Source organism: Bacillus pumilus (assembly GCF_009937765.1).
GTDB classification, from domain to species: domain Bacteria; phylum Bacillota; class Bacilli; order Bacillales; family Bacillaceae; genus Bacillus; species Bacillus pumilus_O.
Genome location: NZ_CP047089.1, coordinates 3,285,761 through 3,341,600 on the forward strand (window position 1 = coordinate 3,285,761; position 55,840 = coordinate 3,341,600).

General features: G+C 41.9%; 67 protein-coding genes, 7 tRNA genes, 1 rRNA gene, 1 pseudogene and 2 other annotated features (2 of these 78 cut by a window edge). Of the genes and pseudogenes, 64 read left to right on the forward strand and 12 right to left on the reverse strand.

The genetic code is table 11. The features are described from left to right. The 5 genes from GPS65_RS16370 to GPS65_RS16390 all read right to left on the reverse strand — a co-directional run. A protein-coding gene (locus GPS65_RS16370) for an o-succinylbenzoate--CoA ligase (protein ID WP_119125276.1) crosses the window boundary here: on the reverse strand, positions 1 to 378 show its beginning. 1,083 nt of this gene lie to the left of the window's left edge; only the first 378 of its 1,461 coding nucleotides appear in the window; the start codon lies at positions 376 to 378; its stop codon lies off the left edge, out of view. A gap of 71 nt (positions 379 to 449) precedes the next feature. Next, complete coding sequence (gene menB / locus GPS65_RS16375; RefSeq protein ID WP_012011001.1) at positions 450 to 1,268, reverse strand: 1,4-dihydroxy-2-naphthoyl-CoA synthase; 819 nt, start codon at positions 1,266 to 1,268, stop codon at positions 450 to 452. A gap of 14 nt (positions 1,269 to 1,282) precedes the next feature. Continuing rightward, on the reverse strand, positions 1,283 to 2,107 hold the full coding sequence (gene menH / locus GPS65_RS16380) for a 2-succinyl-6-hydroxy-2,4-cyclohexadiene-1-carboxylate synthase (protein WP_012011002.1): 825 nt from the start codon (positions 2,105 to 2,107) through the stop codon (positions 1,283 to 1,285). After that, positions 2,092 to 3,834, reverse strand: coding sequence for a 2-succinyl-5-enolpyruvyl-6-hydroxy-3-cyclohexene-1-carboxylic-acid synthase (menD, locus tag GPS65_RS16385; RefSeq protein ID WP_012011003.1), 1,743 nt, complete (start codon positions 3,832 to 3,834; stop codon positions 2,092 to 2,094). The genes menH and menD overlap by 16 nt, the downstream gene beginning before the upstream one ends. Then, positions 3,827 to 5,245: an isochorismate synthase gene (locus tag GPS65_RS16390; RefSeq protein WP_012011004.1), complete on the reverse strand. Its 1,419-nt coding sequence runs from the start codon at positions 5,243 to 5,245 to the stop codon at positions 3,827 to 3,829. The genes menD and GPS65_RS16390 overlap by 8 nt, the downstream gene beginning before the upstream one ends. A 381-nt stretch (positions 5,246 to 5,626) precedes the next feature. Between GPS65_RS16390 and GPS65_RS16395 the strand changes: the two genes are divergently transcribed. The 3 genes from GPS65_RS16395 (at position 5,627) to GPS65_RS16405 (ending at position 7,982) form a co-directional block, all read left to right on the forward strand. Further along, positions 5,627 to 6,565 (forward strand): 1,4-dihydroxy-2-naphthoate polyprenyltransferase, encoded by a 939-nt coding sequence (locus tag GPS65_RS16395; RefSeq protein WP_012011005.1) that lies wholly within the window; start codon positions 5,627 to 5,629, stop codon positions 6,563 to 6,565. 120 nt (positions 6,566 to 6,685) lie between these two features. After that, entirely contained in the window at positions 6,686 to 7,420 is a 735-nt protein-coding gene (locus GPS65_RS16400) for a TraR/DksA C4-type zinc finger protein (protein ID WP_041815883.1), read from the forward strand. An 85-nt stretch (positions 7,421 to 7,505) separates the two neighbouring features. Further along, positions 7,506 to 7,982, forward strand: coding sequence for a TspO/MBR family protein (locus GPS65_RS16405; protein WP_119125277.1), 477 nt, complete (start codon positions 7,506 to 7,508; stop codon positions 7,980 to 7,982). 78 nt (positions 7,983 to 8,060) lie between these two features. Here the strand turns inward: GPS65_RS16405 and GPS65_RS16410 are convergent. From GPS65_RS16410 to GPS65_RS16440, 7 genes are all read right to left on the reverse strand, one after another. Continuing rightward, a tRNA-Glu gene (locus GPS65_RS16410) sits at positions 8,061 to 8,132 on the reverse strand. Between the two features lie 7 nt (positions 8,133 to 8,139). Then, positions 8,140 to 8,230: transfer RNA gene (locus GPS65_RS16415), tRNA-Ser, on the reverse strand. A gap of 3 nt (positions 8,231 to 8,233) precedes the next feature. Continuing rightward, a tRNA-Asn gene (locus tag GPS65_RS16420) sits at positions 8,234 to 8,308 on the reverse strand. A gap of 6 nt (positions 8,309 to 8,314) precedes the next feature. Then, positions 8,315 to 8,391 (reverse strand) — tRNA-Ile (locus GPS65_RS16425). A gap of 17 nt (positions 8,392 to 8,408) precedes the next feature. Further along, a tRNA-Gly gene (locus GPS65_RS16430) sits at positions 8,409 to 8,482 on the reverse strand. A 9-nt stretch (positions 8,483 to 8,491) separates the two neighbouring features. Next, positions 8,492 to 8,567: transfer RNA gene (locus tag GPS65_RS16435), tRNA-His, on the reverse strand. A 27-nt stretch (positions 8,568 to 8,594) separates the two neighbouring features. Then, a tRNA-Phe gene (locus GPS65_RS16440) sits at positions 8,595 to 8,667 on the reverse strand. 62 nt (positions 8,668 to 8,729) lie between these two features. Between GPS65_RS16440 and rrf the strand changes: the two genes are divergently transcribed. The 61 genes and pseudogenes from rrf to rpsM form a co-directional block, all read left to right on the forward strand. Then, positions 8,730 to 8,845: ribosomal RNA gene (gene rrf, locus GPS65_RS16445) — 5S ribosomal RNA — on the forward strand. Between the two features lie 177 nt (positions 8,846 to 9,022). Beyond that, positions 9,023 to 9,487, forward strand: a complete 465-nt coding sequence (locus GPS65_RS16450) for a CtsR family transcriptional regulator (RefSeq protein ID WP_003217184.1) — start codon at positions 9,023 to 9,025, stop codon at positions 9,485 to 9,487. Between the two features lie 14 nt (positions 9,488 to 9,501). Beyond that, positions 9,502 to 10,059, forward strand: a complete 558-nt coding sequence (locus tag GPS65_RS16455; protein ID WP_034665655.1) for a protein-arginine kinase activator protein McsA — start codon at positions 9,502 to 9,504, stop codon at positions 10,057 to 10,059. A 4-nt stretch (positions 10,060 to 10,063) separates the two neighbouring features. Beyond that, complete coding sequence (locus GPS65_RS16460; RefSeq protein ID WP_161985462.1) at positions 10,064 to 11,155, forward strand: protein-arginine kinase McsB; 1,092 nt, start codon at positions 10,064 to 10,066, stop codon at positions 11,153 to 11,155. Continuing rightward, complete coding sequence (clpC, locus tag GPS65_RS16465; protein WP_003216969.1) at positions 11,152 to 13,587, forward strand: ATP-dependent protease ATP-binding subunit ClpC; 2,436 nt, start codon at positions 11,152 to 11,154, stop codon at positions 13,585 to 13,587. Before GPS65_RS16460 ends, clpC begins: the two co-directional genes overlap by 4 nt. Before the next feature lie 93 nt (positions 13,588 to 13,680). Continuing rightward, positions 13,681 to 15,060 (forward strand): DNA repair protein RadA, encoded by a 1,380-nt coding sequence (radA, locus tag GPS65_RS16470; protein WP_034620767.1) that lies wholly within the window; start codon positions 13,681 to 13,683, stop codon positions 15,058 to 15,060. A gap of 2 nt (positions 15,061 to 15,062) precedes the next feature. Next, positions 15,063 to 16,142, forward strand: a complete 1,080-nt coding sequence (disA, locus tag GPS65_RS16475) for a DNA integrity scanning diadenylate cyclase DisA (protein WP_012008686.1) — start codon at positions 15,063 to 15,065, stop codon at positions 16,140 to 16,142. A gap of 153 nt (positions 16,143 to 16,295) precedes the next feature. Then, on the forward strand, positions 16,296 to 17,396 hold the full coding sequence (locus GPS65_RS16480) for a PIN/TRAM domain-containing protein (protein ID WP_012008687.1): 1,101 nt from the start codon (positions 16,296 to 16,298) through the stop codon (positions 17,394 to 17,396). Between the two features lie 13 nt (positions 17,397 to 17,409). Further along, positions 17,410 to 18,099 carry a 2-C-methyl-D-erythritol 4-phosphate cytidylyltransferase gene (ispD, locus tag GPS65_RS16485; RefSeq protein ID WP_012008688.1) on the forward strand — a complete coding sequence of 230 codons (690 nt, stop codon included), beginning with the start codon at positions 17,410 to 17,412 and terminating at the stop codon, positions 18,097 to 18,099. Between the two features lie 3 nt (positions 18,100 to 18,102). Then, positions 18,103 to 18,579 (forward strand): 2-C-methyl-D-erythritol 2,4-cyclodiphosphate synthase, encoded by a 477-nt coding sequence (ispF, locus tag GPS65_RS16490; RefSeq protein WP_012008689.1) that lies wholly within the window; start codon positions 18,103 to 18,105, stop codon positions 18,577 to 18,579. Positions 18,580 to 18,673: 94 nt separating this feature from the next. Continuing rightward, the gene (gene gltX / locus GPS65_RS16495; protein WP_012008690.1) at positions 18,674 to 20,125 is read left to right on the forward strand and encodes a glutamate--tRNA ligase; all 1,452 of its coding nucleotides are present in this window, start codon (positions 18,674 to 18,676) and stop codon (positions 20,123 to 20,125) included. Then, positions 20,125 to 20,356, forward strand: a binding site (T-box leader). It overlaps the preceding gene by 1 nt. A gap of 80 nt (positions 20,357 to 20,436) precedes the next feature. Further along, complete coding sequence (gene cysE / locus GPS65_RS16500; protein WP_012008691.1) at positions 20,437 to 21,090, forward strand: serine O-acetyltransferase; 654 nt, start codon at positions 20,437 to 20,439, stop codon at positions 21,088 to 21,090. Then, positions 21,087 to 22,487, forward strand: a complete 1,401-nt coding sequence (cysS, locus tag GPS65_RS16505) for a cysteine--tRNA ligase (protein ID WP_012008692.1) — start codon at positions 21,087 to 21,089, stop codon at positions 22,485 to 22,487. Before cysE ends, cysS begins: the two co-directional genes overlap by 4 nt. Before the next feature lie 3 nt (positions 22,488 to 22,490). Continuing rightward, the gene (locus GPS65_RS16510; RefSeq protein ID WP_012008693.1) at positions 22,491 to 22,922 is read left to right on the forward strand and encodes a Mini-ribonuclease 3; all 432 of its coding nucleotides are present in this window, start codon (positions 22,491 to 22,493) and stop codon (positions 22,920 to 22,922) included. Then, complete coding sequence (gene rlmB / locus GPS65_RS16515) at positions 22,906 to 23,655, forward strand: 23S rRNA (guanosine(2251)-2'-O)-methyltransferase RlmB (RefSeq protein ID WP_003217141.1); 750 nt, start codon at positions 22,906 to 22,908, stop codon at positions 23,653 to 23,655. Before GPS65_RS16510 ends, rlmB begins: the two co-directional genes overlap by 17 nt. A gap of 2 nt (positions 23,656 to 23,657) precedes the next feature. Continuing rightward, positions 23,658 to 24,170, forward strand: coding sequence for a ribosome-dependent mRNA decay endonuclease Rae1/YacP (gene rae1 / locus GPS65_RS16520; RefSeq protein ID WP_003216949.1), 513 nt, complete (start codon positions 23,658 to 23,660; stop codon positions 24,168 to 24,170). A 63-nt stretch (positions 24,171 to 24,233) separates the two neighbouring features. Beyond that, positions 24,234 to 24,890 carry an RNA polymerase sporulation sigma factor SigH gene (gene sigH, locus GPS65_RS16525; RefSeq protein WP_003217132.1) on the forward strand — a complete coding sequence of 219 codons (657 nt, stop codon included), beginning with the start codon at positions 24,234 to 24,236 and terminating at the stop codon, positions 24,888 to 24,890. A 76-nt stretch (positions 24,891 to 24,966) separates the two neighbouring features. Then, positions 24,967 to 25,116 carry a 50S ribosomal protein L33 gene (gene rpmG, locus GPS65_RS16530; protein ID WP_012008694.1) on the forward strand — a complete coding sequence of 50 codons (150 nt, stop codon included), beginning with the start codon at positions 24,967 to 24,969 and terminating at the stop codon, positions 25,114 to 25,116. A gap of 35 nt (positions 25,117 to 25,151) precedes the next feature. Beyond that, complete coding sequence (gene secE, locus GPS65_RS16535; protein ID WP_003216942.1) at positions 25,152 to 25,328, forward strand: preprotein translocase subunit SecE; 177 nt, start codon at positions 25,152 to 25,154, stop codon at positions 25,326 to 25,328. Between the two features lie 170 nt (positions 25,329 to 25,498). Beyond that, the gene (nusG, locus tag GPS65_RS16540) at positions 25,499 to 26,032 is read left to right on the forward strand and encodes a transcription termination/antitermination protein NusG (protein ID WP_003217197.1); all 534 of its coding nucleotides are present in this window, start codon (positions 25,499 to 25,501) and stop codon (positions 26,030 to 26,032) included. 171 nt (positions 26,033 to 26,203) lie between these two features. After that, positions 26,204 to 26,629: a 50S ribosomal protein L11 gene (gene rplK, locus GPS65_RS16545; RefSeq protein ID WP_003216956.1), complete on the forward strand. Its 426-nt coding sequence runs from the start codon at positions 26,204 to 26,206 to the stop codon at positions 26,627 to 26,629. A gap of 99 nt (positions 26,630 to 26,728) precedes the next feature. Then, positions 26,729 to 27,427 carry a 50S ribosomal protein L1 gene (rplA, locus tag GPS65_RS16550; protein ID WP_007496292.1) on the forward strand — a complete coding sequence of 233 codons (699 nt, stop codon included), beginning with the start codon at positions 26,729 to 26,731 and terminating at the stop codon, positions 27,425 to 27,427. A gap of 48 nt (positions 27,428 to 27,475) precedes the next feature. Then, positions 27,476 to 27,616: a sequence feature (ribosomal protein L10 leader region), on the forward strand. A 69-nt stretch (positions 27,617 to 27,685) separates the two neighbouring features. After that, a complete protein-coding gene (gene rplJ / locus GPS65_RS16555) occupies positions 27,686 to 28,186 on the forward strand; it encodes a 50S ribosomal protein L10 (RefSeq protein WP_003217048.1) in 501 nt (166 codons plus the stop codon). Between the two features lie 41 nt (positions 28,187 to 28,227). After that, positions 28,228 to 28,593, forward strand: coding sequence for a 50S ribosomal protein L7/L12 (gene rplL / locus GPS65_RS16560; RefSeq protein WP_003216952.1), 366 nt, complete (start codon positions 28,228 to 28,230; stop codon positions 28,591 to 28,593). Positions 28,594 to 28,690: 97 nt separating this feature from the next. Beyond that, positions 28,691 to 29,296, forward strand: coding sequence for a class I SAM-dependent methyltransferase (locus tag GPS65_RS16565; RefSeq protein WP_012008696.1), 606 nt, complete (start codon positions 28,691 to 28,693; stop codon positions 29,294 to 29,296). A 255-nt stretch (positions 29,297 to 29,551) separates the two neighbouring features. Further along, positions 29,552 to 33,133 (forward strand): DNA-directed RNA polymerase subunit beta, encoded by a 3,582-nt coding sequence (rpoB, locus tag GPS65_RS16570; RefSeq protein ID WP_041815109.1) that lies wholly within the window; start codon positions 29,552 to 29,554, stop codon positions 33,131 to 33,133. Between the two features lie 61 nt (positions 33,134 to 33,194). Further along, positions 33,195 to 36,794: a DNA-directed RNA polymerase subunit beta' gene (rpoC, locus tag GPS65_RS16575; RefSeq protein ID WP_012008699.1), complete on the forward strand. Its 3,600-nt coding sequence runs from the start codon at positions 33,195 to 33,197 to the stop codon at positions 36,792 to 36,794. 145 nt (positions 36,795 to 36,939) lie between these two features. After that, a complete protein-coding gene (locus GPS65_RS16580; protein ID WP_003216985.1) occupies positions 36,940 to 37,188 on the forward strand; it encodes a 50S ribosomal protein L7ae-like protein in 249 nt (82 codons plus the stop codon). A 112-nt stretch (positions 37,189 to 37,300) separates the two neighbouring features. Further along, positions 37,301 to 37,720 carry a 30S ribosomal protein S12 gene (gene rpsL / locus GPS65_RS16585; protein ID WP_003216962.1) on the forward strand — a complete coding sequence of 140 codons (420 nt, stop codon included), beginning with the start codon at positions 37,301 to 37,303 and terminating at the stop codon, positions 37,718 to 37,720. A 120-nt stretch (positions 37,721 to 37,840) separates the two neighbouring features. Then, a complete protein-coding gene (gene rpsG, locus GPS65_RS16590) occupies positions 37,841 to 38,311 on the forward strand; it encodes a 30S ribosomal protein S7 (RefSeq protein WP_003216884.1) in 471 nt (156 codons plus the stop codon). A gap of 54 nt (positions 38,312 to 38,365) precedes the next feature. Further along, the gene (gene fusA / locus GPS65_RS16595; protein ID WP_012008700.1) at positions 38,366 to 40,444 is read left to right on the forward strand and encodes an elongation factor G; all 2,079 of its coding nucleotides are present in this window, start codon (positions 38,366 to 38,368) and stop codon (positions 40,442 to 40,444) included. A 118-nt stretch (positions 40,445 to 40,562) separates the two neighbouring features. Further along, the gene (gene tuf, locus GPS65_RS16600) at positions 40,563 to 41,753 is read left to right on the forward strand and encodes an elongation factor Tu (RefSeq protein WP_012008701.1); all 1,191 of its coding nucleotides are present in this window, start codon (positions 40,563 to 40,565) and stop codon (positions 41,751 to 41,753) included. Positions 41,754 to 41,863: 110 nt separating this feature from the next. Further along, on the forward strand, positions 41,864 to 42,823 hold the full coding sequence (locus tag GPS65_RS16605) for an alpha/beta fold hydrolase (protein ID WP_088002419.1): 960 nt from the start codon (positions 41,864 to 41,866) through the stop codon (positions 42,821 to 42,823). Between the two features lie 218 nt (positions 42,824 to 43,041). Beyond that, positions 43,042 to 43,350 carry a 30S ribosomal protein S10 gene (gene rpsJ, locus GPS65_RS16610; protein WP_003156464.1) on the forward strand — a complete coding sequence of 103 codons (309 nt, stop codon included), beginning with the start codon at positions 43,042 to 43,044 and terminating at the stop codon, positions 43,348 to 43,350. 37 nt (positions 43,351 to 43,387) lie between these two features. Then, entirely contained in the window at positions 43,388 to 44,017 is a 630-nt protein-coding gene (gene rplC / locus GPS65_RS16615; RefSeq protein WP_012008703.1) for a 50S ribosomal protein L3, read from the forward strand. A 27-nt stretch (positions 44,018 to 44,044) separates the two neighbouring features. Continuing rightward, positions 44,045 to 44,668 carry a 50S ribosomal protein L4 gene (gene rplD, locus GPS65_RS16620; protein WP_003217216.1) on the forward strand — a complete coding sequence of 208 codons (624 nt, stop codon included), beginning with the start codon at positions 44,045 to 44,047 and terminating at the stop codon, positions 44,666 to 44,668. Beyond that, complete coding sequence (rplW, locus tag GPS65_RS16625; protein ID WP_003217016.1) at positions 44,668 to 44,955, forward strand: 50S ribosomal protein L23; 288 nt, start codon at positions 44,668 to 44,670, stop codon at positions 44,953 to 44,955. Before rplD ends, rplW begins: the two co-directional genes overlap by 1 nt. 28 nt (positions 44,956 to 44,983) lie before the next feature. Beyond that, complete coding sequence (gene rplB / locus GPS65_RS16630) at positions 44,984 to 45,817, forward strand: 50S ribosomal protein L2 (RefSeq protein WP_007496314.1); 834 nt, start codon at positions 44,984 to 44,986, stop codon at positions 45,815 to 45,817. 57 nt (positions 45,818 to 45,874) lie between these two features. Further along, positions 45,875 to 46,153: a 30S ribosomal protein S19 gene (gene rpsS / locus GPS65_RS16635; RefSeq protein ID WP_003216920.1), complete on the forward strand. Its 279-nt coding sequence runs from the start codon at positions 45,875 to 45,877 to the stop codon at positions 46,151 to 46,153. Positions 46,154 to 46,170: 17 nt separating this feature from the next. After that, the gene (rplV, locus tag GPS65_RS16640) at positions 46,171 to 46,512 is read left to right on the forward strand and encodes a 50S ribosomal protein L22 (RefSeq protein ID WP_007496316.1); all 342 of its coding nucleotides are present in this window, start codon (positions 46,171 to 46,173) and stop codon (positions 46,510 to 46,512) included. Between the two features lie 3 nt (positions 46,513 to 46,515). Continuing rightward, positions 46,516 to 47,172, forward strand: coding sequence for a 30S ribosomal protein S3 (gene rpsC / locus GPS65_RS16645; RefSeq protein ID WP_003217241.1), 657 nt, complete (start codon positions 46,516 to 46,518; stop codon positions 47,170 to 47,172). Position 47,173: 1 nt separating this feature from the next. After that, positions 47,174 to 47,608, forward strand: a complete 435-nt coding sequence (gene rplP, locus GPS65_RS16650; protein WP_003156478.1) for a 50S ribosomal protein L16 — start codon at positions 47,174 to 47,176, stop codon at positions 47,606 to 47,608. After that, positions 47,598 to 47,798 (forward strand): 50S ribosomal protein L29, encoded by a 201-nt coding sequence (rpmC, locus tag GPS65_RS16655; RefSeq protein WP_003217155.1) that lies wholly within the window; start codon positions 47,598 to 47,600, stop codon positions 47,796 to 47,798. Before rplP ends, rpmC begins: the two co-directional genes overlap by 11 nt. Positions 47,799 to 47,823: 25 nt before the next feature. Further along, positions 47,824 to 48,087 carry a 30S ribosomal protein S17 gene (gene rpsQ / locus GPS65_RS16660; protein ID WP_012008705.1) on the forward strand — a complete coding sequence of 88 codons (264 nt, stop codon included), beginning with the start codon at positions 47,824 to 47,826 and terminating at the stop codon, positions 48,085 to 48,087. A gap of 39 nt (positions 48,088 to 48,126) precedes the next feature. After that, positions 48,127 to 48,495 (forward strand): 50S ribosomal protein L14, encoded by a 369-nt coding sequence (gene rplN, locus GPS65_RS16665; protein ID WP_012008706.1) that lies wholly within the window; start codon positions 48,127 to 48,129, stop codon positions 48,493 to 48,495. A 35-nt stretch (positions 48,496 to 48,530) separates the two neighbouring features. Further along, positions 48,531 to 48,842 (forward strand): 50S ribosomal protein L24, encoded by a 312-nt coding sequence (gene rplX / locus GPS65_RS16670; protein ID WP_003217151.1) that lies wholly within the window; start codon positions 48,531 to 48,533, stop codon positions 48,840 to 48,842. A 25-nt stretch (positions 48,843 to 48,867) separates the two neighbouring features. Then, on the forward strand, positions 48,868 to 49,407 hold the full coding sequence (gene rplE / locus GPS65_RS16675) for a 50S ribosomal protein L5 (protein ID WP_003217159.1): 540 nt from the start codon (positions 48,868 to 48,870) through the stop codon (positions 49,405 to 49,407). Positions 49,408 to 49,429: 22 nt separating this feature from the next. Further along, the gene (gene rpsN / locus GPS65_RS16680; RefSeq protein WP_008356542.1) at positions 49,430 to 49,615 is read left to right on the forward strand and encodes a 30S ribosomal protein S14; all 186 of its coding nucleotides are present in this window, start codon (positions 49,430 to 49,432) and stop codon (positions 49,613 to 49,615) included. Positions 49,616 to 49,646: 31 nt separating this feature from the next. Further along, positions 49,647 to 50,045: a 30S ribosomal protein S8 gene (rpsH, locus tag GPS65_RS16685; RefSeq protein WP_003217040.1), complete on the forward strand. Its 399-nt coding sequence runs from the start codon at positions 49,647 to 49,649 to the stop codon at positions 50,043 to 50,045. Between the two features lie 31 nt (positions 50,046 to 50,076). After that, a complete protein-coding gene (gene rplF, locus GPS65_RS16690) occupies positions 50,077 to 50,613 on the forward strand; it encodes a 50S ribosomal protein L6 (RefSeq protein WP_003217186.1) in 537 nt (178 codons plus the stop codon). Positions 50,614 to 50,645: 32 nt separating this feature from the next. Further along, positions 50,646 to 51,008, forward strand: coding sequence for a 50S ribosomal protein L18 (rplR, locus tag GPS65_RS16695; RefSeq protein ID WP_012008708.1), 363 nt, complete (start codon positions 50,646 to 50,648; stop codon positions 51,006 to 51,008). A gap of 24 nt (positions 51,009 to 51,032) precedes the next feature. Next, positions 51,033 to 51,533, forward strand: coding sequence for a 30S ribosomal protein S5 (gene rpsE, locus GPS65_RS16700; RefSeq protein ID WP_003217179.1), 501 nt, complete (start codon positions 51,033 to 51,035; stop codon positions 51,531 to 51,533). Between the two features lie 13 nt (positions 51,534 to 51,546). After that, complete coding sequence (gene rpmD / locus GPS65_RS16705) at positions 51,547 to 51,729, forward strand: 50S ribosomal protein L30 (protein ID WP_003217067.1); 183 nt, start codon at positions 51,547 to 51,549, stop codon at positions 51,727 to 51,729. Between the two features lie 30 nt (positions 51,730 to 51,759). Then, a complete protein-coding gene (gene rplO / locus GPS65_RS16710) occupies positions 51,760 to 52,200 on the forward strand; it encodes a 50S ribosomal protein L15 (RefSeq protein WP_012008709.1) in 441 nt (146 codons plus the stop codon). 1 nt (position 52,201) lies between these two features. Further along, positions 52,202 to 53,494, forward strand: a complete 1,293-nt coding sequence (gene secY, locus GPS65_RS16715) for a preprotein translocase subunit SecY (protein ID WP_012008710.1) — start codon at positions 52,202 to 52,204, stop codon at positions 53,492 to 53,494. A gap of 55 nt (positions 53,495 to 53,549) precedes the next feature. Then, a complete protein-coding gene (locus GPS65_RS16720) occupies positions 53,550 to 54,203 on the forward strand; it encodes an adenylate kinase (protein ID WP_012008711.1) in 654 nt (217 codons plus the stop codon). After that, complete coding sequence (gene map / locus GPS65_RS16725; RefSeq protein ID WP_003217210.1) at positions 54,200 to 54,946, forward strand: type I methionyl aminopeptidase; 747 nt, start codon at positions 54,200 to 54,202, stop codon at positions 54,944 to 54,946. Before GPS65_RS16720 ends, map begins: the two co-directional genes overlap by 4 nt. A gap of 27 nt (positions 54,947 to 54,973) precedes the next feature. Continuing rightward, positions 54,974 to 55,281: pseudogene (locus GPS65_RS19490) on the forward strand (KOW domain-containing RNA-binding protein). Further along, the gene (infA, locus tag GPS65_RS16730) at positions 55,259 to 55,477 is read left to right on the forward strand and encodes a translation initiation factor IF-1 (protein ID WP_003217190.1); all 219 of its coding nucleotides are present in this window, start codon (positions 55,259 to 55,261) and stop codon (positions 55,475 to 55,477) included. The pseudogene GPS65_RS19490 and the gene infA overlap by 23 nt, the downstream one beginning before the upstream one ends. A 31-nt stretch (positions 55,478 to 55,508) precedes the next feature. Continuing rightward, positions 55,509 to 55,622, forward strand: coding sequence for a 50S ribosomal protein L36 (gene rpmJ, locus GPS65_RS16735; protein WP_003156543.1), 114 nt, complete (start codon positions 55,509 to 55,511; stop codon positions 55,620 to 55,622). Positions 55,623 to 55,643: 21 nt separating this feature from the next. Continuing rightward, positions 55,644 to 55,840: the 5' portion of a 30S ribosomal protein S13 gene (gene rpsM, locus GPS65_RS16740; RefSeq protein ID WP_003217023.1), read on the forward strand. The gene runs 169 nt beyond the window's last position; the window shows 197 of its 366 coding nt (coding positions 1-197); it begins with the start codon at positions 55,644 to 55,646; its stop codon lies off the right edge, out of view.

The window sequence follows — 55,840 nt, forward strand, 5'->3', positions numbered from 1 at the left end:
AGGTAATGTCTCCATTGTATAAACGGGAAGTTCACCCTTATGATCACTGGCATAAACAGGTTCAGTAAATAAAGCGGCTGCTTTTGCATCTTCAAGTTGAAAGCGTCTTTCCGCTTTTGTTAACTTATTGTTCAATAGAACGATTTTGAATCCTAATGAAAAACAAGCATGAACAAGCATCACCATTTGAGGATGATTGTTCATCAGAAGCCCGACTGCTTCCCCTTTTTTTAATGATGTTTGTGCAAGTCTATTTGAAAGCTCATTGACTTCATCAGCTAAATCGCGGAATGTCCATTTTTTATCTTGATAAATGAGCGCGACTCTTTCTGGTGTTACATAAGCACGGTGGAGCAGCCAATTCGGTTGCTTCATCATGACACCTCCTTTTCGTAAAAGAAAACAGCTTAGTCTGATGCACTAAGCTGTTTTTCATCGGTATGATTGAATCAAGGGAAACGCGGGAACTGACCGAAGTCCGGCTTGCGTTTTTCCTTAAAGGAATCGCGTCCTTCTTTTGCTTCATCTGTTGTGTAATAAAGAAGTGTCGCATCTCCTGCAAATTGTTGAATTCCAGCTAATCCATCCGTATCTGCATTAAATGCAGCCTTCAAGAATCGTAAAGCAGTCGGGCTCTTTTCTAGCATCTCCTCACACCACTTCACTGTTTCTTCTTCAAGCTGCTCTAATGGTACAACTGTATTGACAAGGCCCATATCAAGCGCTTCTTGTGCATTGTATTGACGGCATAAGTACCAGATTTCTCTCGCTTTCTTATGACCTACAATACGTGCAAGGTAGCCTGAACCATAACCAGCATCAAAGCTGCCTACTTTTGGACCAGTTTGTCCAAATACCGCATTATCTGCTGCAATTGTCAGGTCACATACAATATGAAGAACGTGTCCGCCGCCGATTGCATAACCAGCCACCATTGCAACAACAGGTTTTGGAATGACACGAATCAAACGCTGTAAGTCCAGTACATTTAGACGCGGAATTTGGTCGTCTCCTACATAACCGCCATGACCGCGCACTTTTTGGTCTCCACCAGAACAGAATGCTTTGCCGCCAGCACCTGCAAGTACGATCACACCAACATTTGAATTATCACGAGCACGCGAAAATGCATCAATTAATTCACTCACAGTCTTAGGTGTAAACGCGTTATGTACGTGTGGACGATTAATCGTAATCTTTGCAATCCCATTGTACGTTTCATATAAAATTTCGTCATATTGACGCTCAGTTTGCCATTCAATAGCCATCAATAGTTCCTCCTCTAATCTTGGGTAATAAACTCACTAACTATTTTACCAAAAAAATGTGGTTGTTCCACATGAACTGTATGCCCAGCCTGCTCAGCCAACATCAATTGACTGCCTTCAAGCTCCTGCTGCATACGTGTGGCGATATTGCAAAACTTCTCATCAAGCGCTCCACAAATCAACAAAACAGGTAAATTTAAATGCTTTAATGCCTTCCAAACAGAGGGCTGCGATCCTGTTCCTATGCCTTCTAAGCTGCGAGCTAGTCCAAGCGGGTTGGCTTTCAGCCTTCCCTTTCTTAGTTGAGCCTGCGCATGAGCTGATAAAGTTTTTTGCGAAGCAAATAGTGGGATACTCTCCCAAAAATCCACAAACTTCACTAAACCTTCATCTCTCATTTTCTGAGCGAGCTGATGATCATGTTTGAGTCTTGCCATCCGCTCTTTAAACGTGCGAAGCCCTGGAGAGGTACTCTCTAAAATCAACTTGTTGACTCGCTCTGAATAACGAGAGGCAAATGATAAAGCAATACGTCCTCCCATAGAATATCCGAGAATATTCACTTTGTGAAGCTTTAATTGGTTTAAAATCTCTGCAAGATCTGCCAGTTGATGCGACATCGCATATCTTCTTATACTTTCTGGTGAGTCCGTGCGGCCATGTCCAAGCAAACTGATTTGAATCAATCTTGTATTTTCCATATAAGCATTCAAAAAGTTCCAAGAAGCCGCACTTCCAGTAAAACCGTGTAAGCATAGCGTGGCATTCTCACCTGATGGATTCTGATCTATCACCTCGTACGCCACACCATCACGCATCCTTATTATGAAAGAAGACATTCTTTTTTCACTTCTTCCAATATGTCATCCATCATTTGACGATGCTTGCTTACACGAGAATGCCGATCTGTTTCAATTTCAATTAAATGAAGTCCAGGCTCTTCTATATGTGCCTTATAGACATCATGGAATTCTTGTTTCGTTGAAGGTTTCGAATAGGTTCCCCCATACAGCTTAGAAGCATACTCAAAATTCAGTCCAGTCGGTGTACCAAAGAGTTTTTCATAATACGGTTCCTCAGACGCCTGCGGAAGGAACGAAAAGATGCCTCCTCCATCATTGTTTAACAGCACAACCGTCAGTGGAATGTCCATCAATTTAGCTGCAAGAAGACCATTCATATCATGGTAAAATGATAAATCTCCAATCACTAAGGTGACTGGCTGTTTCAAAGCTGCATACGTGCCAAGTGCTGTAGACACGACGCCATCTATACCATTTGCGCCTCGATTCGCCATCATTCGAAAAGGCTTCGATTGTGCTTCAAAAAACGTATCCACATCACGAATCGGCATACTATTTCCGATAAAAAGAACACTCTCCTTCGGTAAGAGATGCTGAAGCTGACGGTACACATTCCCCTCAAATGACAGATCCTCATCAGAATAATGAGATGCATGCGTTCTGAATGATGAATTAGCATGCTGCCAGCGATTTAGAAAACTTGTATCCTCACGTTGATCTGCTCTATTGACTACTTCATCTACAAAAGCTGCCACATCACTTTCAATGATGTATGAAGCACTCAGTCCAGGATCTCGAAAACCTCCAGCAGCATCAACAACAATCTGATTCACTTCCGCATGTTTTTCCAGCCATTTGAATAAAGGCTTAGACACAGGCATCGGTCCAAAACGAATCACCATATCCGGCAATAGGTGTTGCTGCAATGCTTCATCTTTTAATAAAGAATCATACGCATCAATTATAAGCTCTGCATGCTCATGACCATTTCGCAAATGAGAAAGTGGGTCCGCTAAAATTGGAAGATGCAAGTCTTTTGAAAGACGTAACACTGCCTCTTTTTCTTTCTGAGTATGAAGCTCTCCACACACAATCAGTCCCTTTTTGGAACGGTTCATGACCGTCACAATTTCAGATAGCGCATCATCATTTGGGTAAGCCTGTCCTGTAGCTAATACCTTTTTTCGGTCTGTTTCTTCTCTGTCGAAAGGATGAATAGACAAATCAGGAAGCAATGGTTCTCTCAGAGGGACATTGATTTGTACAGGTCCCTTCGGCTCTTGCATCGACATATGATTTGCTCTTGCCGCCGCTGTCTGAACATAGCGTAACATCATCTGACTTTCTTCTGGCAATGCTAAGTCTGTGAACCATTTAACAAACTTACCGAATAAGAATTGCTGATCAATCGCTTGAGGTGCTCCAACTTCCCTCAATTCGTGCGGCCGATCAGCAGTTAAAACAATAAGTGGGACACGGGAATAATGTGCCTCTACAATGGCTGGATAAAAGTTAGCAGCTGCTGTACCTGATGTACAAATAAGCAGCACTGGGGTTTGACTTGCTTTCGCGAGACCTAGCGCATAAAAAGCAGCAGACCTTTCATCCACTAATACATGGACATTGATGTCTTGGTGGGCAAGAGCCAACATTGCAAGCGGGGTTGAACGAGAACCTGGACAGACAACTGCCTCTTGTACGCCACCTTGGACAAATTCATCCATCAATCTGCCAATATATGTTGTCATAATCTGATTATTCAATAGGACAACCTCCAAGCGCAGATAGCATTGGTCTTAATTTCACTTGTGTTTCCTCATACTCCTGCTTTGCAAGGGAATCCTCTACAATGCCGCAGCCAGCGAACAAACGAACATGGTCTTCCTCAATAAGACCTGACCGAATGGCGACAGCAAATTCTCCATTGTCCTGAGAGTCAATCCACCCTACTGGTGCTGCATACCAGCCACGTTTCAACGGTTCGATTTCACGAATGACCTCAACCGCCTTTTCCTTCGGATATCCGCCTAATGCTGGCGTCGGGTGGAGCTGTTCAATTAACGAAAAGAGGGAACAACTGTTTTTAATTTCTCCCACAATCGGTGTAAACAAATGTTGAATATTTTTTGTTTTATAAAGACTAGGTTGATTTGGTTTATGCACGCGAAGGCAATTGGCTTCAAATGCTTGTTCAATCATATTGACAACAATTTGATGTTCAATCAAATTCTTCTCATCATGCAACAGTTCCTCGCCTAATGCTTTATCTTCCTCTTCATTTTTTCCACGAACAATTGAACCTGCTAAACAAGATGAAAAGACCTCTCCGCCGCTTTTTTTCACTAAACGTTCCGGTGTAGCTCCGACAAATGCTTGTCTCCCCTGTTCAACCGCAAATACATAACTTGTTGTTTGATGCTTTAATAATGCTGATAACAGTGGAGCGAGTTCAATTTGATTTTTATAGTGAAGCAAGACTTCTCTTGCTAGAACAACCTTTTCATATTCGTTAGCACGAATGTGGTCTGTCGCTTCTTGGATCGCCTTCATCCATTCATTCACATCTAGTTCTTCCATATGAACAAGTTCAGCTTGTCCATCATATCTGAGCGGTAATGTTTTGAATTGAGAGGCTTTTTGTTCTAATTCTTGAATGAGCTGATGAACATTCCCATCCACCTGCTTCCATTCATTGATCGTAAGAAACGTGCCTTCTTTTGAGACAGTGAGCATCATCGATGGCACAAAAAAATGAGCCTCACCAAAAGCTTCCCAGTGACGCGCCTTCTCTTCATACGGATCAAATGAGAATCCACCAAATAAAAGCGGACCAACAGCCGCTTGCCTTAACTCCTTCTCATCATGAAAATGGAACATGTGCTGCTTCAGCTGTTCCCATTCTTGATGGACTGTATCAAATCGTTCCTTACCTTGCTCAGATGATTTAATAACGGCCGCTCTGCCAAGTCCAGAAAATATCATTTGGCTTTCTGGATCAGACCAAAAAAAGCGCTCGCCTAAAAAATCCGCTTCGCCGCTTTGGAAAAAGGCAAGAGGATCCAGATCGTCAACTCTTCTGGAGTAGCTTATCAAAACAGCATGGTTGACGTTATTCGCTTCTTCTAATGTCGCAAGCGCTTCCTGCCGGAAAGTACTTTGCACTGTTGTCACCATGATACATTCCTCCAAAATCCATGAAATAACATAAAAAATAAAACCATCATGAAAAAATACGTGAACATTCGAATATGTCGAATGACCTGCTTTTCTATTATAAACCTTAACAGATGAACTTAGTAAAGAAAACAGCTTTTAAAACCTCGAATCCTTATTATATCACGCTTTCTAGATTTTTTCGCTCCCGCTTCTTGAAACGAGAGCATCTATAAGAAAAATGGAAAGTCTTGTTTTAAGATCAAGCTTTCTCTCGATATGGTAACGATTAGCAAACATCTTTTTCTGGATTCATCGCATCAATATATTGACACCTTTTTGAACTTTGCTAAACTGGAATTTGGACGTGTACGTATTTTTTTATTTAAAGGAGTATATTTTATGCAGCATCAATCGATATCAGATCAGCTTTCACCGATTAAGCCTGATAAGAACTGGCGGATTTGGTGGAATTTACTACGACCGCATACATTAACAGCAGCATTTATTCCCGTTACTTTAGGAACTGTTCTAGCACTTCCAAGTGGTCAAATACATGTTGGGCTATTTTTAGCTATGCTATTTGCATCTATGTTTATCCAAATCGCAACAAACATGTTTAATGAATACTTTGATTTTGTTCGCGGATTGGACAACGAGAAATCTGTCGGTATCGGCGGCGCCATTGTCAGAAATGGTGTAAAGCCAAAAACAGTTCTCGGCCTCGCTTATGCACTATTTGCGCTTTCCTTACTACTAGGAGTATACATTTGCATGATGTCTAGCTGGTGGATTGCACTGATAGGACTCATTTGTATGGCAGCAGGCTATTTCTATACAGGCGGTCCTGTTCCTATTGCATATACACCGTTTGGAGAACTTGTGTCAGGTGCCTTTATGGGACTAGGAATTATTCTGATCAGTTTCTATATTCAAACAGGCACACTGACGTCAAAAGCTGTTCTCGTCTCATTACCAATTTCAATTTTAGTTGGTGCCATCTTACTATCGAACAATATCCGCGATTTAGACGGTGATAAAGAAAATGGACGAAAAACACTTGCTATCCTTGCTGGACGAAAAGCGGCAGTGAACATTTTACTTTCCATGTTTTTGATCTCATATGTACTTATTTTTGTTTATATCTTCACAGATATTGTCGGCCTTTGGAGTCTTCTTGTTTTACTCAGTGTCCCAAAAGCATATACAGCTATCAAAGAATTTAAGCAAAAAGAAAAACCAATTGAATTAATGAATGCCATGAAATCGACAGCTCAAACCAATACATTTTTCGGTTTTCTGCTAACAATCGCTTTGATCTTACAATACTATATTGCTTAACAAAGAACGCCTGCCCCAGCCGCAGGCGTTTTTTCATGAGGAATTGCTTCAAATTGGAACTAGTCTTACAGATAAAATTGCTCATACTAACATTATGTTTGATATGAAAGGATGATCGCTTTGTTGTCTAAAGACGAATTACATCATTTGAAGCAGCGACTTCTCGATGAAAAGCATGAACTCGAAGCCAAAAGCCATGACGATGAACAAAAAGTATCATTTCCTTATGATTCTGTCGGAGATCTGTCAGCCTATGATAATCACCCAGGTGATCAAGGGACAGAACTGTTCGAACGCGGGAAAGATATTGCATTAAACAGTTTGGAACATGAACATCTGTTAGACATCAATGAAGCACTTCAAGCCATCACAGACGGCTCTTATGGCCAGTGCAAGGTCTGTAAAGCCCCTATCCCAAAGGAACGTTTAGAAGCCTTGCCTAGTGCCGTCACATGCACAGAACATTCAAAAGAACAAACCGTTTCACAAAACCGTCCGATTGAAGAGGATTTATTAAGTCCGCCCTCAGGTCAATTTGAAAATGAAGAAAGTGCGGCATACGATGGTGAAGATGCATATCAAGACGTAGAACGGTACGGAAATTCTGATACGCCGTCCGATATGGAATTTCCTCCATTGACATACGATGATGTGTATACACAATCAGAAGATGAAGATTATGTCGAAGACTATGAGGGATTCGCAGCTGCTGATATTGAGGGAAAAGCAAGCAAGGTATATCCAAATAAAGCCCACGAAGCTTATGAAGAAGCATTGGACGAAGAAGGCGTCATGACCGTATTTGGTGATTTGAAGCCGTACGAAGAAGAACCTTATACAGAAGAAAATCATTAGTCCCCTCATAATGGGGGCTTCATGTTTATATCATGTAATAATTGGGAAATCACTTTAAGAGTGAATTTGATTGGAGGAGATTCTAATGGCAAGAAAAAGTATCATTTGGGCAGTGATTGTTTTCTTTATTACATACGCATTATTCTCTGTGGCGGGATTCCTGTTTCCGATTGACAGAGAGTGGTATGATGCATTAAATAAACCGGAATGGACACCAAGTGGTGGTGTAATTGGTGCTGTATGGGCTGTCTTATTTGCTCTCATCTCGTTGTCCGCAGCGATCATTTATGGAAAATATGGATTTCAAAAAATCACTTTACCATTTTGGATTCTTTTTCTTTTAAATTATGTATTTAATCAAGCCTTTAGTTTTTTTCAATTTACACAAAAAGATTTATTTGCCGCTACGATTGATTGCCTGCTTGTCGCACTGACAGCACTTGCTCTTGTGATCGTCTCGCGTAAACTAAGCAAAGTCGTTCCAATTTTACTCATTCCTTATGTGTTATGGGGATTCTTTGCAACTTACTTGTCTTATACGATCTATTCCATGAACATGTAAAAAAAGACCGTTATTATGGCGGTCTTTCTTTTTTGGAGAAAATAAAAAAGAGATCTTTGACAAGACCTCTTTTAAAAATGACCCGTACGGGATTCGAACCCGTGTTACCGCCGTGAAAGGGCGGTGTCTTAACCGCTTGACCAACGGGCCAGATAAATGGCGGAGAAGGAGGGATTTGAACCCTCGCGCCGCTTGCGCGACCTACACCCTTAGCAGGGGCGCCTCTTCAGCCACTTGAGTACTTCTCCATTTGGCTCCGCAGGTAGGACTCGAACCTACGACCGATCGGTTAACAGCCGATAGCTCTACCACTGAGCTACTGCGGAATATCATGGTGGGCCTGAGTGGACTCGAACCACCGACCTCACGCTTATCAGGCGTGCGCTCTAACCAGCTGAGCTACAGGCCCATGATTGGATATACAAATGGAGCGGGTGATGGGAATCGAACCCACGACATCAGCTTGGAAGGCTGAGGTTTTACCACTAAACTACACCCGCAAATATGTATGGGGCGATTGATGGGAATCGAACCCACGAGTGCCAGAGCCACAATCTGGTGCGTTAACCACTTCGCCACAACCGCCATACTATCAATATTTTTTTATAAAAGTGGCTCGGGACGGAATCGAACCGCCGACACACGGATTTTCAGTCCGTTGCTCTACCAACTGAGCTACCGAGCCATGTATTCTTTTTAAAAATGGCGGTCCGGACGGGACTCGAACCCGCGACCTCCTCCATCAGGTTTGGTGGCGATAGCGAAGAGGTCACACCCGTTCCCATACCGAACACGGAAGTTAAGCTCTTCAGCGCCGATGGTAGTTGGGGGTCTCCCCCTGTGAGAGTAGGACGCCGCCAAGCTTGTATAAGGATCAGTTCCATTTGGAACTGGTCTTTTTTGTTTTTTTAAGAGGTTTGACACCATATAAATGTGGAAATAATATTCTTAGTTGAGCGATTATCTTGAAAAATCGACCGAAAAAATTTATAGTAAGATTAAAGTCAAATATAGTCAAAGTCAATGGAGGAGGAGGCGGAGTGGCACAAAATATTTCTGATATCATCGAGCAGTACTTGAAAGAAGTCTTGGATCAGAATGGTCGAGAAATATTAGAAATTAAGCGCAATGAAATTGCAGATAAGTTTCAATGCGTACCTTCACAAATTAACTATGTTATCAATACACGCTTCACGAGCGAGAGAGGCTACATCGTTGAAAGTAAGCGTGGCGGCGGTGGCTATATCCGCATCATTAAAGTCAAAATGAATGATGAAGTCGACTTATTGAACAATATTATTTCCCAAATATATCATCGTTTATCACAAGCTGCCTCTGATCATATCATCATGCGTCTTGTCGAAAATAACATTTTATCTGAAAGAGAAGCAAAGATGATGATCAGTGTCATGGACCGTTCTGTTTTGCACATTGATTTACCTGAACGTGATGAATTGCGGGCTCGGATGATGAAAGCGATGTTAAATGCTTTGAAATTAAAGTAAAGCGGGTGAAAAGATTGATTTGTCAAGAATGCAATGAGAGACCAGCCACTTTTCACTTTACGAAAGTTATAAATGGAGAAAAACAAGAAATGCACATATGTGAACAATGTGCAAAAGAAAACAGTGATTCATATGCTATGAGTGGAAACCAAGGTTTCTCTATTCACAACTTATTATCGGGTTTATTGAATATTGATCCTAGCTTTACGACAAGTGCGAATAAGGGATCATCTATTTTTCAAGAAGCAAGAGAAGTGGATCAATGTCCTAAGTGTGGCTTAACCTTTCAACAATTCAGAAAAACAGGCCGTTTTGGCTGTGCAGAATGCTATCGTTCGTTTGATCAGTATTTGAACCCTGTTTTACGGAAAGTCCATAGTGGAAATACAGTCCATAATGGAAAGGTGCCTAAACGGATTGCCGGCAGTCTTCATGTGCGCCGGAAACTTGAGTTGATGCAGCAAGAACTGAAGCAGTTAATTGAACAAGAAGAGTTCGAAAAAGCAGCGGAAGTTCGAGATCAAATTCGTGCATTAGAGCATGAGCAATCTCAGCAGAGGGAGGGAGATTAACAACATGTCGCTCCAGCATTTTATTCAAGACGCTTTAAGTCAATGGATGAAACAAAAAGGACCCGAAAGTGACATTGTTCTAAGCAGTCGAATCAGGCTAGCACGCAACCTAGAGCATGTTCGTTTCCCAACTCAGTTTTCTCAGGAAGAGGCTGAAGCTGTTCTCCAGCAATTTGAGCAAAAGTTTGCTAGCCAGGAAGTAAAGGACATCGGAAACTTTGTTCTAATTCGAATGAATGAAACGCAGCCTTTAGCAAAGAGGGTACTTGTTGAAAAGCATTTGATCAGCCCAAACTTAGCAGAATCAAGATTTGGCGGTTGTTTGCTGTCTGAAAATGAGGAAATCAGTGTGATGCTGAATGAAGAAGACCATATTCGGATCCAATGCTTATTCCCAGGATTCCAACTAGCCAATGCATTAAAAGCAGCTAACCAGATAGATGACTGGATTGAGGAGCAAGTGGATTATGCATTTTCTGAAAAGCGAGGATACTTAACAAGCTGTCCAACGAATGTAGGTACAGGTATTAGGGCATCAGTCATGATGCATTTACCCGCTTTAGCCCTCACAAGACAAATGAATCGGATTATTCCTGCGATTAATCAATTAGGTCTTGTAGTCAGAGGAATTTATGGTGAAGGCAGCGAAGCAATAGGGAACATCTTTCAAATTTCAAATCAAATGACACTTGGTCAATCAGAAGAAGATATTGTAGATGATTTAAATAGCGTGACCGCGCAGCTTATTGAACAAGAGCGATCTGCACGAAAAGCGTTATATCAAACATCTAAGATTGAACTTGAGGACAGAGTGTACCGGTCCTTAGGGATTTTGTCCAATTGTCGCATGATTGAATCAAAGGAAACAGCAAAATGTCTGTCAGATGTGCGCCTTGGAATTGATTTAGGTATCATTAAGGGGCTTTCAAGTAATATAATGAATGAACTCATGATTTTGACACAGCCTGGCTTTCTTCAACAATATTCTGGAGGAGCTTTGGAGCCAAATGAACGAGACATAAAACGAGCAGCAATTATTAGAGAAAGACTGCGTTTAGAAATGCATAGGAATGGACAGGAGGATGAAACGATATGATGTTTGGAAGATTCACTGAAAGAGCTCAAAAGGTATTAGCACTTGCACAAGAAGAAGCCATTCGCCTAGGCCATAAGAACATTGGTACTGAACACATTTTACTTGGTCTAGTACGTGAGGGTGAGGGCATCGCCGCAAAAGCGTTAGAAGCACTGGGCCTTGTTTCAGATAAAATCCAAAAAGAAGTCGAAAGCTTGATTGGAAGAGGGCAAGAGGTGTCTCAAGCTATTCCTCATTATACGCCTAGAGCGAAGAAGGTCACTGAGCTTTCAATGGATGAAGCAAGAAAGCTCGGTCATTCCTATGTAGGGACAGAACATATTCTCTTAGGTCTTATTCGCGAGGGAGAGGGTGTAGCAGCCCGCGTTTTAAATAACCTCGGTGTGAGCTTAAATAAAGCACGTCAGCAAGTCCTGCAGCTGCTTGGCAGTAATGAAACAGGTGCATCTGCCGCTGGCTCTAACAGCAATGCAAATACCCCAACATTAGATAGCTTAGCAAGAGATTTAACAGCGATTGCGAAAGAAGACAGCTTGGACCCTGTCATTGGACGAAGCAAAGAAATTCAGCGTGTCATTGAGGTCCTAAGCAGAAGAACAAAAAACAACCCGGTGCTGATTGGTGAGCCTGGTGTTGGTAAAACAGCCATCGCTGAAGGTCTTGCACAGCAAATTATTCATAATGAAGTGCCTGAAATTCTACGCGATAAACGAGTGATGACGCTTGATATGGGAACCGTTGTAGCGGGAACAAAATATCGTGGTGAATTTGAGGATCGTTTGAAAAAAGTCATGGACGAAATTCGCCAGGCAGGAAATATCATTCTCTTCATTGATGAGCTTCATACACTGATTGGTGCTGGTGGAGCAGAGGGTGCGATTGACGCATCTAATATTCTAAAACCATCCTTAGCACGTGGAGAGCTTCAATGTATCGGGGCGACAACATTAGATGAGTACCGTAAATATATTGAAAAGGATGCTGCGCTTGAACGACGTTTCCAGCCAATTCAAGTAGATCAGCCATCAGTTGATGAGAGTATTCAAATCTTAAGAGGACTTAGAGATCGTTATGAGGCACATCACCGTGTGTCCATTACAGATGAAGCGATTGAGGCGGCAGTGAAGCTGTCTGACCGTTATATTTCTGATCGTTTCCTTCCAGATAAGGCGATTGATTTAATTGATGAGGCAGGTTCGAAAGTCCGCTTACGTTCTTTCACAACACCGCCTAACCTAAAAGAACTAGAGCAAAAGCTGGATGAAGTACGCAAGGAAAAAGATGCGGCTGTTCAAAGTCAGGAATTTGAAAAAGCAGCTTCTCTTCGCGATACAGAGCAGCGTCTGCGTGAAAAGGTAGAGGTCACAAAGAAATCTTGGAAAGAAAAGCAAGGACAGGAGAATTCAGAGGTATCAGTGGATGATATCGCAATGGTTGTCTCTAGCTGGACGGGAGTGCCTGTTTCAAAAATTGCCCAAACCGAAACAGATAAGCTTCTAAATATGGAACAATTACTCCATTCTCGTGTAATTGGGCAGGATGAAGCAGTTGTCGCTGTAGCAAAAGCTGTGAGACGTGCGCGTGCTGGACTAAAAGATCCAAAACGTCCAATTGGCTCATTTATCTTCTTAGGCCCAACAGGGGTTGGTAAAACGGAGCTTGCAAGAGCACTCGCAGAGTCTATTTTCGGTGATGAAGAAGCGATGATCCGTATTGATATGTCAGAATACATGGAGAAACACTCTACATCTAGACTTGTTGGGTCACCTCCTGGCTATGTTGGCTATGAAGAAGGCGGACAACTGACTGAAAAAGTGAGAAGAAAACCTTATTCTGTTGTGCTTTTAGACGAGATTGAAAAGGCGCATCCAGATGTATTCAACATCTTACTTCAAGTATTAGAAGATGGTCGTCTGACTGATTCTAAAGGGCGTACTGTTGACTTTAGAAATACGATTTTGATCATGACATCCAACGTTGGAGCTAGTGAACTGAAGCGAAATAAATATGTTGGCTTTAACGTGCAGGATGAAGGTCAAAATTACAAGGATATGAAAGGCAAAGTGATGGGCGAGTTGAAACGTGCGTTCAGACCAGAATTCATCAACCGTATTGATGAAATCATTGTCTTCCATTCACTTGAAAAGAAACATCTAAAAGAGATTGTGTCTCTCATGTCTGATCAATTGACGAAACGATTAAAAGAACAAGACCTTTCAATTGAATTGACAGAAGCAGCAAAAGCGAAGATTGCTGATGAAGGTGTAGACCTTGAGTACGGTGCGCGTCCGTTAAGAAGAGCGATTCAAAAGCATGTGGAGGATCGACTTTCTGAGGAGCTTCTGAAGGGTAATATTGAAAAAGGTCAACAAATTGTATTAGATGTGGAAGATGGAGAAATTGTCGTAAAAACGACGGCTGCTACGAACTAATATAGTAAGACAAAAGTGTGAGGCATACCAGTAAGCTGTATGCCTCCCTTTACTTATTTTCTGACCAGTATAAGGAGTTGTATTCTTCAATCTATGGCTAAGACGAAATCAAAATTTATATGCCAATCGTGCGGTTATGAGTCAGCCAAATGGATGGGGAAATGTCCAGGCTGCGGCACGTGGAACAGTATGACAGAAGAGGTCGTTCGTAAAGAGCCAGCAAACCGTCGAAGCGCTTTTAACCATTCTGTTCAAACCATTCAAAAACCTTCACCTATATCTGCAATTGAAACATCAGATGAACCCCGAATCAAAACGAATTTAGAAGAATTTAATCGAGTATTAGGAAGTGGAATTGTCAAAGGCTCTCTTGTTCTCATTGGCGGAGATCCTGGGATTGGGAAGTCCACTTTATTATTACAAGTATCAGCACAGCTCTCAGATAAAAATCAGAATGTATTATACATATCTGGTGAGGAGTCCATTAAACAAACGAAGCTAAGAGCGGACCGCCTCGGCATAAAAAGCACCTCTTTACATGTTTTGGCTGAAACCGATATGGAGTATATAACGTCTGCTATACAAGAGATGAAACCCGCTTTTGTCGTGGTGGATTCGATTCAAACCGTTTATCAAAGCGATATTACGTCAGCTCCTGGGTCTGTATCTCAAGTGAGAGAATGTACAGCACAGCTGATGAAGATTGCAAAGACAAATGGGATTCCAATTTTTATCGTTGGTCACGTGACCAAAGAAGGCTCGATCGCAGGCCCACGTCTTTTAGAGCATATGGTGGACACGGTTCTTTATTTTGAAGGCGAGCGTCATCATACGTTTCGTATCTTACGTGCGGTGAAAAACCGATTTGGCTCGACGAATGAACTAGGGATTTTTGAAATGAGAGAGGAAGGGCTCACGGAAGTATTAAACCCATCCGAAATTTTCTTAGAAGAACGTTCGGCAGGTGTATCGGGTTCGTGTGTCGTAGCCTCAATGGAAGGAACAAGACCTGTTCTAGTCGAGATACAAGCATTAATTTCACCGACAAGCTTCGGAAATCCGCGTAGAATGGCCACTGGTCTTGATCATAATCGAGTGTCACTACTCATGGCGGTTTTAGAAAAACGTGTTGGACTGCTTCTGCAAAACCAGGATGCGTATTTAAAGGTCGCAGGCGGTGTGAAGCTTGACGAACCAGCAATTGACTTGGCCATTGCGGTCAGCATTGCATCAAGCTTTAAAGACGCAGCGCCGCATCAAGCGGATTGCTTTATAGGAGAGGTCGGCCTGACGGGAGAAGTCAGAAGAGTATCAAGAATTGAACAGCGTGTGCAGGAAGCTGCGAAACTAGGATTTAAACGAATGTTTATTCCTCAGGCAAATATAGATGGATGGAAAAAGCCGAGAGGGATTGAGTTAGTCGGTGTAGAAAATGTAGCGGAGGCACTTCGAATTTCACTAGGGGGATCATAGAAATGGAAAAAGAGAAAAAAGGAGCGAGAGAACTCGATCTCTTAGATATCGTACAGTTTGTGGCACCAGGGACACCTCTTCGGGCTGGGATCGAAAACGTCCTGAGGGCCAATACTGGCGGGCTAATTGTTGTTGGTTATAACGACAAAGTGAAGAGTGTTGTCGATGGAGGATTTCACATTAATTCTGCCTTCTCCCCAGCACACTTATATGAATTGGCGAAGATGGATGGAGCCATCATTTTAAGCGATTCTGGTCAAAAGATCTTGTATGCGAATACACAGCTTATGCCAGATGCGACCATCCATTCATCGGAAACGGGCATGAGGCACCGTACTGCTGAACGTGTAGCGAAGCAGACTGGCTGTTTAATCATTGCAATTTCTGAACGGAGGAACGTCATTACCTTATACCAAGGAAATCGTCGTTACACGCTGAAAGATATTGGCTTTATTTTAACGAAGGCTAACCAAGCCATACAAACACTTGAGAAATATAAAACCATTTTAGATCACGCCATTTCTGCGTTAAGCGCCCTGGAATTTGAAGAGCTTGTGACCTTTGGTGATGTATTATCCGTGCTGCATCGTTACGAGATGGTGCTTAGAATCAAAAATGAAATCAATATGTATATCAAAGAGCTTGGAACTGAAGGACATTTGATCCGTCTGCAAGTCAATGAACTGATTACAGATATGGAGCAGGAAGCGGCTTTATTTATTAAAGATTACGTGAAAGAAAAGATTAAAGATCCATATGTTCTGCTTAAACAGCTCCAAGATATGTCTAGCTTTGAGCTTTTAGATGATTCCATTCTGTACAAGTTACTAGGCTATCCAGCTTCTACAAATATTGACGAATATGTGTACACAAGAGGTTACAGATTGCTTCACAAAATCCCTAGACTGCCTATGCCAATCGTCGAAAACGTGGTTGAAGCATTCGGTGTGTTAGATCGAATTATGGAAGCGGATGTACAAGATTTGGATGAAGTAGAAGGAATTGGAGAAGTAAGAGCGAAAAAGATAAAAAAAGGATTAAAAAGGTTGCAAGAAAAACATTATATCGATCGACAGCTGTAAGAAGAGAAATTTTCTCTCAATACGGTTAAAAATGGATGAATATGGGTATATTAATGATGCTTTTGTTTTCTGTTGAACACGATAGGAAACTTAAACATATATCAATGTCAGGTGAGGGTGGATTGACAGATGAATAATAAAGGAGGTGAAGGTATGTTAAAAAGAATCGTTCAGGCGTTTTTTATCATTTTTGGTGCAGTTGTAGGGATTTTTATCATTCCAGAGTTATTTCTGCTGTTAAATGTAAAGGACATACCTTTCATTACAAATGCTTACTCTTCAGCACTAATAGGAGCCGCTGTGTTCTTAATCATCGGCAAATGGTGCACAGGTTATGTGGTTAATTGGGTGAAATGGATCGAGGATTCTCTATTAAAGGCGCCTCTTCCTGATCTTATTTCTGGAAGTTTCGGATTAGTATTTGGACTTATTCTAGCATATCTTATTGTAAACGTGATTCCGCTAAACAATATCCCATATCATATTTTTGGTACCATTATTCCGATTTTCCTGGCTTTCTTTTTAGGATACCTTGGATTTCAGGTAGGGTTTAAGAAGAAGGATGAAATGATGGGGCTGTTCTCTCGATCTGCAAAGGTCACCAAGAAAAAAGGAGCAGCTGATGATGAACCTGAAATAGAAGATAAAAAGCTGAAAATTTTAGACACAAGTGTTATCATTGATGGAAGAATCGCAGATATTTGTCAAACTGGATTCTTAGAAGGCGTCATGGTCATTCCTCAATTTGTGCTCGAGGAATTACAGCATATTGCAGACTCTTCTGATGTATTAAAGAGAAATAGAGGCCGAAGAGGTCTTGATATTTTAAATCGTATTCAAAAAGAATTAGATATCAAAGTTGAAATTTACGAGGGTGACTTTGAAGACATTCAAGAGGTTGATAGCAAGCTTGTGAAGCTCGCTAAATTAACTTCAGGTGTTGTTGTGACAAATGATTTTAATTTAAATAAAGTATGCGAACTTCAAAAAGTAGCAGTGTTAAACATCAATGATCTAGCCAATGCGGTGAAACCGGTTGTGCTGCCTGGGGAAGAAATGAAGGTACAGGTCATTAAAGATGGGAAAGAGCATAACCAAGGTGTTGCTTACTTAGATGACGGTACGATGATTGTGGTCGAAGAAGGACGCAATTACATTGGAAAAGACATCGATGTGCTCGTCACAAGTGTGCTGCAGACTGCTGCTGGAAGAATGATTTTTGCGAAGCCAAAACTTCTGGAGAAGGCGCTCTAAAGGGAGAACGAACATGTATTATGAAGTAGTTATTCCGGCTGCGGGGCAGGGGAAACGAATGAAGGCCGGCCGCAATAAGCTTTTTATTGAGCTGAAAAGAATGCCGGTCATTATTCATACACTAAAGGTGTTTGACGCTCATGCTCAGTGCAAACGCATGATCCTAGCGATCAATGAAGAGGAGCGTCAAGACTTTGAAAGGCTTCTCAAGGTACACGCGTTTCAAACGCCTGTTTCACTTGTCAACGGCGGTGAGGAACGTCAGCAAAGTGTATACGAAGGATTAAAGGCTGTGAAAGATGCAGACATCGTGCTTGTTCATGATGGGGCAAGGCCTTTTATTAAGCATACACAGATTGACTTGCTCGTTAAAGCAGCGATTGAAAAGGGCTCCGCGGTTGTAGCGGTACCAGTGAAAGACACAATCAAACGCGTTCAAGAAGGCAAAGTGGAACAAACCATTGAACGTCAGAGCTTGTGGGCAGTCCAGACCCCACAAGCTTTTCGTCATTCTATTTTAAAAGAGGCGCATGAATATGCAGAGCGGACCGGTTTCCTTGGAACAGACGACGCCAGTCTTGTGGAACAATTACATGGTGAAAACGTGTATATTGTCCAAGGAGATTATACCAATATTAAGCTGACGACACCGGATGATTTATTGGTTGCCAAGGCAATTATGGATGCGGAAAGAGGGTACTAGATCATGTTGAGAATAGGACAAGGCTTTGATGTACATCAATTAACAGAGGGAAGACCTTTGATTATCGGCGGGGTCACCATCCCATATGAAAAGGGGCTGCTTGGGCATTCAGACGCTGATGTACTGCTCCACACAGTGGCAGATGCCTGCCTAGGTGCGATTGCTGAAGGAGATATCGGCAGACATTTCCCGGACACAGACCCTGAGTTTAAGGATGCGGATTCTTTTCAATTACTGCAGCATGTGTGGGCACTAGTAAAGGAAAAAGGCTACACACTTGTGAATATTGATTGCACCATCATGGCGCAAAAGCCGAAAATGGCTCCTTATATTCAACCGATGTGTGAGAAGATTGCAGAAGCGCTTGAGGCAGATGTCACACAGGTGAATGTGAAAGCTACGACGACGGAGAAACTCGGATTTACAGGAAGAGGCGAAGGAATTGCCTCTCAGGCAACGGTGCTTCTTCAGAAAAAGTAAAACTCATTTTGATGAGAATGAGATTTGATGATAAAATACGTTTATAAAAAATTGGTGTCAGACAACATGATGCAGATGAAAGGAAGTTAAACTCATGGGAAATGAAGTGCGTGTTCGTTATGCACCGAGTCCAACTGGTCATTTACATATTGGGAATGCTAGAACGGCTCTTTTCAACTATTTGTTCGCACGCAGTCAAGGCGGCAAATTTATTATTCGAATCGAAGATACGGATCAAAAGCGTAATGTAGAAGGCGGAGAAGAAAGCCAGCTTCGCCACCTGCAATGGCTCGGTATTGATTGGGATGAGAGCATTGATAAAGATGGTGGCTACGGTCCTTACAGACAATCAGAGCGTAATGATATTTATAAAAAGTATTATGATGAGCTGCTAGAGAAGGACTTGGCGTATAAGTGCTATTGTACGGCTGAAGAGCTAGAGGAAGAGCGTGAAGCACAAATCGCCCGCAGTGAAATGCCTCGATATTCTGGTAAATGCAGTCATTTATCGAAAGAAGAAGAGGACAAGCTAATCGCTGAAGGAAGAGAGCCAAGTATCCGCTTCCGTGTGCCAAAAGGAGAAATCATCAAATTTGACGACATGGTCAAAGGCGAAATTTCATTTGAGACAGACGGCATCGGTGACTTTGTCATTGTGAAGAAAGATGGTACGCCGACTTATAACTTCGCTGTAGCAGTGGATGATCATTTGATGAAGATGACTCACATTCTCCGCGGAGAGGATCACATTTCGAATACGCCTAAACAAATCATGATCTTCAATGCATTTGGCTGGGATGTTCCGCTATTTGGACATATGACGCTGATTGTGAACGAGAACCGCAAGAAATTAAGCAAGCGTGATGAATCCATTATTCAATTCATCGAGCAATATAAAAACTTGGGCTATTTACCAGAAGCCCTGTTCAACTTCATTGCACTACTTGGATGGTCTCCAGTGGGCGAAGAAGAACTGTTTACGAAAGAGCAATTCATCGACATTTTCGATGTGAACCGACTTTCTAAGTCACCAGCTCTATTCGATATGCATAAACTAAAATGGGTAAATAACCAATACGTGAAAGCACTTGATCTTGATCAGGTTGTTGCGCTAACACTTCCACATCTTCAAAAAGCAGGCAAAGTAAGTGAGCAGCTGTCAGATGAAAAAAACACGTGGGTGCGCAAGCTGATTGCTCTGTATCATGAACAATTAAGCTATGGAGCAGAAATTGTTGAGTTAACAGAGTTGTTCTTTAAGGAGCAAATTGAGTATAATCAAGAGGCAAAGGAAGTTCTAGCAGAGGAGCAAGTACCAGAAGTCATGGCATCATTTGCTGGTCAGCTTGAACGACTTGAGTCTTTCACACCTGATGAAATCAAGGCGGCTATTAAAGCGGTCCAAAAAGAAACAGGGCATAAAGGCAAGAAACTATTCATGCCAATTCGTGTGGCTGTCACAGGACAAACGCACGGTCCAGAACTTCCGCAAAGTATTGAACTACTAGGTAAAGAAACGGTATTAAACCGCATTAAACAAATATAAGGAAATCGTTGCGAGGGAGAAGTACAATGTTTTCGTCCATCACAGAAAGAGTCTTCACCGGCTGAAAGAGACTTATGGGCAGACGTTGGAAATGCACCCTCAAGACCCTTGAGGAACACGAGTACGTAAGTATGCAAGGGCGGTACCCTCCGTTATGGGATGAAGTTGAGAAGGCTGCGAAATGAGGGCTTTCTAAACAGAGTGGAACCGCGTTTTCAAAACGTCTCTGTCATATGGCAGAGGCGTTTTTTATTTGTCCAAAAAAGAGAGCAAGTCCGAAGAGAGATTGATGGGGAGAACGGGGGGAGCATGTGTTTTTCAAAATGCTGAAAGAAGATATTGATACTGTGTTTGATCAAGATCCTGCTGCTAGAAGCTATATTGAAGTAGTGCTAACCTATTCAGGGCTTCATGCGATTTGGGCTCATCGTATCGCGCATGCATTTTATAAGCGGAAGCTGTACTTTCTTGCACGGATCATTTCTCAGGTCAGCCGGTTTTTCACAGGGGTGGAAATTCACCCTGCGGCCACCATTGGCAGGCGCTTCTTCATTGACCACGGTATGGGAGTGGTGATTGGGGAAACATGTGAAATCGGAGACAACGTCACTGTTTTCCAAGGCGTGACATTAGGGGGAACAGGGAAAGAAAAGGGAAAGCGGCACCCGACCATTTTAGACGATGCGCTCATTGCGACAGGTGCAAAGGTGCTTGGTTCCATTACAGTCGGAAAAGGAGCCAAGATCGGAGCGGGATCGGTCGTCTTAAAGGACGTACCTGACCATTCAACGGTTGTCGGTATACCTGGGCGAGTCGTCGTTCAAAATGGTAAGAAAATTAATCGTGATCTCAATCATCAAGATTTGCCAGATCCAATTTCCGATCGTTTCAAAGAATTGGAACGAGAAATGGAAAAGCTAAAAGGTGAGCTGGCTTCATTGAGCAGAAAGGAAGAACAATCATGACAATCAATATTTATAATACATTGACACGTAAGAAAGAGGAATTCGTCCCGCTTGAGCCAGGAAAGGTCAAGATGTATGTGTGCGGACCAACCGTTTATAACTACATTCATATCGGGAATGCAAGACCTGCTATTGTTTATGACACTGTACGTAAGTATTTAGAATACAGCGGCTATGATGTGAACTTTGTCTCAAACTTTACAGATGTGGATGATAAACTCATCAAAGCAGCCAATGAACTCGGAGAAGATGTTCCGACGATTGCTGACCGCTTTATCCAAGCCTACTTTGAAGACGTCAGTGCACTAGGTTGCAAAAAAGCTGATCTTCACCCACGCGTGACGGAAAATATGGATGATATCATTGCATTTATTGAGACATTAATAGAAAAGGGCTACGCCTATGAAGCAGATGGTGACGTGTATTACAGCACACGCTCATTTGAAGGCTACGGAAAGCTTTCTCACCAGTCGATTGATGAACTGAAGACAGGTGCCCGTATTCGTGTAGGTGAGAAGAAACGAGATGCGCTGGACTTTGCTTTATGGAAGGCTGCAAAGAACCAAGAAATCTCATGGGATAGCCCGTGGGGCGAAGGACGTCCAGGCTGGCACATTGAATGCTCGGCCATGGTTAAAAAATATTTAGGTGATACAATCGATATTCATGCAGGCGGACAGGATTTAACCTTCCCTCACCATGAAAATGAAATCGCTCAATCTGAGGCTTTGACAGGCAAACCATTTGCGAAATATTGGATGCATAACGGATATATTAATATTGAGAATGAGAAAATGTCAAAATCACTTGGCAACTTTGTGCTTGTGCATGACATTGTAAAAGAACAAGATCCTGATGTGCTTCGATTCTTTATGTTGTCGGTTCACTACCGTCATCCAATTAACTACTCAATGGATTTACTAGAGAGTACAAAGAGTGCGTTTAACCGACTCAAAACGTCTTATGCTAATTTACATCATCGCCTTGAAAGCAGCACGAATATCACAGAAGACAATGCTAAATGGTTGGCGAAGGTTGAAGAGCAGAGAGCGACATTTATTTCTGAAATGAATGATGACTTCAATACGGCAAATGCGATTTCTGTTTTATTCGAACTTGCGAAACAGGCGAATTATTATATGGAAAATGATCATACTTCGGAGGAAGTGATCAAGGCATTTATCGGCTTGTTCCAAGAAATCACGTCTGTCCTTGGCTTCTCATTAGAAGAAAAGCATACGCTTGAAAAAGAAGTAGAAGCGTTAATTGAACAACGCAATGAGGCTAGAAGAAATCGTGATTTTGCGCTATCTGATCAAATTCGTGACCAGTTAAAGAGCATGAATATTGTATTGGAGGACACTCCTCAAGGTACTCGCTGGAAAAGAGGAGAATAGGTCATGTTGAATTTTGAAAAGCTGAAAGACGGTAAACAATTGAACGGACTTGCGCTTGCTTATATGGGTGATGCCATTTTTGAAGTCTACGTGAGGCATCACCTCCTCCAAACGGGGGCGACAAAACCAAATGAGCTGCACAAACGAGCAAGCAAAATCGTTTCAGCTAAATCTCAGGCAGCTATTTTATTTACGCTTCAGCAGCAAGGCTTTTTCACTGAAGCAGAAGAAGCGGTGCTGAAAAGAGGAAGAAATGCAAAATCAGGCACAGTGCCTAAAAACACAGACGTTCAAACGTATCGTTATAGTACGGCGTTTGAAGCGCTCATGGGTTATTTATTTATTGATAAGCAGGACGAACGCTTAGAAGAGCTGATTAGTCAGGCGATTGAAATCGGAACGTCAGGGAGGAAGACAAATGAGTCAGCAACATGATTATGTGATTGGGAAAAATGCAGTGATTGAAACACTAAAGTCAGATCGAGAGTTATACAAGCTCTGGATGGCAGAAAACACTGTAAAAGGACAAGCCCAGCAGGTCATTGAACTCGCAAAAAAACAAAATATTACCATTCAGTATGTTCCGAGGAAAAAGCTTGATCAAATGGTCACAGGTCAGCACCAGGGAATCGTTGCACAAGTAGCAGCATATGAATATGCAGAATTGGACGATCTATATCAAATCGCTGAACAGCGAAATGAACAGCCATTTTTTCTTATCTTAGATGAAATTGAAGACCCGCATAATTTAGGTTCCATTATGCGTACAGCAGATGCTGTAGGTGCACACGGGATTGTCATTCCGAAAAGGAGAGCGGTCGGCTTAACGACAACTGTTGCCAAGGCATCTACTGGAGCAATTGAACATATTCCTGTTGCCAAAGTCACCAATCTTTCAAGAGCTCTTGATGAGATGAAAGAAAGAGGAATCTGGGTCGCGGGAACAGATGCGTCTGCCAAACAGGATTACAGACAATTTGATGGCACGATGCCGCTTGCTCTCGTGATTGGCAGTGAAGGAAAAGGGATTGGCCGATTGATCAAAGAAAAGTGTGATTTTCTAATTAAGCTGCCAATGGCCGGAAAGGTCACTTCGTTAAACGCGTCAGTTGCTGCTAGTCTATTGATGTATGAAGTGTATCGAAAACGTTATCCGTTAGGAGAATAGAGATGGACATCCTCTTAGTCGATGGATACAACATGATAGGTGCATGGCCAAGGCTGCAGCACTTAAAGGAAAACAGCTTTGAAGAAGCCAGAGACATACTGATTCAAAATTTAGCAGAATATCAAGCCTATACAGGGTATCGAGTCATTGTTGTATTCGATGCCCATATGGTCAAAGGAATCGAAAAAAAGCGAATCAATCACCGAGTAGAGGTCATCTTTACGAGAGAGAATGAAACGGCTGATGAGCGGATTGAAAAGCTTGCCCAGGATTTGAATAATATTCGGACGCAGATTCATGTGGCGACCTCAGACTTTACAGAACAATGGGCAATCTTTGGACAAGGAGCTCTTCGGAAGTCGGCTCGAGAGCTTTTAAGAGAGATTGAAGTGATCGAACGAAAGATTGAAACGAGAGTCAAAAAGATTACTTCTGATAAACCAGCATCCAAGATAGAATTGTCAGAAGATGTATTGAAAACGTTTGAAAAATGGCGGCGTGGGAATCTAGAATAGCTTGACGATATTTCAACCATTAATGTATAATATTTCTATCTAGGTGCGGTCGGGGGGATCGAAGTGAATCTAAACAACAGCAAGGATAAATCCATCAGAGAGCAATTTTGCCAGTTGGAAGATGAACAAGTCATTGAAAGGGTTCATGTCGGAGATAGTGATGCGCTAGATTACTTAATAACGAAATACCGAAATTTTGTACGTGCAAAAGCAAGATCTTATTTCTTGATTGGAGCGGATCGAGAGGACATTGTCCAAGAGGGGATGATCGGACTTTATAAGTCTATCCGCGATTTCAGAGAGGACAAGCTTACTTCATTTAAGGCTTTTGCAGAATTATGTATTACCCGCCAAATTATCACCGCAATTAAAACAGCTACTCGCCAAAAACATATCCCGTTAAATTCCTATGTATCATTAGATAAGCCAATATATGATGAAGAATCAGACAGAACATTGTTGGACGTCATTTCCGGTGCTAAAGCGCTTAACCCAGAAGATTTAATCATTAGCAAAGAAGAATTTGATGATATCGAAATGAAGATGGGTGAACTACTAAGCGAGCTGGAAAGAAAGGTTCTTGTGCTTTACCTTGATGGCAGATCCTATCAAGAGATTTCTGAAGATTTAAACCGTCATGTGAAATCAATTGATAACGCACTCCAAAGAGTAAAGAGAAAATTAGAGAAATATTTAGAGCTTCGCGAGATTAGTCTCTAATCAAACCTATATTGACAGCTTTTTCGACACTGTGATAAGGTACTAAGGAAATGATGTCGAGAAAATAGGTGTAAATATGAGGAAAAAGATTACTCTAGCCTGTAAAGACTGCGGAAGCCGCAATTATACGACAATGAAAAGTGATGCTTCAGCAGCTGAAAGATTAGAAGTTAAGAAATATTGCAAGACTTGTAATTCACATAAAACACATTTAGAAACGAAGTAAGATTTGCGTTCTTTAATCTGTGGAGGTCTTTTACAATGCGTATTATCAGTTTCTTAAAAAGTGTCGGAAAAGAAATGAAGAAGGTCAGCTGGCCAAAGAAAAACGAAATGATTCGTTACACAATCACTGTTATTTTAACAGTCGTATTCTTTGCAATCTTTTTCTCTTTTCTTGATATAGGAATCTCACAATTAATCGAATTAATTCATTAATACTTGAATAATGGTCTGCTGAACGTGCTATAATAGATCATAATATGACTTGCCAAAAAACCCGTTTTACGGGTTTTTTCAATTGCTTGAAAATATTTACCGGTACTCGAGATTCGTCAAATAGACATTACGAAATGTGGGGAGGGAAGGACTGAATAGTCCTGAACGAAATGGAAAAGAATTGGTATGTTGTGCATACGTACTCTGGCTATGAAAACAAAGTAAAAGCGAACTTGGAAAAGCGTGTTGAATCAATGGGCATGCAAGATAAGATCTTCCGCGTTGTCGTACCAGAAGAAGAAGAAACAGACATTAAAAATGGTAAGAAAAAAGTTGTCAAAAAGAAAGTATTCCCTGGCTATGTCCTAGTGGAAATCGTGATGACTGACGACTCTTGGTATGTAGTTCGTAACACACCAGGTGTCACAGGGTTCGTTGGATCAGCTGGATCAGGCTCAAAGCCGACAGCCCTACTACCAGGCGAAGCTGAAACCATTCTGAAGAGAATGGGTCTTGAAGAACGCAAAACAGAAATCGACTTTGAATTGAAAGAAACAGTCAAGGTCATCGACGGACCATTTGCTAACTTCACAGGCTCTATCGAAGAGATTGATTACGATAAAAGCAAAGTCAAAGTATTTGTTAATATGTTTGGTAGAGAAACACCCGTGGAACTTGAGTTCACGCAGATCGATAAATTGTAATTCAAAAGAGCTTGAAATGAGTGTATAGAAGTGGTAATATAGCAAAGGTACGTCTTGAGTTCGCTCAAGATCGCTAGCTAGTTATTTCGTCATTCATATAAAGAATGAAGTTGTTGAGTGGGAGGGGGATTCCCCTATTACCACATCACGGACTTTAAGGAGGTGTGTCTCGTGGCTAAAAAAGTAGTTAAAGTTGTTAAATTGCAAATTCCTGCTGGAAAAGCTAACCCAGCTCCACCAGTTGGACCTGCACTAGGTCAAGCCGGTGTTAATATCATGGGATTCTGTAAGGAGTTTAATGCTCGTACAGCTGACCAAGCTGGTCTTATCATTCCTGTTGAAATTTCGGTTTTTGAAGACCGTTCATTTACATTTATTACTAAAACTCCACCTGCTGCAGTTTTACTTAAAAAAGCAGCTGGTATTGAGTCTGGTTCTGGTGAACCTAACCGTAATAAAGTGGCAACTGTTAAGCGTGATAAAGTACGCGAAATCGCGGAAACAAAAATGCCTGACTTAAACGCTGCTAGCGTTGAATCAGCTATGCGCATGGTTGAAGGTACTGCACGCAGTATGGGTATTGTCATCGAAGATTAATTTATTGTCTTGTTGGGTTGCGAGTTTGGTTTTGACAAGTTCGCAACCCTTATTCGTGGGAGGTTATTCCGCTAAAACCACATAAGGAGGATTTTTATAATGGCTAAAAAAGGTAAAAAGTATGTAGAAGCTGCTAAGCTAATCGAACGTACTAAAGCGTATGATGTAGCTGAAGCTGTCTCTCTTACAAAAAAAGCAAATACAGCGAAATTTGATGCGACTGTAGAAGTTGCTTTTCGTTTGGGCGTAGACCCTCGTAAAAACGATCAACAAATCCGCGGTGCAGTTGTACTTCCTAACGGAACTGGTAAAACTCAACGCGTTCTTGTGTTCGCTAAAGGCGAAAAAGCAAAAGAAGCAGAAGCTGCTGGAGCAGACTACGTTGGAGATTCTGATTACATCACTAAAATCCAACAAGGCTGGTTCGAATTCGATGTAATCGTTGCAACACCTGACATGATGGGTGAAGTTGGTAAGATCGGTCGTGTACTTGGACCAAAAGGTCTTATGCCAAACCCTAAAACAGGAACTGTTACATTCGAAGTAGAAAAAGCAATCAATGAAATCAAAGCTGGTAAAGTAGAGTACCGCGTTGATAAAGCTGGTAACATCCACGCGCCAATCGGAAAGGTTTCTTTCGAGGACGAAAAGCTTGTTGAGAACTTTGCAACAATCTATGACACAATCCTTAAAGCAAAACCTGCAGCGGCTAAAGGTGTATACGTGAAAAACGTTTCTGTTACATCTACTATGGGCCCTGGCGTGAAAGTGGATCCATCTTCTTTCTCTGCAAAATAAATCTTGACTTATCACAATCATTTTGATAATATCAAAATGTTGTAAAATAGAATATGTCCATTTATACCGTAGACAGCAGGGGCCTTATGGCTTAATTAACCCGCCGAGGTGTATATGTCACAGTCTTACGTTAACGTATGCTTGTATATACAGCCTCCATGTCTTATTGGAGGCTTTTTATATGGAGAACCGTTCGTTAGGAACGTGATGGCCTGATCGGTATAAGTGTTACACAAACAATGTACAGGAGGTGTAACCATGAGCAATGCAATCGATACAAAAAAAGTTGTCGTTGATGAAATTACTTCTAAATTCAAAGATAGCATGTCTACTGTCATTGTAGATTACCGCGGTCTTTCAGTTTCTGAAGTGACTGAACTTCGTAAACAACTTCGTGACGCTGGCGTAGAATTCAAAGTTTACAAAAACACTTTGACTCGCCGTGCAGTTGAACAAGTTGAACTAACAGGTTTAAACGATTTCTTAACAGGTCCAAACGCTATCGCATTCAGTAACGAAGATGTTATCGCACCTGCGAAAATCATCAACGAATTTGCGAAAAGCCACGAAGCTTTAGAAATCAAAGCTGGTGTCATCGAAGGAAACGTAGCGACTGTAGAAGAAGTGAAGGCTCTTGCGGAACTTCCGTCTCGCGAAGGCTTACTATCTATGTTGCTTAGCGTTCTTCAAGCTCCAGTTCGTAACCTTGCTCTTGCTACTAAAGCAGTTGCAGATCAAAAAGAAGAACAAGGCGCTTAATGCGTACTTGACGTAAAAAACTTAAAATGGAGGAATTACAAATGGCTTTAAATATCGAAGAAATCATTGCTTCAGTTAAAGAAGCAACTGTACTTGAGTTAAACGACTTAGTAAAAGCAATCGAAGAAGAATTTGGCGTAACTGCTGCTGCTCCTGTAGCTGTAGCTGCTGCTGGCGGTGCTGCTGCTGAAGAAAAAACTGATTTTGATCTAGTACTTGCTGGTGCTGGAGACCAAAAAATCAAAGTTATCAAAGTGGTTCGTGAAATCACTGGTCTTGGCTTAAAAGAAGCTAAAGAACTTGTTGACAACACTCCAAAACCACTTAAAGAAGGTATTGCTAAAGAAGAAGCTGAAGAACTTAAAGCTAAGCTTGAAGAAGTTGGCGCTTCTGTAGAAGTTAAGTAATCTTCGCCTAATCTTTTGGGAAAGCTCGCTTTTACTGGCGGGCTTTTTCTTTTCTATTCTCCTGAAACGATTGAATCCAGAGGAGGTCCAATTCACCATGAGTGACCACTATTATACGGAAAAGCCATCAGTGAAAAGCAATAAACAGACATGGGACTTCACCTTGAGAAACCGTACCTTTACTTTTACAAGTGACAGTGGAGTGTTTTCTAAGAAAGAAGTCGACTTTGGTTCGAGGCTTTTAATTGAAGCTTTTGAAGAACCTGACGTGGATGGCGATGTCTTAGATGTCGGTTGCGGTTATGGACCGATTGGCTTATCGTTAGCAAACGAAATGACGAGCCGCACCATTCATATGATTGATGTGAACGAAAGAGCAGTCGAACTTTCAAAGGAAAACGCTAAACATAATCGCATTGATAATGTCCGCATTTATCAAAGTGATTTGTTCTCGAATGTTCATTCATCAGCTGCTTTTGCCTCTATACTGACCAATCCCCCAATACGGGCAGGGAAGAAAGTTGTACATGCGATCTTTGATAAAAGTGCTGATCATTTATTGCCGGAAGGTGAGTTGTGGGTGGTAATTCAGAAAAAGCAGGGTGGACCATCTGCGATTGAGAAATTAGAACAGCTTTTTGGAGAAGTCGAAGTTGTATTGAAAAAAAAGGGCTACTATATTATCAAAGCTAAAAAAGTTTGACGCAGTTTCCTAGCTGTGTTAACATTATAAAATGCCAATGTGTATATTTTGCTTGATAGGCTTAAAAAACAACTATTTTGTATAAATTATGCATACTTGGGAAAACTAATAAAATCGGTATTTGTTTTTGGATGTGGTTTTCTTATTTTAGAAACCCTTTTTTCTTTTGTCTTGTAAAAGTATTTCTTTACTGACATTTGAAAGGCTGAAATACTTTTTACACATATAATACGCATGATTTGAGGGGTGAATCAGTTGACAGGTCAACTAGTTCAGTATGGACGACACCGCCAGCGCAGAAGCTACGCACGCATAAGCGAAGTGTTAGAATTACCAAATCTCATTGAAATTCAAACCTCTTCTTATCAGTGGTTTCTTGATGAGGGTCTTAGAGAGATGTTTCAAGATATATCCCCAATTGAGGATTTTACTGGTAACCTTTCTCTTGAATTCATTGATTACAGCCTAGGGGATCCTAAGTATCCTGTAGCAGAATCAAAAGAACGTGATGTAACTTACTCTGCTCCACTAAGAGTAAAAGTTCGTTTAATTAACAAAGAAACTGGAGAAGTAAAAGACCAAGATGTGTTCATGGGAGATTTCCCAATCATGACAGACACAGGTACTTTTATCATTAACGGTGCGGAACGTGTAATCGTTTCTCAGTTAGTACGTTCTCCAAGTGTATATTTCAGTGGTAAAGTAGACAAAAACGGTAAAAAAGGTTTTACTGCGACTGTCATTCCAAACCGTGGCGCATGGTTAGAATACGAAACTGATGCGAAGGATGTAGTCTATGTACGCATCGATCGCACACGTAAGTTGCCGGTTACGGTTCTTTTGCGTGCTCTCGGCTTCAGCTCTGATCAAGAGATTCTTGACCTCATTGGCGAGAATGAATACTTACGCAACACGCTGGAAAAAGACAATACAGAGAATGCGGATAAAGCACTTCTCGAAATCTACGAGCGCCTCCGTCCTGGAGAGCCACCAACTGTTGAAAATGCGAAAAGCTTGCTAGACTCTCGCTTCTTCGATCCGAAGAGATATGACCTAGCAAATGTTGGACGCTACAAGATTAATAAAAAGCTTCATATTAAAAATAGACTGTTCAATCAAAAATTGGCTGAAACGTTAGTTGACCCTGAAACAGGTGAAATTCTAGCAGAAAAAGGTCAAATTTTAGACAGAAGAGTTCTTGATAAAGTTCTTCCATACTTAGAAAACGGCATCGGATTTAGAAAGCTTTATCCAAATGGTGGCGTAGTAGAAGATGAAGTAGAACTTCAATCTATTAAGATTTATGCACCGTCTGATCAAGAAGGCGAGCAAGTGATCAACGTGATCGGGAATGCATACGTAGAGGAAGCTGTGAAAAACATCACGCCTTCTGACATCATTGCATCGATCAGTTACTTCTTCAACCTTCTTCATGGTGTAGGTGATACAGATGATATCGATCACCTTGGTAACCGTCGCCTGCGTTCTGTAGGTGAGCTTCTGCAAAACCAATTCCGTATTGGATTAAGCAGAATGGAGCGTGTTGTTCGTGAAAGAATGTCGATCCAAGACACAAACACGATCACACCTCAGCAACTGATCAACATTCGTCCTGTGATCGCTTCTATTAAAGAGTTCTTTGGTAGCTCTCAGCTTTCTCAGTTCATGGATCAAACAAACCCGCTTGCTGAATTGACGCACAAACGTCGTCTATCAGCGCTTGGGCCTGGTGGTTTGACACGTGAGCGTGCAGGAATGGAAGTTCGTGACGTTCACTACTCTCACTATGGTCGTATGTGTCCGATTGAAACACCAGAGGGTCCAAACATTGGTTTGATCAACTCTCTATCTTCATTTGCAAAAGTAAATCGTTTCGGCTTTATTGAAACACCTTACCGTCGGGTTGATCCTGAAACAGGTAAAGTGACGCCGAGAATCGACTACTTAACTGCTGATGAAGAGGATAACTACGTAGTAGCACAAGCGAACGCTCTTCTAGCTGATGATGGTTCGTTTATCGATGATAATATCATTGCTCGTTTCAGAGGGGAAAACACCGTTGTTCCTCGAAACCGCGTTGACTACATGGACGTTTCGCCAAAGCAGGTTGTTTCTGCAGCGACAGCATGTATCCCATTCTTAGAGAACGATGACTCAAACCGTGCTCTAATGGGAGCGAACATGCAACGTCAGGCTGTGCCTTTGATGCAGCCGGAATCACCGATTGTTGGTACAGGTATGGAGTATGTATCAGGTAAAGACTCTGGTGCTGCTGTCATCTGCCGCTACCCAGGTGTTGTAGAACGTGTTGAAGCAAAAAATATTTGGGTTCGCCGTTATGAAGATGTTGACGGACAACAAGTCAAAGGAAACCTAGACAAATACAGCTTGCTGAAATTTGTCCGCTCTAACCAAGGGACTTGCTACAACCAACGTCCAATCGTAAGTGTTGGAGATGAAGTCGTAAAAGGAGAAATCCTTGCAGACGGTCCTTCAATGGAAAAAGGTGAATTGGCTCTAGGACGTAACGTCATGGTTGGCTTCATGACTTGGGACGGTTATAACTACGAGGATGCGATCATCATGAGTGAGCGCCTTGTAAAAGATGACGTCTACACGTCTATTCATATTGAAGAATATGAATCAGAAGCTCGTGATACAAAGCTTGGACCGGAAGAAATCACTCGTGATATTCCAAACGTTGGGGAAGATGCTTTACGCAACCTTGACGAGCGTGGAATCATCCGTATCGGTGCAGAAGTAAAAGACGGAGACCTTCTTGTAGGAAAAGTAACGCCTAAAGGTGTAACAGAACTAACAGCTGAAGAACGTCTATTACATGCAATCTTCGGTGAAAAGGCTCGTGAAGTACGTGATACGTCTCTACGTGTTCCACACGGCGGCGGCGGAATTATCCACGACGTCAAAGTCTTTAACCGTGAAGATGGAGATGAATTACCTCCGGGTGTTAACCAGTTAGTCCGCGTATACATCGTTCAGAAGCGTAAAATTTCTGAAGGTGATAAAATGGCCGGACGACATGGTAACAAAGGGGTTATCTCTAAAATCCTTCCAGAAGAAGATATGCCGTATCTTCCAGATGGAACACCGATTGATATCATGTTAAACCCTCTAGGGGTACCATCTCGTATGAACATCGGTCAGGTACTTGAGCTTCATATGGGTATGGCTGCACGTTACCTTGGCATCCACATTGCATCACCAGTATTTGATGGTGCACGCGAGGAAGATGTTTGGGAAACGCTTGAAGAAGCAGGTATGTCTCGTGATGCGAAAACAGTCCTTTATGACGGTCGAACTGGTGAACCATTCGATAACCGTGTATCAGTCGGAATCATGTACATGATCAAACTGGCTCACATGGTTGACGATAAACTTCACGCTCGTTCAACTGGACCATACTCACTTGTTACGCAGCAGCCACTTGGCGGTAAAGCACAGTTTGGTGGTCAGCGTTTCGGAGAGATGGAAGTATGGGCACTTGAAGCTTACGGTGCAGCATACACACTTCAAGAGATCTTAACCGTTAAATCGGATGACGTGGTGGGTCGTGTGAAAACATACGAAGCCATCGTCAAAGGGGATAACGTCCCTGAACCAGGTGTCCCTGAATCATTCAAAGTGTTAATTAAAGAACTTCAAAGTTTAGGTATGGATGTCAAAATCCTATCTGGCGATGAAGAAGAGATAGAAATGAGAGATTTAGAAGACGATGAGGAAACGAAGAAAGCAGACGGATTAGCGTTATCTAATGACGAAGATGCTGCAGACCTCGCTCCTGTCGATCTTGAACGTGACGCAGTCACAAAAGAATAGCAGAAACGATTAGAGCAAGTGACTAGGGTATAACCCGAAGATTAAAAGGGAGGTAGGCCCCTTGCTAGATGTGAACAATTTTGAGTATATGAACATCGGTCTCGCATCACCTGATAAAATCCGTTCTTGGTCTTTTGGTGAAGTGAAAAAGCCTGAAACGATTAACTATCGTACACTGAAACCTGAAAAAGATGGTCTCTTTTGTGAACGTATCTTCGGACCGCAAAAAGACTGGGAATGTCATTGTGGAAAGTATAAACGCGTTCGTTATAAGGGTGTTGTATGTGACCGTTGTGGTGTAGAAGTAACACGGGCAAAAGTCCGTCGTGAGAGAATGGGGCATATCGAACTGGCTGCCCCAGTTTCCCACATTTGGTATTTCAAAGGTATCCCAAGCCGTATGGGTCTTGTTCTTGATATGTCACCACGTGCGTTAGAAGAAGTGATTTACTTCGCTTCTTACGTTGTGACAGATCCGGGCAACACACCGCTTGAGAAGAAACAACTTCTTTCTGAGAAGGAATTCCGTGCTTATTTAGATAAATACGGTAATACATTCTCAGCAGCTATGGGTGCAGAAGCAATCAATAAACTTCTTCAAGATATCGATCTTGTCAAAGAAGTAGATACACTGAAAGAAGAGCTGAAAACAGCTCAAGGACAGCGTCGTACACGTGCGATTAAACGCCTTGAAGTGCTAGAAGCCTTCCGTAACTCAGGAAACAAACCATCATGGATGATTCTTGATGTACTTCCGGTTATTCCGCCAGAATTACGTCCAATGGTTCAGCTTGATGGTGGACGTTTTGCTACTTCTGACTTAAACGACCTTTATCGTCGTGTCATCAACCGTAACAATCGTCTGAAACGTTTATTAGATCTTGGCGCGCCAAGCATCATCGTTCAGAACGAGAAGCGTATGCTTCAAGAAGCTGTCGATGCCTTGATTGATAATGGGCGTAGAGGCCGACCAGTAACAGGACCAGGAAACAGACCATTGAAATCTCTTTCTCATATGCTGAAAGGGAAACAAGGACGTTTCCGTCAAAACTTGCTTGGTAAACGTGTTGACTATTCTGGACGTTCCGTTATCGTCGTAGGACCACATTTGAAAATGTATCAGTGTGGGCTTCCGAAAGAAATGGCTCTTGAATTATTCAAACCATTCGTGATGAAGGAGCTTGTTGAAAAAGGTTTAGCTCACAACATCAAGAGTGCGAAGCGTAAAATTGAGCGCGTGCAGCCGGAAGTATGGGATGTTTTAGAATCAGTAATTCGTGAGCATCCAGTTTTACTAAACCGTGCACCGACTCTTCACAGACTTGGTATTCAAGCGTTTGAACCTACACTTGTGGAAGGACGCGCAATTCGTTTGCATCCACTTGTATGTACTGCCTACAACGCTGACTTTGACGGTGACCAAATGGCGGTTCACGTACCATTATCTGCTGAGGCTCAAGCTGAAGCTCGTATCTTAATGCTTGCTGCTCAAAACATTTTGAACCCGAAAGATGGAAAACCTGTTGTTACGCCATCTCAGGATATGGTGCTTGGTAACTACTACCTTACACTTGAGCGTAAAGGTGCTATCGGAGAAGGTATGGTCTTCAAAGATACTAACGAAGCCCTTCTAGCTTATCAAAATGGGTATGTACATCTTCATACACGTGTAGCTGTTGCAGCTAATTCGTTGAAGAATGTGACATTTACTGATGAACAGCGTTCTAAATTGTTGATTACAACAGTTGGAAAACTGATCTTTAACGAAATCTTACCGGAATCATTCCCTTACATGAATGAGCCGACAAAGAGCAATATTGAAGAAAAAACGCCTGACCGCTTCTTCCTTGAAAAAGGTGAAGATGTCAAAGCTACGATCGAGAAACAAGAAATCAATGCGCCGTTCAAAAAAGGTATTTTAGGTAAAATCATTGCGGAAATCTTTAAGAGATTCCATATCACTGAGACATCTAAAATGCTTGACCGCATGAAAAATCTTGGTTTCAAATACTCTACTAAAGCGGGTATTACGGTTGGGGTTTCTGATATCGTCGTATTAGATGATAAGCAGAAGATCCTCGAAGAAGCGCAAGCAAAAGTAGATAACGTCATGAAGCAATTCAGACGTGGTTTGATTACTGAAGAAGAGCGTTATGAGAGAGTTATTTCGATCTGGAGTTCTTCTAAAGATGTCATCCAAGGTAAACTGATGAAGTCCCTTGATGAAGTCAACCCAATCTACATGATGAGTGACTCTGGAGCGCGTGGTAACGCATCTAACTTCACTCAGCTAGCTGGTATGCGTGGTCTGATGGCCAACCCGGCTGGACGTATCATTGAACTTCCGATCAAATCTAGTTTCCGTGAAGGTTTAACCGTATTGGAATACTTTATTTCCACTCACGGAGCGCGTAAAGGTCTTGCCGATACAGCCCTTAAAACAGCTGACTCAGGTTACCTCACGCGTCGTCTCGTCGACGTTGCACAGGATGTTATCATCCGTGAAACTGATTGCGGTACAGACCGTGGTATCTTGGCGAAGTCCATTAGAGAAGGAAATGAAATTATTGAGAAACTTGAAGAACGTCTCATTGGACGTTTTGCAAGAAAACCAATTGTCCATCCTGAAACGGGCGAAGTCATTGTTGGCGAAAACGAACTAATTGATGAAGATAAAGCACTTGAAGTAGTTGAAGCAGGAATTGAGGAAGTATGGATCCGTTCTGCATTTACATGTAACACGCCTCATGGTGTATGTAAACGATGCTACGGCCGTAACCTTGCAACTGGTACTGACGTTGAAGTCGGTGAAGCAGTTGGAATCATCGCTGCTCAATCAATCGGTGAGCCAGGAACACAGCTTACAATGCGTACGTTCCACACCGGTGGGGTAGCAGGAGACGATATCACACAAGGTTTACCTCGTATCCAAGAGCTATTTGAAGCGCGTAATCCGAAAGGGCAAGCGACCATTTCTGAAATTGATGGTGTCGTTGCTGAAATTAACGATGTTCGTGACAAGCAGCAGGAAATTGTGGTTCAAGGCGACGTTGAAACTCGTTCTTACACAGCTCCTTACAATGCACGTCTGAAAGTTGTTGAAGGTGACAAAGTCACTCGTGGTCAAGTACTGACAGAAGGTTCGATCGATCCGAAAGAACTTCTTAAAGTGACTGACATGACAGCTGTTCAAGAATATCTGCTTCATGAAGTACAAAAAGTATACCGTATGCAAGGGGTAGAAATCGGAGATAAGCACGTTGAGGTAATGGTTCGCCAAATGCTTCGTAAAGTGCGTGTTGCTGATGCAGGGGATACAGATGTATTACCAGGCACACTTCTTGATGTACATCAATTCACTGAAGCGAACAAAAAAGTACTATTCGAAGGTAAGCGCCCTGCAACAGGCCGCCCAGTTCTTCTTGGTATTACAAAAGCATCGCTTGAAACAGACTCATTCTTGTCTGCGGCATCCTTCCAAGAAACGACTCGTGTCCTAACAGATGCGGCGATCAAAGGAAAACGTGATGAACTGCTTGGCTTGAAAGAGAATGTGATCATCGGTAAACTTGTTCCAGCTGGAACAGGAATGCCAAACTACCGTAAAGTTAAGCCGGTTTCACAAGTGCAGCCGTCTGACGATATGGTGCCTGTAGAGTAATCTTTCTCGTGAGATTTCAATAAAATCATCAAAAAATGGTGAAGGATGTCAAGATAATCTGTCATATGATATTGACATCCTTCTGCCATGATGATAATATAACCAAGGTGCTCAAAATAAAACCTGTTACTTTGGAGGATATTCGATGTCTTATGATAAAGTATCACAGGCTCAATCCATTATTATTGGTACGAAGCAAACAGTAAAAGCTCTGAAACGAGATTCAGTAAAGGAAATCGTCGTAGCGAAAGATGCTGATCCTGCTTTAACAGCTAGTGTAACAAAACTAGCGCAAGAGAAGGGTGTAGACATTTTAGTGGTAGATTCCATGAAAAAGCTCGGCAAAGCCTGCGGAATTGAAGTTGGGGCAGCAGCTGTTGCCATTATGTTATAGCGTACTTGTTTTGTTTTTGCATGTGTAAATGCAAAAGCATTGTTTTTTGCCTTTTAATGAACCACCTGGGTATGTGGGTTATAAAAAAAGCAACGAAGGGAGGAATAACAACATGCCTACAATTAATCAGCTAATACGCAAAGGACGCGTGAGTAAAGTTGAAAACTCAAAGTCTCCTGCACTTAACAAAGGATACAACAGTTTCAAAAAAGAGCACACTAACGTAACATCTCCACAGAAGCGCGGGGTTTGTACTCGTGTCGGCACAATGACACCGAAAAAACCAAACTCAGCACTACGTAAATATGCTCGTGTACGTTTGTCTAACCTGATTGAGGTAACAGCTTACATTCCTGGTATCGGACATAATCTACAAGAGCACAGTGTAGTACTTATCCGTGGCGGACGTGTAAAAGACTTACCGGGTGTACGTTACCACATCGTTCGTGGTGCGCTTGATACTGCCGGAGTTGACGGTCGTATGCAAGGACGTTCTAAATACGGAACAAAACGCCCTAAACAAAGCAAATAATACAAACAAACATAAGGGTTTTTAGAAGTTGAGTTCAGATCAGTGGAGTCAGGCAACTGACAATGATATTGAGATGAGAGACAGATAGAAATCCTTTTAAATGAGAAGGGAGGCTATCAGATGCCACGTAAAGGTCCTGTAGCAAAAAGAGACGTATTGCCAGATCCAATTTACAATTCTAAACTTGTATCTCGTTTGATCAACAAAATGATGATCGACGGTAAAAGAGGAAAGTCACAAACTATTCTCTACAAGTCATTTGATATCATCAAAGAACGTACTGGTAATGAAGCGATGGAGGTTTTCGAACAAGCCTTGAAAAACATCATGCCAGTTCTTGAAGTTAAAGCACGTCGTGTAGGTGGAGCTAACTACCAAGTTCCTGTAGAAGTTCGCCCAGACCGTCGTACGACTTTAGGTCTTCGCTGGTTAGTAAACTACGCTCGTCTTCGTGGAGAAAAAACGATGGAAGAGCGTCTTGCTAACGAAATCCTTGATGCAGCTAACAACACTGGTGCTGCTGTTAAGAAACGTGAAGATACACACAAAATGGCAGAAGCGAACAAAGCATTCGCTCACTACCGCTGGTAGGATTTATACCAAACTAAAAAAACTATTCCCTAATAAGGAAGGAGAAATTACCCAATGGCAAGAGAGTTCTCCTTAGACAAAACTCGTAATATTGGTATCATGGCTCACATCGATGCCGGTAAAACGACAACGACTGAGCGTATCTTATACTACACTGGTCGTATCCATAAAATTGGTGAAACTCACGAAGGAGCTTCCCAAATGGACTGGATGGAGCAGGAGCAAGAACGTGGTATTACAATCACTTCTGCTGCTACTACAGCACAATGGAAAGGTTACCGTGTAAACATCATTGATACACCAGGACACGTAGACTTCACTGTTGAAGTTGAACGTTCTTTACGTGTACTTGATGGTGCGGTAGCAGTTCTTGATGCACAATCAGGTGTAGAGCCTCAAACTGAAACAGTTTGGCGCCAAGCAACAACTTACGGAGTACCTCGTATCGTATTCGTTAACAAAATGGATAAAACCGGTGCGGACTTCCTTTACTCTGTAAGTACATTAAGAGATCGTCTTCAAGCGAACGCTCATGCAATTCAATTGCCGATCGGCGCTGAAGATCAATTCGAAGGAATCATCGACCTTGTAGATAACGTAGCATACTTCTACGAAGATGACCTTGGAACTCGCTCTGATGCACAAGAAATCCCTGCTGAGTATAAAGACAAAGCTGAAGAGCTTCGTAACAGCCTTATTGAAGCTGTCGCTGAGCTTGATGAAGAGCTTATGGAAAAATACCTTGAGGGTGAAGAAATTACAATTCCTGAATTGAAGGCTGCAATCCGTAAAGGAACGTTGAATGTTGAATTCTACCCAGTTCTTGTTGGATCTGCTTTCAAAAACAAAGGTGTTCAGCTTGTACTTGATGCTGTGCTTGATTACCTTCCTGCACCAACTGATGTTGCTGCAATCAAAGGTATCCTGCCAGATTCAAATGAAGAGGTTGTTCGTGAGTCTACTGATGACGCACCATTCTCAGCTCTTGCATTTAAAGTTATGACTGACCCTTATGTTGGGAAACTAACTTTCTTCCGCGTATACTCTGGAACACTTGCTTCAGGTTCATACGTGAAGAACTCTTCTAAGAACAAGCGTGAGCGTGTTGGACGTATCCTTCAAATGCACGCAAACAGCCGTGAAGAAATCTCTACTGTATATGCAGGGGATATCGCAGCAGCTGTTGGTCTTAAAGATACATCTACTGGTGACACTCTTTGTGATGAGAAAGATACTGTTATCCTTGAGTCTATGGAATTCCCAGAGCCAGTTATCGATGTAGCTATCGAGCCTAAATCAAAGGCTGACCAAGATAAAATGGGTATCGCTTTAGCTAAACTAGCTGAAGAGGATCCAACATTCCGTACACAAACAAACCCTGAAACTGGTCAAACGATCATCTCTGGTATGGGTGAGCTTCACCTTGATATCATTGTTGACCGTATGAAGCGTGAGTTCAAGGTTGAAGCTAACGTAGGAGCTCCTCAAGTTGCGTACCGTGAAACATTCCGTTCTGGTGCAAAAGTTGAAGGTAAATTCGTACGTCAGTCTGGTGGACGTGGTCAGTTCGGACACGTTTGGATCGAATTCGAACCAAACGAAGAAGGCGCAGGCTTCGAATTTGAAAATGCAATCGTCGGTGGGGTTGTTCCACGTGAATACATTCCAGCAATTCAAGCAGGTCTTGAAGATTCACTTGAAAATGGTGTATTAGCTGGATTCCCATTAATCGACATCAAAGCAAAATTATTTGATGGATCTTACCACGATGTTGACTCGAACGAAATGGCGTTTAAAATTGCTGCATCTATGGCATTGAAAAATGCTGTCAGCAAATGTAACCCAGTTCTACTTGAGCCAATGATGAAAGTGGAAGTCGTTATCCCTGAAGAATACATGGGAGACATCATGGGTGATATCACATCTCGTCGTGGACGTGTAGAAGGAATGGAAGCTCGCGGTAACGCCCAAGTTGTTCGCGCAATGGTTCCACTTTCTGAAATGTTCGGATATGCAACTTCACTCCGTTCTAACACACAAGGACGCGGTACTTTCACTATGCACATGGATCACTACGAAGAAGTGCCTAAGAGCATCAGTGAAGAAATCATCAAAAAAAATAAAGGTGAATAATTGATTTTGCCTTTAAACTAAAGTATAACTACTATTGAAGATCAGAAAGTGACAGGTAACTCTTCACTTTCTATCACTCTATACCAAATACAATGAACCTTTAAGGAGGATTTTTAGAATGGCTAAAGAAAAATTCGACCGTTCCAAATCGCATGCTAACATTGGTACAATTGGACACGTTGACCATGGTAAAACAACTCTAACTGCTGCTATCTCAACAGTTCTTCATAAGAAATCTGGTAAAGGTACGGCTATGGCTTATGACCAAATCGATGGTGCTCCAGAAGAGCGCGAGCGTGGAATCACAATCTCAACTGCACACGTTGAGTATGAAACTGAAACTCGTCACTATGCACACGTAGACTGCCCAGGACACGCTGACTATGTTAAAAACATGATCACTGGTGCTGCTCAAATGGACGGCGCGATCTTAGTAGTATCTGCTGCTGATGGTCCAATGCCACAAACACGTGAGCACATCCTACTTTCTCGTAACGTAGGTGTACCTTACATCGTAGTATTCCTTAACAAATGTGACATGGTTGACGATGAAGAGTTACTTGAACTTGTTGAAATGGAAGTTCGTGACCTTCTTTCTGACTATGACTTCCCTGGTGACGATGTTCCAGTTATCAAAGGTTCTGCTCTTAAAGCTCTTGAAGGAGATGCTGATTACGAAGCAAAAATCTTTGAACTTATGGACGCGGTTGATGAGTACATCCCAACTCCAGAACGTGACACTGAGAAGCCATTCATGATGCCAGTTGAGGACGTATTCTCAATCACTGGTCGTGGAACAGTTGCTACTGGTCGTGTTGAGCGTGGACAAGTTAAAGTCGGTGACGAAGTTGAAATCATCGGTCTTCAAGAAGAAAACGGTAAAACAACTGTTACAGGTGTTGAAATGTTCCGTAAGCTTCTTGACTATGCTGAAGCTGGTGACAACATCGGTGCACTACTTCGTGGTGTATCTCGTGAAGATATCCAACGTGGTCAAGTACTTGCTAAACCAGGTACAATCACTCCACATAGCCGTTTCAAAGCTGAAGTTTATGTACTTTCTAAAGAAGAGGGTGGACGTCATACTCCATTCTTCGCTAACTACCGTCCGCAGTTCTACTTCCGTACAACTGACGTAACTGGTATCGTACATCTTCCAGAAGGTACTGAAATGGTTATGCCTGGCGATAACACTGAGATGGAAGTTGAACTTATCTCTACTATCGCTATCGAAGAAGGAACTCGTTTCTCTATCCGTGAGGGTGGACGTACTGTAGGTTCTGGCGTCGTTTCATCTATCATTAAGTAATAAAACATATAAAAGAGACTCCTTGCAAAAGGGTCTCTTTTTTTGCTTTTCCAGATCAGAACGGCTACTATAAGCTATAGAATCTAAATGGAACCGAGAGGATCACTGGAATGGCGAAGACATATTTGAAGAAATGGTTAATCGGTGGAGTTGACCAATGGATTATGATCAAAGAAGATCATACTAGTGAAGCGAAGCCTGTTCTATTATTTGTACACGGTGGACCAGGTTCTGCTCAAATCAGTTATATTAATTCGTTTCATGAGGAGCTTAATCGAGATTTTACAGTGGTTCATTGGGATCAACGAGGAGCAGGACTTTCCTATCAAAACAATCTCCCCAATACGTCCATGACCATTCAGCAATTTATTGAAGATACGATTGAACTGACAGAGAAAATCCTTTCATATCTAGGTCAATCAAAATTGTACATCGCCGGATATTCATGGGGGTCATTAATCGCCATACAAGCAGTACATAAACGCCCAGATCTTTATCATGCGTATTATGGAATTAGTCAGGTGGTAGATGTTTTAAAAGAAGATATTGTGTCGTACGACCTTCTCTTGAAAAAATATCACCGAAATCGGCTGTTTGCTTGGTGTCTGCGATTACTGACGCCTCCTCCGTGGAAACGATTATCGGCTCATGCTCTATTCTCTCTATATAAAGAGCTTGGGAGCGTAGGTCTCACACATAAGTGGAAGCCGCTCCTTCAAATGCTACACAGTTTTATTTTTAGTAAAGAATATCAGCTCAAAGATAAGTGGAAGTTCCTGAAAGGACAGAAATTTAGCCAGGACATGCTATGGGATGAATTGATGAATGAGAGCATTGAATACCGAGTTTCTACTATATTAATACCTTGTTACTTTATCATTGGTGAATATGACATGATTACACCAGCTGCTGTATCAAAACCATATGTTGAGCAATTAAAAGCGCCAATCAAAGAATGGTTCACCTTTAAAGAATCTGCACATTCCCCGCATCTAGAAGAACCAGAAGAATTTATTCGCACCATCAAAAAGACTGCTGTACATCATCTTCAGGGAAAGCTTGATTTATAGGCTGAACCCCTGTATAATATGAAAAGTGTGCAAATCATAAATTTATCCGATTTATTATTGCAACACGCAGGCCAATTTGGTACAATAGTGCATGTTGGTCTTTGACTGCGATGAAGTGAGAGGTTGCTGACACACCCGGCCGCTTTGCCATGGCAAGGTGATCAGGTTTTTCTCACGGAGAACTGTCTAACGTAAGTAGGCGAAAAGGAGGGAAAATAATGGCAAAACAAAAAATTCGTATTCGTTTAAAAGCATATGATCATAGAATTCTTGATCAATCTGCTGAGAAGATTGTTGAAACGGCTAAGCGTTCTGGTGCTAGTGTATCTGGTCCAATCCCGCTTCCAACTGAAAAATCAGTTTACACAATCCTTCGTGCGGTGCATAAGTACAAAGATTCTCGTGAGCAATTTGAGATGCGTACTCACAAACGTCTAATCGACATCGTGAATCCAACTCCACAAACAGTTGATGCACTTATGCGTTTAGATTTACCATCTGGTGTAGATATCGAAATCAAACTTTAATTCAAATAGAAAACACATATTATAGGAGGTGTGACTAATGACCAAAGGAATCTTAGGTAGAAAAATTGGTATGACGCAAGTATTCGCAGAAAACGGTGATCTTATCCCTGTAACTGTTGTTGAGGCTGCTGCTAACGTTGTCCTTCAAAAGAAGACTACTGACACGGATGGCTATGAAGCAATCCAAATCGGTTTTGACGACAAACGTGAAAAGCTTTCTAACAAACCAGAAAAGGGCCACGTTGCTAAAGCGGAAACTGCTCCTAAGCGCTTCGTAAAAGAATTACGCGGTGCGGAGTTAGATGCGTATGAAGTTGGTCAGGAAGTCAAAGTTGATATTTTCGCAAATGGAGATATCGTAGATGTAACAGGAACATCAAAAGGTAAAGGATTCCAAGGGGCTATCAAGCGCCACGGACAATCACGCGGACCTATGACTCACGGTTCACGTTATCACCGTCGTCCTGGTTCAATGGGACCTGTTGATCCAAACCGAGTATTCAAAGGCAAACTTCTTCCAGGTCGTATGGGCGGAGAGCAAATCACTGTCCAAAACCTTGAGATCGTTAAAGTTGATGCAGAACGCAATCTTCTATTGATCAAAGGAAATGTACCAGGAGCTAAAAAATCTCTAGTAACTGTAAAGAGTGCAGTTAAATCTAAATAACTCTCTTAGGAAAGGAGGAAACAAGTCATGCCAAAAGTAGCATTATTTAACCAAAACGGTTCTACTAACGGTGAAATCGAATTAAACGCTTCTGTGTTTGGAATTGAGCCAAACGAAAGCGTAGTATTCGATGCTATTCTTATGCAAAGAGCTTCCTTACGTCAAGGAACTCACAAAGTAAAAACTCGTTCTGAAGTACGTGGCGGAGGTCGTAAGCCTTGGAGACAGAAGGGTACTGGTCGTGCTCGTCAAGGTTCTATCCGTTCACCACAATGGCGCGGAGGCGGTATCGTATTCGGTCCAACACCACGCAGCTATTCTTATAAATTACCTAAAAAAGTTCGCCGCTTGGCTATCAAGTCAGTATTGTCTTCTAAAGTAATCGACAACAACATCATCGTTCTTGAAGATCTGACTCTTGATGCAGTGAAAACGAAAGAATTCGCAGGCATCCTTAAAGGATTATCTGTCGAGAAGAAAGCGTTGATCGTCACTGCGGATGCAAACGAAACAGTTGCTTTATCTGCTCGTAACATCCCTGGAGTAACAGTTGTTGAAGCTAACGGTATCAACGTTCTTGACGTTGTCAACCACGAGAAACTTCTGATCACTAAAGCAGCGGTTGAAAAAGTAGAGGAGGGACTTGCATAATGAAAGATCCTCGTGATGTTCTAAAGCGCCCTATCATTACTGAACGTTCTGCTGATCTAATGACAGAGAAGAAGTACACGTTCGAAGTTGATGTCAGAGCTAACAAAACAGAAGTGAAAGATGCTGTTGAAGAAATCTTTGGAGTGAAAGTTGAGAAAGTCAACGTTCAAAACTACAAAGGGAAATCTAAACGCGTTGGACGCTACACTGGTATGACTAGCCGTCGCAGAAAAGCGATCGTGAAATTAACTGCTGACAGCAAAGAAATCGAAATTTTTGAAGCGTAAATCTTAAAAAGAAGGAGGGAAATTCAAAATGGCGATTAAAAAGTATAAACCAACCAGTAATGGTCGTCGTGGCATGACTACTTCAGATTTTGCTGAAATCACGACTGACAAACCAGAAAAATCGTTGCTTGCACCGCTTCACAGAAAAGGCGGACGTAACAACCAAGGTAGATTGACTGTTCGTCATCAAGGTGGCGGTCATAAACGTCAATACCGTATCATCGACTTTAAGCGTGATAAAGACGGTATACCTGGACGCGTTGCTACAATCGAGTATGATCCAAACCGTTCAGCGAACATCGCTCTTGTAAACTATGCAGATGGTGAGAAACGTTACATTCTTGCTCCGAAAGGAATCCAAGTTGGTACTGAAGTTACTTCTGGACCAGAAGCTGACATCAAGCCAGGTAACGCACTTCCACTTATCAACATCCCAGTTGGTACAGTTGTGCATAACATTGAATTAAAACCAGGTAAAGGTGGACAATTAGTTCGTTCTGCTGGTACTTCTGCTCAAGTTCTTGGTAAAGAAGGTAAATACGTTCTTGTACGTTTGAACTCAGGAGAAGTTCGTATGATTCTTTCTGCTTGCCGTGCGACTATCGGTCAAGTTGGAAACGAGCAACACGAATTAATTAACATCGGTAAAGCTGGACGTTCACGCTGGAAAGGCGTACGCCCAACAGTTCGTGGTTCTGTAATGAACCCTAACGATCACCCACACGGTGGTGGTGAAGGACGCGCTCCAATCGGACGTAAATCACCAATGTCTCCATGGGGCAAACCGACTCTTGGATTCAAGACTCGTAAGAAAACCAACAAGTCTGATAAATTCATTGTACGTCGTCGTAAAAACAAGTAACGGGGTTGTCTACGGTTCATTTAGGACCGTAGTTCAATCACGAAGGGAGGTTCCACAATGGCTCGCAGCTTAAAAAAAGGACCATTTGTTGATGATCATTTGATGGCTAAAGTCGAGAAATTGAATGAAACTGACAAAAAGCAAGTCGTAAAAACTTGGTCTCGTCGTTCTACAATTTTCCCACAATTCATCGGTCACACAATCGCTGTCTATGACGGACGCAAACATGTACCTGTTTTCATTTCTGAAGATATGGTAGGTCACAAATTGGGCGAATTCGCACCAAGCCGTACTTACAAAGGTCATGCTAGTGACGATAAAAAAACAAGACGCTAATGAGAGGAGGCTTTTAAATGCAAGCTAAAGCTGTCGCAAGAACAGTCCGTATTGCTCCTCGTAAAGCACGTCTAGTAATGGACCTGATCCGAGGTAAGCAAGTAGGAGAAGCAGTTTCTATCTTAAACCTTACACCTAAGGCTGCTTCACCAATTATTGAAAAAGTATTAAAATCTGCTATCGCAAACGCTGAGCACAACTACGAGTTGGACGCTAACAGCCTAGTGATTACTCAAGCATTCGTTGACGAAGGTCCAACACTTAAGAGATTCCGTCCACGTGCTATGGGTCGTGCGAGCGCAATTAACAAACGTACTAGCCACATTACAATCGTTGTATCAGAAAAGAAGGAGGGATAATCCGTGGGTCAAAAGGTAAATCCAGTAGGTCTTCGTATTGGCGTCATTCGTGATTGGGAATCTAAATGGTTCGCAGGAAAAGATTACGCTGACTTCTTACATGAAGACTTGAAAATCCGTGAATTCATCAGCAAGCGTTTGTCTGACGCGTCTGTTTCTAAAGTAGAAATCGAACGTGCTGCAAACCGCGTAAATATCACAATCCACACGGCTAAACCAGGTATGGTAATTGGTAAAGGCGGATCTGAAGTTGAAGCACTTCGTAAAGCTCTTAACAGCCTAACTGGCAAACGTGTACACATCAACATCCTTGAAATCAAAAGAGCAGATCTTGATGCTCAGCTAGTTGCTGAAAACATCGCTCGTCAACTTGAAAATCGTATTTCATTCCGTCGTGCACAAAAACAAACAATCCAACGCACAATGCGTGCTGGAGCACAAGGAATCAAAACAATGGTTTCTGGTCGTCTTGGCGGTGCAGATATTGCTCGTTCTGAATATTACAGTGAAGGTACTGTTCCGTTGCACACACTTCGTGCTGACATCGACTATGCTACTGCTGAAGCTGACACTACTTATGGTAAGCTTGGCGTAAAAGTATGGATCTATCGTGGAGAAGTCCTTCCAACTAAGAAGAATACTGCGGAAGGAGGAAAATAATATGTTATTGCCAAAACGCGTGAAGTATCGCAGAGAACATCGTGGAAAAATGCGTGGTCGTGCAAAAGGTGGTACTGAAGTACATTTCGGTGAGTACGGTATCCAAGCTCTAGAAGCTTCATGGATTACAAACCGTCAAATCGAAGCTGCTCGTATTGCTATGACTCGTTACATGAAACGTGGCGGTAAAGTTTGGATTAAAATTTTCCCTTCTAAGCCATACACAGCAAAACCTCTAGAGGTCCGCATGGGTTCCGGTAAAGGTGCTCCAGAAGGATGGGTAGCTGTAGTAAAACCGGGCAAAGTTTTATTTGAAATTTCTGGTGTGTCTGAAGAAGTTGCTCGTGAAGCTCTTCGTCTTGCATCTCACAAATTGCCAATTAAAACGAAGTTCGTAAAACGTGAAGAAATTGGTGGTGAATCAAATGAAAGCTAATGAAATTCGTGACCTTACCACTGCTGAAATTGAACAAAAAGTAAAGTCTCTTAAAGAAGAACTTTTCAATCTTCGTTTCCAATTAGCGACTGGGCAGCTTGAAAACACTGCTCGCATTCGTGAAGTGCGTAAATCAATCGCACGCATGAAAACTGTGATTCGTCAAAGAGAAATCGCTGCTAATAAATAATAATTAGAGGGGAGGCCCCGCAAACATGAGCGAACGTAACCAACGTAAAGTGTATCAAGGTCGTGTTGTTTCTGACAAAATGGATAAAACCATCACTGTTGTAGTTGAAACATACAAAAAGCATTCACTTTATGGCAAACGTGTAAGATACTCTAAAAAGTTAAAAGCACATGATGAAAACAACCAAGCAAAAATCGGAGACATCGTAAAGGTGATGGAAACTCGTCCTTTATCTGCGACTAAACGCTTTCGTCTAGTTGAAGTTGTCGAAGAAGCCGTTATTATCTAATAAAGTTCGGATTTCTTTTTCCGAAAGGAGGTAACATTAATGATTCAACAGGAGACTCGTTTAAAAGTAGCTGACAACTCTGGCGCACGCGAAGTACTAACGATTAAAGTTCTTGGTGGCTCTGGACGTAAGACGGCTAACATCGGTGATGTCATTGTTTGTACGGTTAAACAAGCAACACCAGGAGGCGTTGTCAAAAAAGGTGAAGTTGTGAAAGCAGTTATCGTTCGTACAAAGAGCGGAGCTCGCAGAAACGATGGATCTTACATCAGTTTCGATGAAAATGCATGTGTCATTATCCGTGACGACAAGAGCCCACGTGGAACTCGTATCTTCGGACCAGTAGCACGTGAACTTCGTGACAACAACTATATGAAAATTGTTTCTCTAGCACCAGAAGTACTTTAATGAATACAATCCGCGACTCAAGGAGGTGCGATTAAATGCATGTTAAAAAGGGCGATAAAGTAGTGGTTATCTCTGGTAAAGATAAAGGTAAACAAGGAGTCATCCTTGCTGCTTTCCCTAAGAATGACCGTGTTTTAGTAGAAGGTATTAACCTTGTGAAAAAACACTCTAAACCAACCCAAGCTAACCCTCAGGGCGGAATTTCTGAACAAGAAGCGCCGATCCACGTATCAAACGTAATGCCGCTTGATCCTAAAACGGGTGAAGTGACACGTGTTGGGTATAAAGTTGAGGACGGAAAGAAAGTCCGTGTAGCGAAAAAATCTGGGCAAGTTCTAGATAAATAGTAAATAAGGAAGGGAGGTCTTTCTCATGAACCGCCTTAAAGAAAAGTATGTAAAAGAAATTACACCTGCATTAGTTTCTAAGTTTGAATACAAATCAGTAATGCAAGTGCCAAAAATCGAAAAAATCGTGATCAACATGGGTGTTGGTGACGCTGTTCAAAATGCTAAAGCAATCGATACTGCTGTTGAAGAATTAACGTTTATCGCTGGTCAAAAACCTGTCGTTACTCGTGCGAAGAAGTCTATTGCTGGATTCCGTCTACGTGAAGGAATGCCAATCGGTGCGAAAGTAACACTTCGCGGAGAGCGCATGTACGATTTCCTTGATAAACTTATTTCTGTATCTTTACCACGTGTACGTGACTTCCGCGGGATTTCTAAGAAATCTTTCGACGGTCGTGGAAACTACACGCTTGGTATTAAAGAACAGTTAATCTTCCCAGAAATTGATTACGATAAAGTAACAAAAGTCCGCGGTATGGATATCGTTATCGTTACGACTGCCAATACGGACGAAGAAGCACGTGAGTTATTAACTCAAGTAGGTATGCCGTTCCAGAAATAATCAATGAAAGGGAGGCGAAATCGTGGCTAAAAAGTCTATGATTGCGAAACAACAACGCAAACAAAAGTTTAAAGTTCAAGAGTATACGCGCTGCGAACGTTGTGGACGTCCACATTCAGTAATTCGCAAGTTTAAACTTTGCCGTATTTGTTTCCGCGAACTTGCATATAAAGGACAAATTCCTGGCGTTAAAAAAGCCAGCTGGTAATCCCCATAAATGGGAAGGAGGTTATTAAATAATGGTTATGACAGATCCGATTGCAGATTTGCTGACTCGTATTCGCAATGCGAACATGGTACGTCATGAGAAGCTAGAAGTACCGGCTTCAAAAATCAAAAGAGAAATTGCTGAAATCTTAAAGCGTGAAGGTTTTATCCGTGACGTTGAATATGTTGAAGACAGCAAACAAGGAATTATCCGTATGTTCCTTAAATATGGCCAAAACAACGAACGTGTTATCACTGGTCTAAAAAGAATCAGTAAACCTGGTTTACGTGTATATGCGAAATCAAATGAAGTACCACGTGTACTTAACGGACTTGGAATCGCAATTATTTCTACATCACAAGGTGTTTTATCGGACAAAGAAGCCCGTGCTAAACAAGCTGGTGGAGAAGTACTTGCTTACGTATGGTAAAAAAAGTTTAAGATGAATGGAGGTGCTTGGTATGTCTCGTATAGGTAAAAAACTAATCGAGATCCCTTCAGGAGTTACTGTGACAAACAACGATAACACAGTGACAGTAAAGGGACCAAAAGGTGAACTGACTCGTACATTTCACCCTGATATGGAAATTAAAATTGAGGACAGCGTCTTAACTGTAAGCCGTCCGTCTGATCATAAAGAACACCGTGCTTTACATGGTACAACACGTAGCTTAATTGCAAACATGGTTGAAGGTGTATCTAAAGGTTTCGAAAGAGGTTTAGAACTTATCGGTGTCGGTTACCGTGCAGCTAAATCTGGAAACAAACTTGTTCTTAACGTTGGATACTCTCATCCAGTTGAAATCGTTCCTGAGGCTGGAGTAGAAGTTGAAGTTCCATCTCAAACGAAAGTAGTCATTAAAGGTATCGATAAAGAGCGTGTGGGAGCTCTAGCTTCTAACATCCGCGCTGTCCGTTCTCCAGAGCCTTACAAAGGTAAAGGAATTCGTTACGAAGGTGAATTCGTTCGCCGTAAAGAAGGAAAAACTGGTAAGTAAGATCGCTTAATGTGAAGAAAGGAGTGACTCGGATGATTACGAAAACTAGCAAAAACGCTACTCGTCTTAAAAGACACGCTCGTGTTCGTGCGAAACTTTCAGGTACTGCTGAAAGACCTCGCCTTAACGTTTTCCGTTCTAACAAGAACATCTATGCTCAAGTAATTGATGATGTTAACGGTGTAACACTTGTAAGTGCTTCTACTCTTGATAAAGATTTAAAGATCGAGAATAGTTCTGACGCTGCAGCTGCTACTAAAGTTGGCGAACTTGTTGCAAAACGTGCTGTTGAAAAAGGAATCTCTAACGTGGTATTTGACCGCGGAGGATACTTATATCATGGACGTGTAAAAGCTCTAGCTGAAGCTGCTCGTGAGGCTGGACTTAAATTTTAATAAAAGAAGGAGGGACACATCCGAATGAGTCGTATTGACCAAAGCAAATTAGAGTTAGAAGAACGCTTAGTTACGGTTAACCGCGTAGCGAAAGTTGTTAAAGGTGGACGTCGTTTCCGTTTTGCAGCTTTAGTTGTTGTCGGTGACAAAAACGGTCATGTAGGTTTCGGTACTGGTAAAGCACAAGAAGTACCAGAAGCGATCCGCAAAGCTGTTGAAGATGCGAAAAAGAATTTAATTGAAGTACCAATGGTTGGAACTACAATTCCACATGAAATCATCGGTCGATTCGGTGCAGGAAACGTTCTATTGAAGCCTGCTTCAGAAGGTACAGGAGTTATCGCTGGAGGCCCAGTGCGTGCGGTTCTTGAGCTTGCTGGTCTAGCTGATATCCTTTCTAAATCTCTAGGTTCTAATACACCGATCAACATGATCCGCGCAACACTTCAAGGTTTAAGTGAACTTAAACGTGCTGAAGACGTTGCGAAGCTTCGTGGAAAATCTGTAGAAGACCTGTTAGGATAAGGAGGGAACAATAATGGCAAATAAATTAGAAATTACCCTCAAACGCAGTGTAATCGGTCGCCCAGAAGATCAGCGTGTCACTGTTCGTACTCTTGGTCTAAAGAAAACAAACCAAACAGTCGTACATGAAGACAATGCAGCGATCCGCGGCATGATTAACAAGGTGTCTCATTTAGTTTCTGTTAAAGAACAATAAAACATTTTTAATCGATAAGGAGGTGCCCAAATGAAACTTCATGAATTGAAGCCTTCAGAAGGTTCACGTAAAGAACGCAACCGTGTTGGTCGTGGTATTGGATCAGGTAACGGTAAAACTTCTGGTAAAGGTCATAAAGGTCAAAACGCTCGTTCTGGCGGCGGTGTACGCCCTGGTTTCGAAGGTGGTCAGATGCCTTTATTCCAACGTCTTCCAAAACGTGGTTTTACAAACATCAACCGTAAAGATTATGCGGTTATCAACTTAGACAGATTAAACAGTTTTGACGAAGGAACGGAAGTAACTCCTGAACTTCTTCTAGAGACTGGTGCAATAAGCAAGTTAAAAGCAGGAGTAAAAATTCTTGGCAACGGTAAATTAGAAAAAAAATTAACTGTAAAAGCCAATAAATTCTCTGCTTCTGCTAAAGAAGCGATTGAAGCTGCTGGCGGTACAGCCGAGGTGATCTAACTTGTTTAAGACAATCTCCAATTTTATGCGCGTGAAAGATATACGGAATAAGATTATATTCACTCTTTTAATGTTAATCGTCTTTCGTATAGGTGCTTTCATCCCTGTGCCTAATGTGAACGCCGAAGTTCTCCAGGCACAGGATCAAATGAGTGTTTTCGGGATCCTCAACACGTTTGGGGGCGGGGCACTTTTCCAATTCTCCATTCTTGCAATGGGGATTATGCCGTATATCACTGCTTCGATCATCATTCAGCTCTTGCAGATGGATGTTGTTCCGAAGTTCACTGAGTGGTCAAAGCAAGGAGAAGTTGGCCGCCGAAAATTAGCACAATTCACAAGGTATTTTACAATTGTTCTAGGTTTTATCCAGGCGTTAGGAATGTCATATGGATTCAACAATATGGCAGGAGGCATGCTGATTGAAAACCCAGGTGTTTCAACGTACCTCTTAATTGCGGTCGTACTCACTGCGGGAACAGCATTTTTAATGTGGCTGGGAGAGCAGATTACTGCTCACGGCGTTGGTAACGGTATTTCGATTATTATCTTTGCTGGTATCATCGCAGGTATCCCTCAAACATTAAAACAAGTGTACGCTCAACAATTTGTAGGTGGAGATGGACAGTTGTTCATGCAAATCCTGAAAATTGCCCTTATTGTTATTGCTATTCTTGTCATTGTTATTGGTGTTATTTACATTCAAATGGCAGTGAGAAAGATTGCGATTCAATATTCAAAAGGAACTGGCCGTGCACAAATGTCTGCTAGTCAAGCAACGCACCTTCCATTGAAAGTGAATCCAGCAGGGGTGATTCCAGTCATCTTTGCCGTTTCTTTCATTATTACTCCGCAGACGGTCGCATCGTTCTTCGGAACCAATAATGTGACAACTTGGATAACCAACAACTTTGACTATACTAAGCCAATCGGTATGACGATTTATGTAGCACTGATTGTTGCTTTCACATATTTTTATGCCTTTGTCCAAGTGAATCCTGAACAAATGGCTGAAAATCTGCAAAAGCAGGGTGGCTATATCCCGGGAGTTCGTCCAGGGAAAATGACTCAAGATAGAATTACGAGCATTTTGTACCGACTCACGTTTGTGGGCGCCATTTTCTTAGCCGTGATTTCAATACTTCCTATCTTTTTCATTCAATTCGCTGGATTACCTTCCGCTGCACAAATTGGCGGCACAAGTCTTCTCATTGTTGTAGGTGTTGCACTTGAAACAATGAAACAACTTGAAAGCCAATTAGTGAAACGAAACTACCGTGGATTTATGAAATAAAAAAGAGGGCTGGGCTCTTGCCCAACCTCTCTAAGTAAGGAAGGGGAAATCCGAAATGAACTTAGTCTTAATGGGGCTTCCGGGTGCTGGTAAAGGCACTCAGGCAGAACGAATTGTTGATGATTATGGGATCCCTCATATCTCAACAGGAGATATGTTCCGCGCTGCTATGAAAGAGGAGACACAACTTGGGCTCGAAGCAAAATCCTTTATCGATAAAGGAGAGCTTGTTCCTGATGAGGTCACAATCGGTATTGTTAGAGAAAGACTTGGCAAAAATGATTGTGAACAAGGTTTTCTTCTGGACGGATTTCCGCGAACAGTCGCTCAGGCTGAAGCTTTAGAAGACATTCTAAAGGACCTTGGCAGAACGATTGATTATGTCATTAATATTAAAGTCGATAAAGATGCTTTGATGGAGCGTCTGACTGGCCGAAGAATTTGCAAAAATTGCGGAGCAACATATCATTTAGTATTCAATCCACCTGCGAAAGAAAATGTTTGCGATAAGTGTGGAGGCGAGCTTTATCAACGTGCAGATGATAATGCAGAAACCGTTTCGACTAGACTTGAAGTAAACTTAAAGCAGACTGAACCTTTACTGAACTTCTATTCAGAAAAAGGATATCTTGCAAACATTGATGGTGCAAAACACATTAACGATGTATATGCAGATATCAAAGACCTGCTTGGGGGATTAAATAAATGATTATCTGTAAAACTCCTCGCGAGCTTGAGATTATGAGAGAAGCTGGACGCATTGTCGCACTGACTCATGAAGAGCTGAAGAAACATATAAAACCAGGTATTTCGACAAAAGAATTGGATCAAATTGCCGAACGTTTTATTACAAAGCAGGGTGCAATCCCATCTTTTAAAGGGTATAATGGTTTTCGCGGGAGCATTTGCGTTTCGGTGAATGAAGAACTCGTTCACGGTATTCCTGGTAAACGGGTTTTACGTGATGGTGACATCATTAGTATCGATATTGGCGCAAAGTTAAATGGCTATCATGGTGACTCTGCTTGGACTTATCCAGTTGGGGTAATCAGTGATGAAGACCGCAAACTACTGGAAGTCACAGAGGAATCTCTATATAAAGGCTTACAGGAAGCAAAGCCAGGCGAACGTCTGTCGAACATTTCCCATGCTATACAAACGTATGTAGAAAACGAGAATTTCTCAGTTGTTAGAGAATATGTTGGACATGGGGTCGGACAGGATCTTCATGAGGACCCTCAAATTCCTCATTATGGTCCGCCCAACAAAGGCCCGCGGCTAAAACCTGGAATGGTGTTGGCCATCGAACCGATGGTGAACGCAGGCAGCCGATATGTGAAAACATTGGCTGATAACTGGACGGTTGTAACGGTTGATGGGAAAAAGTGTGCTCACTTTGAGCATACGATTGCGATTACAGATACAGGTTTTGATATACTGACTAAGATTTAGGTCTTCACTGAAGTCTTTCAGGCCCAAATCGGGCAGGTTGTCTGTATAGTCCAAAGGAAAGAACAAGATCAGTATACAGGTGTCATCGGCATGTTCGGTGGCTGCCATCTACTAATCGCAGACGGAGAAAAGCGTAAATTTCATTCTCCTAAGAAAAAATATCAATCATATAACCTTTTATGGTTGCGTATCTCCGGAAGTTCAGAACAGTATATTCAAAACAGGTCGGGTGATGGATGGACAATTGAGATGAACTCATTTGGACATTTGTCAGAGAGCAAGTTACTGATTTGAAGAAGGGAGAACACTTGAATGGCGAAAGACGATGTAATTGAAGTGGAAGGTACTGTAGCAGAAACTTTGCCAAATGCAATGTTCAAAGTTGAACTAGAGAATGGTCATACAGTTTTGGCTCATGTATCAGGAAAAATCCGTATGCACTTCATTCGCATTTTACCTGGAGACAAAGTTACGGTAGAATTATCTCCATATGACTTAACTCGTGGTAGAATTACGTACCGTTACAAATAAAGCAACTCCGGAAGAAGGAGGTTGGAAACACATGAAAGTGAGACCATCTGTTAAACCTATCTGTGAAAAATGTAAAGTTATTCGCAGAAAAGGAAAAGTAATGGTGATCTGTGAAAACCCAAAACATAAACAAAAACAAGGCTAATAACAAGGAGGTGCCCAAATCATGGCTCGTATTGCTGGTGTAGATATTCCACGTGATAAACGTGTTGTCATTTCTTTAACATATGTTTTTGGAATTGGTCGTACGACTGCGCAACAAGTCCTTAAAGAAGCAGGTGTTTCTGAAGACACTCGCGTTCGCGATCTAACTGAAGACGAACTTGGTAAAATCCGTGATATCATTGACAAACTTAAAGTAGA

Coding starts and splice junctions, on each gene's coding strand:
- menB (WP_012011001.1), bottom strand. CDS start 1,268: ATGGCTATTGAATGGCAAACTGAGCGTCAATATGACGAAATTTTATAT.
- menH (WP_012011002.1), bottom strand. CDS start 2,107: ATGTCTTCTTTCATAATAAGGATGCGTGATGGTGTGGCGTACGAGGTG.
- GPS65_RS16390 (WP_012011004.1), bottom strand. CDS start 5,245: ATGGTGACAACAGTGCAAAGTACTTTCCGGCAGGAAGCGCTTGCGACA.
- GPS65_RS16395 (WP_012011005.1), top strand. CDS start 5,627: ATGCAGCATCAATCGATATCAGATCAGCTTTCACCGATTAAGCCTGAT.
- GPS65_RS16405 (WP_119125277.1), top strand. CDS start 7,506: ATGGCAAGAAAAAGTATCATTTGGGCAGTGATTGTTTTCTTTATTACA.
- GPS65_RS16460 (WP_161985462.1), top strand. CDS start 10,064: ATGTCGCTCCAGCATTTTATTCAAGACGCTTTAAGTCAATGGATGAAA.
- clpC (WP_003216969.1), top strand. CDS start 11,152: ATGATGTTTGGAAGATTCACTGAAAGAGCTCAAAAGGTATTAGCACTT.
- radA (WP_034620767.1), top strand. CDS start 13,681: ATGGCTAAGACGAAATCAAAATTTATATGCCAATCGTGCGGTTATGAG.
- disA (WP_012008686.1), top strand. CDS start 15,063: ATGGAAAAAGAGAAAAAAGGAGCGAGAGAACTCGATCTCTTAGATATC.
- GPS65_RS16480 (WP_012008687.1), top strand. CDS start 16,296: ATGTTAAAAAGAATCGTTCAGGCGTTTTTTATCATTTTTGGTGCAGTT.
- ispD (WP_012008688.1), top strand. CDS start 17,410: ATGTATTATGAAGTAGTTATTCCGGCTGCGGGGCAGGGGAAACGAATG.
- ispF (WP_012008689.1), top strand. CDS start 18,103: ATGTTGAGAATAGGACAAGGCTTTGATGTACATCAATTAACAGAGGGA.
- gltX (WP_012008690.1), top strand. CDS start 18,674: ATGGGAAATGAAGTGCGTGTTCGTTATGCACCGAGTCCAACTGGTCAT.
- cysS (WP_012008692.1), top strand. CDS start 21,087: ATGACAATCAATATTTATAATACATTGACACGTAAGAAAGAGGAATTC.
- GPS65_RS16510 (WP_012008693.1), top strand. CDS start 22,491: ATGTTGAATTTTGAAAAGCTGAAAGACGGTAAACAATTGAACGGACTT.
- rlmB (WP_003217141.1), top strand. CDS start 22,906: ATGAGTCAGCAACATGATTATGTGATTGGGAAAAATGCAGTGATTGAA.
- rae1 (WP_003216949.1), top strand. CDS start 23,658: ATGGACATCCTCTTAGTCGATGGATACAACATGATAGGTGCATGGCCA.
- rpmG (WP_012008694.1), top strand. CDS start 24,967: ATGAGGAAAAAGATTACTCTAGCCTGTAAAGACTGCGGAAGCCGCAAT.
- secE (WP_003216942.1), top strand. CDS start 25,152: ATGCGTATTATCAGTTTCTTAAAAAGTGTCGGAAAAGAAATGAAGAAG.
- nusG (WP_003217197.1), top strand. CDS start 25,499: ATGGAAAAGAATTGGTATGTTGTGCATACGTACTCTGGCTATGAAAAC.
- rplA (WP_007496292.1), top strand. CDS start 26,729: ATGGCTAAAAAAGGTAAAAAGTATGTAGAAGCTGCTAAGCTAATCGAA.
- rplJ (WP_003217048.1), top strand. CDS start 27,686: ATGAGCAATGCAATCGATACAAAAAAAGTTGTCGTTGATGAAATTACT.
- rplL (WP_003216952.1), top strand. CDS start 28,228: ATGGCTTTAAATATCGAAGAAATCATTGCTTCAGTTAAAGAAGCAACT.
- GPS65_RS16565 (WP_012008696.1), top strand. CDS start 28,691: ATGAGTGACCACTATTATACGGAAAAGCCATCAGTGAAAAGCAATAAA.
- GPS65_RS16580 (WP_003216985.1), top strand. CDS start 36,940: ATGTCTTATGATAAAGTATCACAGGCTCAATCCATTATTATTGGTACG.
- rpsL (WP_003216962.1), top strand. CDS start 37,301: ATGCCTACAATTAATCAGCTAATACGCAAAGGACGCGTGAGTAAAGTT.
- rpsG (WP_003216884.1), top strand. CDS start 37,841: ATGCCACGTAAAGGTCCTGTAGCAAAAAGAGACGTATTGCCAGATCCA.
- fusA (WP_012008700.1), top strand. CDS start 38,366: ATGGCAAGAGAGTTCTCCTTAGACAAAACTCGTAATATTGGTATCATG.
- tuf (WP_012008701.1), top strand. CDS start 40,563: ATGGCTAAAGAAAAATTCGACCGTTCCAAATCGCATGCTAACATTGGT.
- GPS65_RS16605 (WP_088002419.1), top strand. CDS start 41,864: ATGGCGAAGACATATTTGAAGAAATGGTTAATCGGTGGAGTTGACCAA.
- rpsJ (WP_003156464.1), top strand. CDS start 43,042: ATGGCAAAACAAAAAATTCGTATTCGTTTAAAAGCATATGATCATAGA.
- rplC (WP_012008703.1), top strand. CDS start 43,388: ATGACCAAAGGAATCTTAGGTAGAAAAATTGGTATGACGCAAGTATTC.
- rplD (WP_003217216.1), top strand. CDS start 44,045: ATGCCAAAAGTAGCATTATTTAACCAAAACGGTTCTACTAACGGTGAA.
- rplW (WP_003217016.1), top strand. CDS start 44,668: ATGAAAGATCCTCGTGATGTTCTAAAGCGCCCTATCATTACTGAACGT.
- rplB (WP_007496314.1), top strand. CDS start 44,984: ATGGCGATTAAAAAGTATAAACCAACCAGTAATGGTCGTCGTGGCATG.
- rpsS (WP_003216920.1), top strand. CDS start 45,875: ATGGCTCGCAGCTTAAAAAAAGGACCATTTGTTGATGATCATTTGATG.
- rplV (WP_007496316.1), top strand. CDS start 46,171: ATGCAAGCTAAAGCTGTCGCAAGAACAGTCCGTATTGCTCCTCGTAAA.
- rplP (WP_003156478.1), top strand. CDS start 47,174: ATGTTATTGCCAAAACGCGTGAAGTATCGCAGAGAACATCGTGGAAAA.
- rpmC (WP_003217155.1), top strand. CDS start 47,598: ATGAAAGCTAATGAAATTCGTGACCTTACCACTGCTGAAATTGAACAA.
- rpsQ (WP_012008705.1), top strand. CDS start 47,824: ATGAGCGAACGTAACCAACGTAAAGTGTATCAAGGTCGTGTTGTTTCT.
- rplN (WP_012008706.1), top strand. CDS start 48,127: ATGATTCAACAGGAGACTCGTTTAAAAGTAGCTGACAACTCTGGCGCA.
- rplX (WP_003217151.1), top strand. CDS start 48,531: ATGCATGTTAAAAAGGGCGATAAAGTAGTGGTTATCTCTGGTAAAGAT.
- rplE (WP_003217159.1), top strand. CDS start 48,868: ATGAACCGCCTTAAAGAAAAGTATGTAAAAGAAATTACACCTGCATTA.
- rpsH (WP_003217040.1), top strand. CDS start 49,647: ATGGTTATGACAGATCCGATTGCAGATTTGCTGACTCGTATTCGCAAT.
- rplF (WP_003217186.1), top strand. CDS start 50,077: ATGTCTCGTATAGGTAAAAAACTAATCGAGATCCCTTCAGGAGTTACT.
- rplR (WP_012008708.1), top strand. CDS start 50,646: ATGATTACGAAAACTAGCAAAAACGCTACTCGTCTTAAAAGACACGCT.
- rpsE (WP_003217179.1), top strand. CDS start 51,033: ATGAGTCGTATTGACCAAAGCAAATTAGAGTTAGAAGAACGCTTAGTT.
- rpmD (WP_003217067.1), top strand. CDS start 51,547: ATGGCAAATAAATTAGAAATTACCCTCAAACGCAGTGTAATCGGTCGC.
- rplO (WP_012008709.1), top strand. CDS start 51,760: ATGAAACTTCATGAATTGAAGCCTTCAGAAGGTTCACGTAAAGAACGC.
- GPS65_RS16720 (WP_012008711.1), top strand. CDS start 53,550: ATGAACTTAGTCTTAATGGGGCTTCCGGGTGCTGGTAAAGGCACTCAG.
- map (WP_003217210.1), top strand. CDS start 54,200: ATGATTATCTGTAAAACTCCTCGCGAGCTTGAGATTATGAGAGAAGCT.
- infA (WP_003217190.1), top strand. CDS start 55,259: ATGGCGAAAGACGATGTAATTGAAGTGGAAGGTACTGTAGCAGAAACT.
- rpmJ (WP_003156543.1), top strand. CDS start 55,509: ATGAAAGTGAGACCATCTGTTAAACCTATCTGTGAAAAATGTAAAGTT.